This window comes from Streptomyces aureus (assembly GCF_000725495.1).
Classification (GTDB): Bacteria; Actinomycetota; Actinomycetes; order Streptomycetales; family Streptomycetaceae; genus Streptomyces; species Streptomyces aureus_B.
The window spans coordinates 114,648-169,970 of sequence record NZ_JNZD01000025.1 but is presented as its reverse complement, the minus strand read 5'-3'; the positions used below and the strand labels follow the sequence as shown (position 1 = coordinate 169,970).

Annotated in this window: 55 protein-coding genes and 2 pseudogenes; 31 read left to right on the top strand and 26 right to left on the bottom strand. The window is 71.0% G+C overall.

The window, feature by feature from the left end; genetic code table 11:
- Positions 1–40 precede the first annotated feature (40 nt).
- Positions 41–607: a TetR/AcrR family transcriptional regulator gene (locus IO36_RS27515; RefSeq protein WP_037623663.1), complete on the bottom strand. Its 567-nt coding sequence runs from the start codon at positions 605–607 to the stop codon at positions 41–43.
- 287 nt (positions 608–894) lie between these two features.
- Here IO36_RS27515 and IO36_RS46200 point away from each other — a divergent pair, with 287 nt between their 5' ends.
- From IO36_RS46200 to IO36_RS27480, 7 genes are all read left to right on the top strand, one after another.
- Positions 895–1,434 carry an ATP-binding protein gene (locus IO36_RS46200; protein ID WP_051900993.1) on the top strand — a complete coding sequence of 180 codons (540 nt, stop codon included), beginning with the start codon at positions 895–897 and terminating at the stop codon, positions 1,432–1,434.
- A 96-nt stretch (positions 1,435–1,530) separates the two neighbouring features.
- Positions 1,531–3,219, top strand: a complete 1,689-nt coding sequence (locus tag IO36_RS27505) for a CocE/NonD family hydrolase (RefSeq protein ID WP_037623662.1) — start codon at positions 1,531–1,533, stop codon at positions 3,217–3,219.
- Entirely contained in the window at positions 3,216–4,166 is a 951-nt protein-coding gene (locus IO36_RS27500; protein ID WP_037623661.1) for an ABC transporter permease, read from the top strand. The genes IO36_RS27505 and IO36_RS27500 overlap by 4 nt, the downstream gene beginning before the upstream one ends.
- On the top strand, positions 4,163–5,035 hold the full coding sequence (locus IO36_RS27495; protein WP_037623660.1) for an ABC transporter permease: 873 nt from the start codon (positions 4,163–4,165) through the stop codon (positions 5,033–5,035). The genes IO36_RS27500 and IO36_RS27495 overlap by 4 nt, the downstream gene beginning before the upstream one ends.
- Positions 5,032–6,027 (top strand): ABC transporter ATP-binding protein, encoded by a 996-nt coding sequence (locus tag IO36_RS27490; protein ID WP_037623659.1) that lies wholly within the window; start codon positions 5,032–5,034, stop codon positions 6,025–6,027. Before IO36_RS27495 ends, IO36_RS27490 begins: the two co-directional genes overlap by 4 nt.
- Complete coding sequence (locus tag IO36_RS27485) at positions 6,020–6,805, top strand: ABC transporter ATP-binding protein (RefSeq protein WP_037623658.1); 786 nt, start codon at positions 6,020–6,022, stop codon at positions 6,803–6,805. The genes IO36_RS27490 and IO36_RS27485 overlap by 8 nt, the downstream gene beginning before the upstream one ends.
- Positions 6,806–6,912: 107 nt before the next feature.
- On the top strand, positions 6,913–7,320 hold the full coding sequence (locus IO36_RS27480) for a DUF3224 domain-containing protein (RefSeq protein ID WP_037623657.1): 408 nt from the start codon (positions 6,913–6,915) through the stop codon (positions 7,318–7,320).
- A 127-nt stretch (positions 7,321–7,447) separates the two neighbouring features.
- On the opposite strand, the gene IO36_RS27475 is transcribed toward IO36_RS27480, so the two are convergent.
- Entirely contained in the window at positions 7,448–9,094 is a 1,647-nt protein-coding gene (locus tag IO36_RS27475) for an ABC transporter substrate-binding protein (RefSeq protein ID WP_037623656.1), read from the bottom strand.
- Positions 9,095–9,436: 342 nt separating this feature from the next.
- On the opposite strand from IO36_RS27475, the gene IO36_RS27470 reads away from it, so the two are divergent.
- Positions 9,437–9,898: a DUF3237 domain-containing protein gene (locus IO36_RS27470; protein ID WP_037623655.1), complete on the top strand. Its 462-nt coding sequence runs from the start codon at positions 9,437–9,439 to the stop codon at positions 9,896–9,898.
- Between the two features lie 24 nt (positions 9,899–9,922).
- On the opposite strand, the gene IO36_RS27465 is transcribed toward IO36_RS27470, so the two are convergent.
- Positions 9,923–10,354 carry a MarR family winged helix-turn-helix transcriptional regulator gene (locus IO36_RS27465; protein ID WP_037623654.1) on the bottom strand — a complete coding sequence of 144 codons (432 nt, stop codon included), beginning with the start codon at positions 10,352–10,354 and terminating at the stop codon, positions 9,923–9,925.
- A 248-nt stretch (positions 10,355–10,602) separates the two neighbouring features.
- Here IO36_RS27465 and IO36_RS27460 point away from each other — a divergent pair, with 248 nt between their 5' ends.
- The 4 genes from IO36_RS27460 to IO36_RS27445 all read left to right on the top strand — a co-directional run bounded on the left by IO36_RS27460 (position 10,603) and on the right by IO36_RS27445 (position 14,578).
- On the top strand, positions 10,603–11,514 hold the full coding sequence (locus tag IO36_RS27460) for an SDR family oxidoreductase (protein ID WP_037623653.1): 912 nt from the start codon (positions 10,603–10,605) through the stop codon (positions 11,512–11,514).
- Between the two features lie 16 nt (positions 11,515–11,530).
- A complete protein-coding gene (locus IO36_RS27455; protein ID WP_158997537.1) occupies positions 11,531–12,403 on the top strand; it encodes an amidohydrolase family protein in 873 nt (290 codons plus the stop codon).
- Positions 12,404–12,414: 11 nt separating this feature from the next.
- A complete protein-coding gene (locus IO36_RS27450) occupies positions 12,415–13,965 on the top strand; it encodes an acyl-CoA synthetase (RefSeq protein WP_037623651.1) in 1,551 nt (516 codons plus the stop codon).
- Between the two features lie 154 nt (positions 13,966–14,119).
- Positions 14,120–14,578, top strand: coding sequence for a MaoC family dehydratase (locus IO36_RS27445; protein WP_037623650.1), 459 nt, complete (start codon positions 14,120–14,122; stop codon positions 14,576–14,578).
- 402 nt (positions 14,579–14,980) lie between these two features.
- On the opposite strand, the gene IO36_RS27440 is transcribed toward IO36_RS27445, so the two are convergent.
- Positions 14,981–16,438: an amidase gene (locus IO36_RS27440; RefSeq protein ID WP_037623649.1), complete on the bottom strand. Its 1,458-nt coding sequence runs from the start codon at positions 16,436–16,438 to the stop codon at positions 14,981–14,983.
- A 352-nt stretch (positions 16,439–16,790) separates the two neighbouring features.
- Between IO36_RS27440 and IO36_RS27435 the strand changes: the two genes are divergently transcribed.
- Together IO36_RS27435 and IO36_RS27430 are read left to right on the top strand one after the other, a co-directional pair.
- Entirely contained in the window at positions 16,791–17,618 is an 828-nt protein-coding gene (locus IO36_RS27435; protein WP_158997535.1) for a hypothetical protein, read from the top strand.
- A gap of 167 nt (positions 17,619–17,785) precedes the next feature.
- Positions 17,786–18,598, top strand: a complete 813-nt coding sequence (locus tag IO36_RS27430; protein ID WP_037623647.1) for a class I SAM-dependent methyltransferase — start codon at positions 17,786–17,788, stop codon at positions 18,596–18,598.
- A gap of 515 nt (positions 18,599–19,113) precedes the next feature.
- Here IO36_RS27430 and IO36_RS27420 read toward each other — a convergent pair.
- Both IO36_RS27420 and IO36_RS27415 read right to left on the bottom strand, forming a co-directional pair.
- On the bottom strand, positions 19,114–19,524 hold the full coding sequence (locus IO36_RS27420) for a hypothetical protein (protein ID WP_037623645.1): 411 nt from the start codon (positions 19,522–19,524) through the stop codon (positions 19,114–19,116).
- A 134-nt stretch (positions 19,525–19,658) separates the two neighbouring features.
- Complete coding sequence (locus IO36_RS27415; protein ID WP_037623644.1) at positions 19,659–19,838, bottom strand: DUF6480 family protein; 180 nt, start codon at positions 19,836–19,838, stop codon at positions 19,659–19,661.
- A 409-nt stretch (positions 19,839–20,247) separates the two neighbouring features.
- On the opposite strand from IO36_RS27415, the gene IO36_RS27410 reads away from it, so the two are divergent.
- The 4 genes from IO36_RS27410 to IO36_RS27395 all read left to right on the top strand — a co-directional run bounded on the left by IO36_RS27410 (position 20,248) and on the right by IO36_RS27395 (position 26,834).
- A complete protein-coding gene (locus tag IO36_RS27410; RefSeq protein WP_245173512.1) occupies positions 20,248–22,986 on the top strand; it encodes a lectin in 2,739 nt (912 codons plus the stop codon).
- A gap of 472 nt (positions 22,987–23,458) precedes the next feature.
- On the top strand, positions 23,459–26,011 hold the full coding sequence (locus tag IO36_RS27405; protein WP_037623643.1) for an ABC transporter permease: 2,553 nt from the start codon (positions 23,459–23,461) through the stop codon (positions 26,009–26,011).
- A 128-nt stretch (positions 26,012–26,139) separates the two neighbouring features.
- Positions 26,140–26,445: an ArsR/SmtB family transcription factor gene (locus tag IO36_RS27400; protein WP_037623642.1), complete on the top strand. Its 306-nt coding sequence runs from the start codon at positions 26,140–26,142 to the stop codon at positions 26,443–26,445.
- Entirely contained in the window at positions 26,442–26,834 is a 393-nt protein-coding gene (locus tag IO36_RS27395) for a VOC family protein (RefSeq protein WP_037623641.1), read from the top strand. The genes IO36_RS27400 and IO36_RS27395 overlap by 4 nt, the downstream gene beginning before the upstream one ends.
- Before the next feature lie 111 nt (positions 26,835–26,945).
- Here the strand turns inward: IO36_RS27395 and IO36_RS27390 are convergent, their stop codons facing one another.
- Entirely contained in the window at positions 26,946–27,530 is a 585-nt protein-coding gene (locus IO36_RS27390) for a helix-turn-helix domain-containing protein (protein ID WP_037623728.1), read from the bottom strand.
- 111 nt (positions 27,531–27,641) lie between these two features.
- On the opposite strand from IO36_RS27390, the gene IO36_RS27385 reads away from it, so the two are divergent.
- From IO36_RS27385 to IO36_RS27375, 3 genes are all read left to right on the top strand, one after another.
- Positions 27,642–28,478 (top strand): DMT family transporter, encoded by an 837-nt coding sequence (locus tag IO36_RS27385; protein WP_037623640.1) that lies wholly within the window; start codon positions 27,642–27,644, stop codon positions 28,476–28,478.
- Positions 28,479–28,507: 29 nt separating this feature from the next.
- Positions 28,508–29,194 carry a B3/B4 domain-containing protein gene (locus tag IO36_RS27380; RefSeq protein ID WP_037623639.1) on the top strand — a complete coding sequence of 229 codons (687 nt, stop codon included), beginning with the start codon at positions 28,508–28,510 and terminating at the stop codon, positions 29,192–29,194.
- Between the two features lie 136 nt (positions 29,195–29,330).
- On the top strand, positions 29,331–29,693 hold the full coding sequence (locus IO36_RS27375) for an ANTAR domain-containing protein (RefSeq protein ID WP_037623638.1): 363 nt from the start codon (positions 29,331–29,333) through the stop codon (positions 29,691–29,693).
- 41 nt (positions 29,694–29,734) lie between these two features.
- Here IO36_RS27375 and IO36_RS27370 read toward each other — a convergent pair whose 3' ends face one another.
- The 3 genes from IO36_RS27370 to IO36_RS27360 all read right to left on the bottom strand — a co-directional run bounded on the left by IO36_RS27370 (position 29,735) and on the right by IO36_RS27360 (position 32,667).
- Positions 29,735–30,514 carry a helix-turn-helix transcriptional regulator gene (locus IO36_RS27370; RefSeq protein ID WP_245173511.1) on the bottom strand — a complete coding sequence of 260 codons (780 nt, stop codon included), beginning with the start codon at positions 30,512–30,514 and terminating at the stop codon, positions 29,735–29,737.
- A gap of 336 nt (positions 30,515–30,850) precedes the next feature.
- Entirely contained in the window at positions 30,851–32,119 is a 1,269-nt protein-coding gene (locus IO36_RS27365; RefSeq protein WP_051900992.1) for an ANTAR domain-containing protein, read from the bottom strand.
- 197 nt (positions 32,120–32,316) lie between these two features.
- On the bottom strand, positions 32,317–32,667 hold the full coding sequence (locus tag IO36_RS27360; RefSeq protein WP_037623637.1) for a helix-turn-helix transcriptional regulator: 351 nt from the start codon (positions 32,665–32,667) through the stop codon (positions 32,317–32,319).
- A gap of 128 nt (positions 32,668–32,795) precedes the next feature.
- Between IO36_RS27360 and IO36_RS27355 the strand changes: the two genes are divergently transcribed.
- Positions 32,796–33,227: an STAS domain-containing protein gene (locus tag IO36_RS27355; protein ID WP_078943466.1), complete on the top strand. Its 432-nt coding sequence runs from the start codon at positions 32,796–32,798 to the stop codon at positions 33,225–33,227.
- A 19-nt stretch (positions 33,228–33,246) separates the two neighbouring features.
- Entirely contained in the window at positions 33,247–33,621 is a 375-nt protein-coding gene (locus tag IO36_RS27350; protein WP_078943465.1) for an STAS domain-containing protein, read from the top strand.
- On the opposite strand, the gene IO36_RS27345 is transcribed toward IO36_RS27350, so the two are convergent.
- Entirely contained in the window at positions 33,600–34,829 is a 1,230-nt protein-coding gene (locus IO36_RS27345; protein ID WP_051900988.1) for an ANTAR domain-containing protein, read from the bottom strand. The genes IO36_RS27350 and IO36_RS27345 overlap by 22 nt on opposite strands.
- A gap of 535 nt (positions 34,830–35,364) precedes the next feature.
- Complete coding sequence (locus tag IO36_RS27340) at positions 35,365–35,718, bottom strand: PRC-barrel domain-containing protein (protein ID WP_037623636.1); 354 nt, start codon at positions 35,716–35,718, stop codon at positions 35,365–35,367.
- A gap of 660 nt (positions 35,719–36,378) precedes the next feature.
- On the opposite strand from IO36_RS27340, the gene IO36_RS49020 reads away from it, so the two are divergent.
- On the top strand, positions 36,379–36,507 hold the full coding sequence (locus tag IO36_RS49020; RefSeq protein ID WP_280923758.1) for a hypothetical protein: 129 nt from the start codon (positions 36,379–36,381) through the stop codon (positions 36,505–36,507).
- A gap of 15 nt (positions 36,508–36,522) precedes the next feature.
- On the opposite strand, the gene IO36_RS27335 is transcribed toward IO36_RS49020, so the two are convergent.
- Both IO36_RS27335 and IO36_RS27330 read right to left on the bottom strand, forming a co-directional pair.
- Complete coding sequence (locus IO36_RS27335; RefSeq protein ID WP_209441274.1) at positions 36,523–38,139, bottom strand: phytoene desaturase family protein; 1,617 nt, start codon at positions 38,137–38,139, stop codon at positions 36,523–36,525.
- Between the two features lie 45 nt (positions 38,140–38,184).
- The gene (locus IO36_RS27330) at positions 38,185–38,658 is read right to left on the bottom strand and encodes an SRPBCC family protein (protein WP_037623635.1); all 474 of its coding nucleotides are present in this window, start codon (positions 38,656–38,658) and stop codon (positions 38,185–38,187) included.
- A gap of 122 nt (positions 38,659–38,780) precedes the next feature.
- Between IO36_RS27330 and IO36_RS27325 the strand changes: the two genes are divergently transcribed.
- Both IO36_RS27325 and IO36_RS27320 read left to right on the top strand, forming a co-directional pair.
- Positions 38,781–39,047 carry a DUF6479 family protein gene (locus IO36_RS27325; protein ID WP_037623634.1) on the top strand — a complete coding sequence of 89 codons (267 nt, stop codon included), beginning with the start codon at positions 38,781–38,783 and terminating at the stop codon, positions 39,045–39,047.
- 175 nt (positions 39,048–39,222) lie between these two features.
- Positions 39,223–39,477 carry a DUF5133 domain-containing protein gene (locus IO36_RS27320; RefSeq protein ID WP_037623633.1) on the top strand — a complete coding sequence of 85 codons (255 nt, stop codon included), beginning with the start codon at positions 39,223–39,225 and terminating at the stop codon, positions 39,475–39,477.
- Between the two features lie 24 nt (positions 39,478–39,501).
- On the opposite strand, the gene IO36_RS27315 is transcribed toward IO36_RS27320, so the two are convergent.
- Positions 39,502–40,770 carry a PP2C family protein-serine/threonine phosphatase gene (locus IO36_RS27315; RefSeq protein ID WP_245173510.1) on the bottom strand — a complete coding sequence of 423 codons (1,269 nt, stop codon included), beginning with the start codon at positions 40,768–40,770 and terminating at the stop codon, positions 39,502–39,504.
- A 245-nt stretch (positions 40,771–41,015) separates the two neighbouring features.
- Here IO36_RS27315 and dps point away from each other — a divergent pair, with 245 nt between their 5' ends.
- Positions 41,016–41,576, top strand: coding sequence for a DNA starvation/stationary phase protection protein Dps (dps, locus tag IO36_RS27310; protein WP_037623632.1), 561 nt, complete (start codon positions 41,016–41,018; stop codon positions 41,574–41,576).
- Positions 41,577–41,813: 237 nt separating this feature from the next.
- On the opposite strand, the gene IO36_RS27305 is transcribed toward dps, so the two are convergent.
- Together IO36_RS27305 and IO36_RS27300 are read right to left on the bottom strand one after the other, a co-directional pair.
- Positions 41,814–42,830: an SDR family NAD(P)-dependent oxidoreductase gene (locus IO36_RS27305; protein WP_245173508.1), complete on the bottom strand. Its 1,017-nt coding sequence runs from the start codon at positions 42,828–42,830 to the stop codon at positions 41,814–41,816.
- A 152-nt stretch (positions 42,831–42,982) separates the two neighbouring features.
- Positions 42,983–43,351, bottom strand: a complete 369-nt coding sequence (locus IO36_RS27300) for a DUF6479 family protein (RefSeq protein WP_037623630.1) — start codon at positions 43,349–43,351, stop codon at positions 42,983–42,985.
- A gap of 206 nt (positions 43,352–43,557) precedes the next feature.
- Here IO36_RS27300 and IO36_RS27295 point away from each other — a divergent pair, with 206 nt between their 5' ends.
- A complete protein-coding gene (locus IO36_RS27295) occupies positions 43,558–44,313 on the top strand; it encodes a diguanylate cyclase (protein WP_342455131.1) in 756 nt (251 codons plus the stop codon).
- 129 nt (positions 44,314–44,442) lie between these two features.
- On the opposite strand, the pseudogene IO36_RS46195 reads toward IO36_RS27295, so the two are convergent.
- Positions 44,443–44,523: pseudogene (locus IO36_RS46195) on the bottom strand (PRC-barrel domain containing protein); the annotation flags it as partial.
- Complete coding sequence (locus tag IO36_RS27290; RefSeq protein WP_051900987.1) at positions 44,520–44,915, bottom strand: ATP-binding protein; 396 nt, start codon at positions 44,913–44,915, stop codon at positions 44,520–44,522. The pseudogene IO36_RS46195 and the gene IO36_RS27290, both read right to left, overlap by 4 nt.
- Before the next feature lie 226 nt (positions 44,916–45,141).
- Between IO36_RS27290 and IO36_RS27285 the strand changes: the two genes are divergently transcribed.
- A complete protein-coding gene (locus IO36_RS27285; protein ID WP_037623628.1) occupies positions 45,142–45,510 on the top strand; it encodes an STAS domain-containing protein in 369 nt (122 codons plus the stop codon).
- A 460-nt stretch (positions 45,511–45,970) separates the two neighbouring features.
- Positions 45,971–46,393 (top strand): PRC-barrel domain-containing protein, encoded by a 423-nt coding sequence (locus IO36_RS27280; RefSeq protein WP_051900986.1) that lies wholly within the window; start codon positions 45,971–45,973, stop codon positions 46,391–46,393.
- 117 nt (positions 46,394–46,510) lie between these two features.
- Here IO36_RS27280 and IO36_RS27275 read toward each other — a convergent pair whose 3' ends face one another.
- Positions 46,511–47,371: an RNA polymerase sigma factor SigF gene (locus IO36_RS27275; RefSeq protein WP_037623627.1), complete on the bottom strand. Its 861-nt coding sequence runs from the start codon at positions 47,369–47,371 to the stop codon at positions 46,511–46,513.
- 649 nt (positions 47,372–48,020) lie between these two features.
- Between IO36_RS27275 and IO36_RS49220 the strand changes: the two genes are divergently transcribed.
- Positions 48,021–48,404: an ANTAR domain-containing protein gene (locus IO36_RS49220; protein ID WP_342455130.1), complete on the top strand. Its 384-nt coding sequence runs from the start codon at positions 48,021–48,023 to the stop codon at positions 48,402–48,404.
- On the opposite strand, the pseudogene IO36_RS48405 reads toward IO36_RS49220, so the two are convergent.
- The 6 genes and pseudogenes from IO36_RS48405 to IO36_RS48400 all read right to left on the bottom strand — a co-directional run.
- Positions 48,385–48,519: pseudogene (locus tag IO36_RS48405) on the bottom strand (IS110 family transposase); the annotation flags it as partial. The gene IO36_RS49220 and the pseudogene IO36_RS48405 overlap by 20 nt on opposite strands.
- A gap of 240 nt (positions 48,520–48,759) precedes the next feature.
- Entirely contained in the window at positions 48,760–49,413 is a 654-nt protein-coding gene (locus tag IO36_RS27270; protein ID WP_245173507.1) for a hypothetical protein, read from the bottom strand.
- Positions 49,414–49,978: 565 nt separating this feature from the next.
- A complete protein-coding gene (locus tag IO36_RS27265) occupies positions 49,979–51,394 on the bottom strand; it encodes an extracellular solute-binding protein (RefSeq protein WP_037623625.1) in 1,416 nt (471 codons plus the stop codon).
- Positions 51,394–54,126 carry a vWA domain-containing protein gene (locus tag IO36_RS27260; protein ID WP_245173506.1) on the bottom strand — a complete coding sequence of 911 codons (2,733 nt, stop codon included), beginning with the start codon at positions 54,124–54,126 and terminating at the stop codon, positions 51,394–51,396. Before IO36_RS27260 ends, IO36_RS27265 begins: the two co-directional genes overlap by 1 nt.
- Positions 54,127–54,157: 31 nt before the next feature.
- Complete coding sequence (locus IO36_RS27255; RefSeq protein ID WP_037623623.1) at positions 54,158–54,535, bottom strand: hypothetical protein; 378 nt, start codon at positions 54,533–54,535, stop codon at positions 54,158–54,160.
- Between the two features lie 203 nt (positions 54,536–54,738).
- Positions 54,739–55,314: an NADPH-dependent F420 reductase gene (locus IO36_RS48400; RefSeq protein WP_037623622.1), complete on the bottom strand. Its 576-nt coding sequence runs from the start codon at positions 55,312–55,314 to the stop codon at positions 54,739–54,741.
- Positions 55,315–55,323 lie beyond the last annotated feature (9 nt).

The following is a 55,323-nucleotide window of genomic DNA, read 5'->3' as shown; positions in this document are numbered from 1 at the left end:
TCCCCGCCGCGGTCCCCCGTGATCGCGCCGCGGCTCCGGTTCAGTCGGTGACGAGGGCCTCCACCACGGCCTTGGCGACGCGGGCGGCCCGCTCGGCCGTCCAGTAGCCGGGTTCCTCCATCGAGCTGACGTAGTAGCCGCGGGTCAGCAGGGAGAGGACGTCGGCGGCGAGGGCCGCGTCGGGCACGCCCGCGGCCGCGGCGGCCTCGAGGAACTCCTGGCGCGACTCGCGGGGTTCCTGCCGGTCGACCCCGGCCGGGTCGACGTGCGCCGAGGAGAGCATCTCCACCCACATCGTGCGCAGGAGGAGGTCCTCGGGTTCCGTGCTGAGGTGCCATTCGACCGTGGCGCGCAGCCGGTCCGCGCCGGTCCGGTCGCCGACGTGGGACTCGAGGTCGGCCCGCCACTGGGACTCCGCCGCGCGGACGGCGTTGGTGATCAGGGCCGTCCGCGTGGGGACGTAGTTGGTGACCATGGCCGTGGAGCCGCCGAGCTCCTTGGCGACGGCGCGGATGGTGATCGCGTGCGCCCCGTCACGGGCGGCGACCGCGAGGGTCGCCCGGGCGATTGCCTTGCGGCGCTGGACTTCGTCGACGTCGATCGGCATGGAGGAAACCTAGCTCAGAGGCGGGTTGACGTAGAACACCATGTAATGCAACGTTGTTATATCACGATGTTTGGTCTGTGATCCGGGGCCGGACGCGAGCCGCCCGTCCGGCGGATCCCGTGCCCCTTCCCGCCCGCCCGAGGTCGTGCCGGCGACGCATTCGATGCCCCTGAGGCCACCGGACGTGGACGGCGCGGCCGCCCCTCGAACGCACCGACCCGCGCCCGTCGTCGGTGCCGCGCACCCGCGTGCGGCGCCTGCCCGGACGATCCGGGAGGAGAATCCCGATGCACAGCCCGTCCCGTGCCGCCTCGCCCGTCCGGACCCGCCGCCGTCGCGGCGCCGGTCCCTGCAGGTCCGCGGTCTTCTCTCTCGCTGCCACTCCCGAGGCCGCCCGTCTCGTCCGTTCCTGCGCCGCCCGGCTGCTGGCGGGCTGGGGTGTCCCGGCCGGCGACGCGATCGTCGTCCTCGCCGAACTGCTGGCCAACGCGGCGGAACACGGCGGCCGTGACATGGCCGTCCGCCTCCATTGCTGCGGCCGCCTTCTGGAGGTCGAGGTCGTCGACACCGGATGCTCCCGGCCGCTTCCCGATGTCCGCGGAGCCGGGGTCTGGGGCGACCTGGAAGGGGTCAGGGGGCGCGGTCTGCCGATGGTCTCCGCCCTGTCCGAGCGGTTCCTGCTGCACCGGCGGGCGGACGGCTCCACGCGCGCCTTCGCGTCCGTCTCCGTCCCACTGTCCGTGCCCGGTCGGGTCGAGAGCATGCCCCGCCCGCGCCCTCGGGGATGCGTCGCGGGGGCCCCGGGGCTTCGGTCGTCCCCCGTGTGACGGGGTGTGTCCGACCGGGGGTTGACGTCCGCCGAGCGAGATGCAACGTTGTTGTATCACGATGTTGTCTAAAGATTCGCTTCCGTGGAGGGCCGCATGAGCCTTGCCGTCCAGCGCGTCACCCCGCAGCCCGTCCCCCCGCACGCGCGCCAGCACATGGTGCGGATGCGGGACGGAGCGCTGCTGGCCACCGACGTCTACGCCGTCGACCGGGAGGGGCCGGTGCCGGCCGTCCTGGCCCGGCTGCCCTACGACAAGAACAGCCGCTACGTCTTCTTCGACCGGATCGCCAAGCGGTTCACGGCCCGCGGATACGCCGTGGTCGTCCAGGACGTCCGCGGCAAGTTCCGCTCCGAGGGCAGGACCCTCGGCTGGACCGGCGAGGTCGACGACGGCTTCGACACCCTCGAGTGGATCACCCGCCAGCCCTGGTCCGACGGGACCGTGGGCATGTTCGGCGACTCGTACTACGGCTTCACCCAGTGGTCCGCGGTCTCCAGCCAGCACCCCGCCCTGCGCGCCATCGTCCCCCGCGTCACCTGCACGTCGAACGCCCCCGGCATCGCCACCTACGACTCCGGCTCCGGACGCCAGCCCCTGTGGCTTGAGGGGACGACGTACCAGGCGCAGGTCTGGACGGACAACGACATCCACGAGTTCGACGTCGACCTCACCCGACGCCCCGTCATCGCAGCCTACGAGGAGGCGTTCGAGACCATCGGCAAGCGCTCGCCGGGATTCGACCTCATCGTCGGCGGCATCCCCCTCGCCCCCTACAACGGGCCGCACCCCTACGACGCCCGGCCCGTGCCGGTGCTCCACTGCGTGGGCTGGTTCGACAACCTCGGCATCGCCCACATGCGGGACTACACCGAACTGGCCGGACGCCCCGGCTGGGCGGCCGTGCAGTACCTGATCGCCGACACGATCGACCACGAGAACTACTTCCTCGAGGACGCCCCGGCCACCCCCGCCACCGACCACCTGGCCGGCGACACCGCGCTGGAGCGCATGCTCGACTCCTACGCCGGTCCCGCGCTCGAGTTCTTCGACGTCTTCCTCAAGGGCGTCGCCCGGCCCGACTCGCTGCCCCGGGTGCGCTGGAAGCTCGGACACGAGGGCTGGCACACCTCGCCCGCCTGGCCGCCGCCCGGCGTCACCGTGACCGAGCTGTACCTGACCGACCCGGCCGTCGCGGCCGGCACAGTCCCCGGCGGGACCCTCGCACCCCACCCGGCCGAACCCACGGAACGCGCCGAGTGGCGCTACGACCCGGACGACCTCGTGCCGTCCGCCGCACCCGACACGTTCCTCCAGCTGCGCGACCACGCCGACGAACGCCGCACCCTCGACCGCGACGACGTCCTCGTGTTCACCACGCCCGCCTCCGAGCACCCGCTCGACCTGGCGGGCCCCGCCCACGCGGTGCTGCACGTCGAGAGCACGGCACCCACGTTCGACGTCTTCGTACGGCTCCTCGACCTGGCACCCGACGGCACGGCGCGCCTGATCCTGCGGGGCTGCGCCCAGGCCGACGCGCCCGGAGAGCTGCGGATCGACCTCGGACACACCGGCTACCGGGTCCGCCCCGGCCACCGCCTCGCCCTGATGATCGCCGGCAGCGACTTCCCGAACCATCTGCCCAACTCCGGTTCGCTGGAGAGCCCGTGGCTGACGACCGCCCCCAAGGCGAGCCGGCAGACGCTGTGGACCGGCTGCGCCCGTCCCTCCCGCCTGAGCCTGGCCGTCCTGCCCGGGAGCGCCGAGGGCGGTGACGCGCTATGAGCCCGCGTTTCGCCGCCACCCGGCTCGCGATGCTGGTCGTAACCGTGCTCGTCTCCAGCCTCGCCATCCACGGCGCCATGTTCCTGACCCCGGGGGACCCGGCCACCCTGCTCGTCGGAGGCAGCCGGAACCCCGATCCCGCCGTCCTGGCGCAGATCCACCGCGCGTACCACCTGGACGACCCGTTCCTCCAGGGCTACTGGCACTGGCTCGGCGACTGTCTGCGGGGCGACTTCGGGAAGTCCCTCGTCTACCGCGACTCGGTCGCCGACCTCATCGGCGACCGCGCCGGCACCACCCTCGCGCTCGTCCTCTACGCCTCCGTCCTCGTCCTCGCCGCGGGCACCGTGATCGGCACCGTCGCCGCCCTGCGCGGCGGCCGCACGGAGACGCTCGCCACGACCGTCACCGCCGGGGCCATGGCGGTCCCCACCTTCGTCATGGCGGTCCTGCTGATCTGGCTCTTCGCCGTCAAGCTCCCCTGGTTCCCCGTCTACGGCTCCGGCGAGGGCTTCACCGGGACCCTGACGCATCTGACCCTGCCCGCCGCGGCGCTGGCGATGACCTGGATCGGCTACGTCGCCCAGGTCACCCGGACCGCGGTCCGCGCGGAGATGCGCTCCGAGCATGTGGAGACCGCCCGGAGCAGGGGAGTGCCCGAACGCACGGTGATCCGCCGGCACGTGCTGCACAACGCCTCGGGACCCGTCTTCGCCGTCTCCGGCGTCGGCATCGCAGGGATCATCGCCACCGCGGCCGTCGCCGAACAGGCCTTCGGCACCGGGGGACTCGGAGCCCTCATGATCGAGGCCGCCGCCAAGCAGGACATGGCCGTCGTACAGGCCGTCTCCCTGATCTTCGTCGTCGTGTTCGTCCTCATCAACACCGCCGTCGACCTGATCAGCACCGCGCTCGACCCCCGCGCCGCGCAGAAGGAGGCACGATGACGACCGCCCCGCTCAGCGGTACGACCACCGGCACAGGCCGGACGAAGGCGAAGCGCACCCGCCCCCGCGACCGGCTGACCCTCGGCGCGGGATGCGTCGTCGGCCTGTTCGTGCTCCTGGCCGTGCTCGGACCCCTGCTCGCCCCGCACGACCCGAACGCCGTGGACCCCATGAACGTCTACGCCGGACCCTCCGCCACCCACCTGCTGGGCACGGACGACACCGGACGCGACCTCCTGTCCCGGCTCATCGCCGGGACCCGCGCCAGCCTCGCCGCACCCGCCGTCGTCGTCGCCGTGTCCACCGTCCTCGGCACCCTCCTCGCGCTGACCGCGGCCTGGTCCGGAGGCTGGGTTGACCGCCTCGTCTCGGGCGCCCTGGACATCGTGTTCGGCTTCCCCGGGCTCATCCTGGCCGTCCTCGTCGCCGCGGTCTTCGGCGCCGGCCTCACCGCGCCGATCGTCGCCCTGTCGATCGCCTACCTCCCCCTGATCACCCGGGTCGTACGATCCGCAGCCCTCAGGGAACGCAACCTCCCCTACGTCTCCGCGCTCCAGCTCCTCGGCGCGCCCACCGCCCGCATCTGGACACGGCACCTGCTGCCCAACCTGCTTCCCCTGGTCCTCGTCCAGGCCACCATCGGCTTCGGCTACGCCCTCCTGGACGTCGCCGCCATCTCCTTCCTCGGCCTCGGCAGCAGGCCCCCGGACCCCGAATGGGGCCTCATGGTGTCCAACGGAGCCCCCTCCATCCTGTCCGGCCAGCCGCAGCAGTCGCTGTACGCGGGCCTCGCCATCCTGATCGTCGTCGTCGCCTTCAACCTGCTGGGCACGGGACTGTCCCGACGACTGCTCGGAGACAACGCATGAGCACAGAACCCCTGCTCCGGATCGACGCGCTCGGCATAGACCTGCCCCTCGACGGAGAACTGCGCACCGTCGTCCACCGCGTCGACCTCGGCATCCCCGAGGGAGCGGCCGTCGCCCTGGTGGGGGAGTCCGGTTCCGGCAAGTCCCTGACGGCCCGCTCCGTCCTCGGACTGCTGCCGCCCGGCGCCCGCGTCCACGGAGAGGTGCTGTTCGCCGGGGAGTCCGTCCCAAGGATGAGGCCCGAACGGCTGCGCGCCTTCCGGGCGACCGACGTCGCCATGGTGTTCCAGGACCCACGGGCCCACATCAACCCCGCCCGCGGTATCGGCGACTTCCTCATCGAGGGACTGACCACCGCACGCGGTGTCCCGGCCGCCGAGGCGTCCAGGAAGGTCACCGCGATCCTGCGCGAGGTGGGCATCCCCGACGCCGAGCGGCGCATGCGCCAACGCCCCCACGAATTGTCCGGCGGCCTGCTCCAACGCGTCATGATCGCTGCTGCGCTCGCCGCCGAACCCCGCCTGCTCCTCGCCGACGAGCCGACCACGGCCCTCGACGTGACCACCCAGGAAGAGGTGATGGCCATCATCGGAGAGGCCCGCGCGGCACGCGGACTCGCCCTGCTGTTCATCACCCACGACCTCGAACTCGCGGCGGCCGTGTGCGACCGGGTCGCGGTCATGTACGCGGGTACGACGGTGGAGGAACTCCCCGCCGACCGGCTGCGCGGACGCGCCTCCCACCCTTACACGCGGGCCCTGCTCGCCTCCCGCCCCTCGGTCTCCGACATCGGCGCGCAGCTCCGCTCGATCCCCGGCAGACCGCTGTCCGGCTTCGAGGTGCCCGGCGGATGCGCTTTCGGCGACCGGTGCCCCCGCGCGCGGGACCTGTGCCGCACCGACCGGCCGGAACCGGCTTCCGTCGAGGACGGCACCGCGGCCTGCCACTTCCCTCACCCCCTCACCCTCGAGGAGACCGGCCGTCATGCTTGAGGTACGCAGCCTCCGCAAGGAGTTCGGCGATTTCGTCGCCGTGGACGACGTGACGTTCTCCCTTCCCGAACAGGGATCGCTGGCGATCGTGGGCGAATCCGGATCGGGCAAGACGACCACCGCCCGCATGATCGCCGGGCTCGAGACACCGAGCGGCGGAACCGTCGCCGTCGCGGGCGCCGAGCGCGGACCCGGGCGGCCCCGGCCGCGTGCGCGCCGGGCCCGGGGCCGGCGGATCCAGATGGTCTTCCAGGACCCCTACTCCTCCCTGGACCGGCACCAGCGGGTCGGCGACGCCGTCGCCGAGGCGGTCGCCCTGCACCAGGACCTGCCCGCGGCCGGGCGCCGGGCCCGGGTGGCCGAACTGCTCGACCTCGTCGGGCTGGACGAACGGCAGGCGCGCTCGCTGCCGAAGGCGCTCTCCGGTGGCCAGCGCCAGCGCGTCGCCATAGCCCGCGCACTGGCCGCACAGCCCCGGGTGCTGATCCTGGACGAGGCCATCGCCGCCCTGGACGTGTCCATCCAGGCGCAGATCCTGGCCCTGCTCGCCCGCATCCGCGCGGATACCGGAACGGCCCTGCTGTTCATCACCCACGACCTCGGCGCCGTACGGCACATCAGCGACGACGTCCTGGTGATGCGGGCGGGCCGTGTCGTCGAGCACGGCCCCGTCGGGTCCGTCCTCGACGCCCCCGAGGACCCGTACACCCGACGCCTCATCGACTCCATCCCGAAACCGGGCTGGAAGCCCCGGCGGAGGGGGGAGAAGGCCGCCTGACACCGTGCCGCGCCGGGCGGCCCACCGCGAAGAAGACGTCCGTCCCCGAGGGGCGGGCGTCTTCGTCATGTGCCGCCGTTGTCAGACCCCTTCGATACGGTCGCGGTATGAGAGCTGACGCAACTTTCGCCGTCAAAGCGTTCGTGCCCACCGAGTTGAAGCCGGAGCCGGCCGTGTTCACCGGGCTGCCCGTGGGGGTCGCGACCATGGAGAAGCGGTTCGACGGAGAGGCCGCCGGCCGCTCGGCGACCCTGTTCACCGCCGCGTTCGACCAGACGACCGGTGTCGGCACCTATGTGGCCATGGAGTCCTTCGAGGGATCGCTGCACGGCCGCGAGGGCGCCTTCAACTTCGTCCACTCGGCGACGACCTCCGGGAGCGACCGCACCGCGGAGTTCTTCACCATCGTTCCGTCGAGCGGCACCGGCGAGCTGGCCGGCATCGCCGGAGCCGGCGGGATGGCCGTCGACGCGGACGGCACGCATCGCATCTGGTTCGAGTACGAGCTGGGCTGACGCCGCCGCCGACACGTGGTCGGTGCACGCTAAGACCCGGCGGCCGGGCACGGGAAATCCCCCGCCGTGGGGCGGGGGAGGAGGGTCGACCTCGTTTCCTGTCCGGGTTTCCTCTCCGGGCGGGTGACTACTTGCCCGTGCCGCCGAGGTACGCGGCCCAGGGCATGCCCATGTACGCGAAGGAGGACGGCGCGCCGCTGATGCGCTTGTTCATGTACATCCGCTCGTAGGTGGTCGCCAGGTACACCGCCGCGGTGGTGGGGGTGTACAGGGCCTGGGCCTTGGCGTAGGCCTTGGCCGACACGACCGGGTCGGAGGCGGTGCGGGCCTCGTCGAGGTGCCGGGTCACCTCGGCGTTGCTGTAGCCGGTCCAGTTGAAGATGCCCTTCGGGGTCACGCTCTCGGCCACGTACGACGCCGGGTCGGGCATGCTCACGTACCCGAAGGTGAGGACGAGGTCGAGCCCTTTGCGGACCGACGGGTCGTAGAACAGCGCGGACATCTCGGTGGGCTGGAGCTGCTTGATCGTGATGTCGACGCCGATCTTCTTGGCGGCGGCCTGGATGAAGGTGAGCGCCTGGAGCGAGCGCTGGTCACCCGCCGGGATGGCCGCGACCAGCGGACGGGACGGGGCTCCGGCCTCGGCGACCAGCTTCTTGGCCTTGTCCAGGTCCGGCGCCGGGACGTCGGGGAGGGCGGCGTAGGCGGCGTCGTACTGGGCGGCGGCCTTGTCCCCGTGCCAGGTGAACGGCGGGACGAGGGACTTCAGGGTGGTGCCGGCGCCGCCGAACACGTTCTTGACGAGCGCCTTGCGGTCGACGACCAGGGAGAGCGCGTCCAGCAGTTTGCGGTCGGCCGCGGGCGAGGCGGCGTTGCCCGGGATCAGCAGCACGTTCTGGGTCGACGGGCCGAGGTGGACCGAACCGCTGTCGGACCGGGCGAGGGCGGTGGCGCTGCCGGGCGGCAGTTCGTAGGTGCCGTCGACCTCACCAGACAGCAGGGCGCTGGTCAGCGAGTTGTTGTCGGTGATGAACTTGAAGTCGACCCGCTTGGCCTTGGGCATGAGCGCGGTGTCCCAGTAAGCGCTGTTGCGTTCCAGGGTGATGCCGCCGCCGGACTTCCACGAGGCCAGCTTGAACGGCCCGGTACACATCAGCCCGCCCTTGGCCGTGCCGTAGGCCGCGCCCGCCTTCTCGGTGTACGTCTTCTGGCTGACCGCGCCGAACGACGTGGACAGCGCCTTGGGCAGCGTCTGGTCGTAGCCCTTGGTCCGCAGGGTCACCTGGTGGGCGCCGGAGGCCTTGACGGAGCTCACGGCGGCCAGGTAGTTCCCGTACAGGGCCTGGGTCCTGGGATCGCGCTGGCGCTCCAGGCTGTAGACCACGTCCGCGGGTGTCATCGCCGAGCCGTCCCAGAAGGTGACCCCGGACCGCAGGTCGAGCACCAGGGTGTGGTCGTCCTTCCAGGTGACCTTCTCGGCGAGTCCGGGACTCAGGGAGAAGTCGGCGTTCATCCGCGTGAGCGTGTCGCAGAGGTTGGACTCGACCGTCTGCGGTGAGTAGTCGCCCACCTTCGCCGGGTCCAGGGTCGTGGGCTCGCCGTAGGGCAGGGCCCAGGTCACGCGGCCGACCTCGGCCGTGCCGCGGGCCGTGGTGGTGGTCAGGCGCTCCTTGGCGGGGGTGCCGTCGCTTCTGTCCGACGAGCTGGTGCAGGCCGTGGCGGCCAGCAGTCCCACGCTCGTGAGCACAGTCAGCACCGTCTTCTTCGCAGCCATAGCTGATGCTCCTTGCCGAGAAAGGGTGAGGAGAGGCGGGGGACGCTCGACATGGGGGGCGGAGTGAGGCACGCCGACGAGACGTCGTAAACGAACGTCATATAACGTTGTTGCATGTCACGCTTGCATCTGGTGAGCTGACGCGTCAAGAGCAAGGGGCGGCCGTCTCGCGGATCGGGTGCCGGCTTTGCCGGGCCCGCACCGGCGTGGCGCGGCGCCGGGTCGGCGGAACCCGTCCGGTCCCGCGGGGCGTCCGTCCCCGGTCGCCGCCGGCGTCACGCCGGTGGGCCGACCGGGCCGCACCGGCGCGTGCCGCCCCCTTCACAGAAGCGGAGAACTGTCATGTCCTTCACTCCCGCCCTCGACTTCGCCTTCGAGATCCGCGCCGAGGTCGCCGGCACTTTGCACATCGGCAACGGCGACGGAGAGGTCACCGAGTTCACCCCCATCACCGGGGGCAGCGTGGAAGGCCCTCGGCTGCGCGGGAAGGTCCTGCCCGGCGGCGGCGACTGGAGCAGCACGCGGGGCGAGGTGTGCGAGCTCGACGCGCGCTATCTGCTCCAGGCGGAGGACGGTGCGGTGATCGACATCGTCAACCGCGGCTACTACGTCCCGAAGGCCGCGGCCCCGGACCAGTTCGACGGGGAGCTGAAGGTCTCCGAGGCGGGCCACTACTACCGCACCTCGCCGGTCTTCCGTACCGACTCCCCGGCCCACCGCTGGCTCGCGGAGACGGTGTTCGTGGGGCTCGCCCGCCCGGACGGTGAGGACGCCGTCGTCATCCGCATGTACGCGCTCGGCTGACGGGCGGCCCGGGGTGCCGTGGTCCTAGCCGGGCTGCCCCGGCCGGGACAGGGACCGCCAGGCCCCGACCAGGGCCTCCCGCAGTACGCCAACCTCCTCGTCGCTCAGGCCGGCGACCATGCGCTCCTCCAAGTGGCGGGCCGGTTCGGCGTACTCGGCGAGCAGAGCCCGCCCCTGCTCGGTGAGCGCGATCAGGCGTTCGCGGCGGTTGGCGGGATTGGGCTCGCGGCGGATCAGGCCGCGACCCTCCAGGGCGCGGACCATGTCGGCCATCGACTGGGCGGTGACGAACGAGTCGCGGGCGAGCTGCGCGGCCGAGATGCCGTCGTGCCGCTCCAGCACCGTCAGGGCGGTGTACTGCAACGCCGTGATCCCGGCGGGCTTGAGCAGCTCCTCCAGGCGGGCACGCACCGCGAGCTCCGTCCTCTTGAGCAGGTAGAGCAGCGAGGTGCCCACGTCCGTCCTTCCGTCGCGGCGGTACCGGTGCGGGGGCGGACGCGTCCGGTCCCCTGCCGGGTGCCGCCGGGGTGGCGTCGGCACGATCTCACCCTAAGGCATTGACAGGAATCCTGTTGATTGCCAAGACTGGCGTTCATCAGGATTCCTGTCGATGCGCCCTCCGTCGGCCTCTTCGGCATCCCCTGTCGACTCCCTCCCACCCCTCCCTCCCTTCCCCCTTTCCACCTCGTACGAGAGGCACCCTCATGGATCTCCAGGGCAAAGTCGCCGTCGTCACCGGCAGCGGTCGCGGGCTCGGACTGGCCTACGCCCAGACCCTCGCCGCGGCGGGCGCGGCCGTAGTCGTGAACGACGTCGATCGGGCCGCCGTCGACTCCGCCGTAGAAGCCATCCGTGCCCGGGGCGGCCGGGCCGCCGGTGCCGTCGCCGCCGTGGGCGACAGCGAGGCGGCCCAGCGCCTGGTGGACACGGCCGTCGAGGAGTTCGGCCGCCTGGACGTGCTCGTCACCAACGCCGGCATCCTGCGCGACCGGGTGCTCTGGAAGATGACCGACGACGACTTCGACGCCGTCGTCCGCGTCCACTTGCGGGGCACCTTCACCTGCGCCCGGGCCGCCGCCGTCCGCATGCGCGAGCAGGGCACCGGCGGCCGGCTGATCCTGATCTCCTCGCCCGCCGGGCAGCGCGGCAACTTCGGCCAGACCAACTACGCCGCCGCGAAGGCCGGCATCGTCGCCATGGCCCGCACCTGGGCCCTGGAGCTGGGCCGCGCCGGAATCAGCGTCAACGCCGTCGTCCCCGTCGCCGCCACCGAGATGACCAAGACCATTCCGGCCTTCGAGCCGGTCATCGAGGAGTCCGAGCGCACCGGTGCGCCGCTGCCGGACTGGCTGCGCAAGGACGAGGGCCTCGGCACCGTCGAGGACGTCGCCGGCCTGATCGCCTTCCTGGCCTCCGACGACTCCAAGGACGTCACCGGACAGGCCATCGGCATCGGCGGCGACCGCCTGGCCCTGTGGGCGCACCCCAAGGAGAAGGCGGTCGCCTTCGCCGACGGCGGCTGGAGCGCCGACACCATCGCCGCCGAGTGGTCCGCCGGTGTCGGGGCCGAACCCGAGACCTACGGCATCCCCGCGCCCACGACCCCGGAGGCATGAGATGGCCGACCTCGCCCTGGACCTCGACCGGTTGACCGCCATCGACGTCCACACGCACGCGGAGATCTCCAAGGACGGCCACGGCGCCCTGAGCCCCGAACTCTTCGGCGCCTCCGAGGAGTACTTCAAGGCACACGGCCACCGGCAGCCGACCATCGACGAGATGGCCGGGCACTACCGCGAACGCCGCATGGCTGCCGTGGTGTTCACCGTCGACGCCGAACACGCCACCGGCCACCCCCGGATCGCCAACGAGGAGATCGCCGAGAGCTGCGCCGCCCACGCCGACGTTTTGATCCCCTTCGCCAGCGTCGACCCGCACAAGGGCCGCGCGGGTGTACGCGAGGCGCGGCGGCTGGTCGAGGAGTACGGCGTGCGCGGGTTCAAGTTCCACCCGAGCATCCAGGCGTTCGCCCCGAACGACCCGCTCGCCTACCCGCTGTACGAGGCCATCGAGGAACTCGGCGTACCCGCGCTGTTCCACACCGGCCAGACCGGCATCGGCGCCGGCGTCCCGGGCGGCGGGGGAATCCGGCTGAAGTACTCGAACCCGATGCTCGTCGACGACGTCGCCGTGGACTTCCCCGAGCTGCGGATCATCCTCGCCCACCCGTCCTTCCCCTGGCAGGACGAGGCCCTGGCGGTGGCGACCCACAAGCCGCACGTCCACATCGACCTGTCCGGCTGGTCCCCGAAGTACTTCCCGCCGCAGCTCGTGCGCTACGCCAACAGCCTCTTGCGGGACAAGGTCCTCTTCGGCTCCGACTACCCCGTCATCACCCCCGACCGGTGGCTCGCCGACTTCGAGAAGCTCGACATCAAGCCCGAGGTGCGGCCGAAGATCCTCAAGGACAACGCCGCCCGTCTGCTCGGCCTGCTCACGGACTGAAGGAGCCGTACGTGCTGAACCAAGGCATCGGGTCCTGGCCGGCGCGCCGGGCCCGCAAGACCCCCGACCGGATCGCCGTCGTCCACGAGGACCGCACCTGGACCTACCGGGAACTCCACGAGCGCGTCCTGCGGCTCGCTCACGCCCTGCGCGGACTCGGCGCCGGGCCCGGCGACCGGATCGCCTATCTGGGCCCCAATCACCCGGCGTTCCTGGAGACGCTGTTCGCCGCCGGCGCCCTCGGCGCGGTCTTCGTGCCGCTCAACACACGGCTGGCCGCCCCGGAACTGGCCCACAACCTGTCCGACTCCGGCAGTACCGTCCTCGTCCACGCCCCCGAACAGGCCGGCGCGGCCCGCGCCGCGGCGGCGGCGGCGGGGGTACGGCACCGGATCGCCCTCGCGGGCCCCGACGACAGCGCACCCGGGTACGAGGAACTGCTGGCCGGAGCCGGTACCGGCGCCCTGGACGAGTCCGTGATGCCGGACGACCCGTGCATCATCATGTACACCTCCGGCACCACGGGCCGTCCCAAGGGCGCCGTCCTGACCCACGGCAACATCACCTGGAACAGCGTCAACGTCCTCGTCGACACCGACCTGGCCGGCGACGAGGTCACGCTCGTCGCGGCACCGCTGTTCCACACCGCCGGCCTCAACATGACCTGTCTGCCCACGCTGCTCAAGGGCGGGCGGGTGGTGCTGCTCGGCGCCTTCGACGCGGAGCGCGTCCTCGAACTCGTCGAGAGCCTGCGGGTGACGTACCTGTTCGGCGTCCCCACGATGTACGACGCCATGGCTGCCCGACCCCGCTGGGCGACCACTGACATGTCCAGCCTGCGCACCGTCAACTGCGGCGGCGCCCCGGTCCCCGCCCGGACCATCGCCGCCTATCTGGAACGCGGTCTGGCCTTCAGCCAGGGCTACGGCATGACCGAGGCGTCCCCCGGAGTCCTCTACCTGGACAAGGAGCAGACCTCCGCCAAGGCCGGTTCGGCCGGTGTGCCGCACTTCTTCACCGACACCCGCCTGGTCCGGGCCGACGGCCGCGACGCCGGTCCGGGGGAGCGCGGCGAGATCCTCGTCCAGGGCCCCCATGTCATGACCGGCTACTGGGGCCGGCCCGAGGAGACCGAGGCCGCGTTCACCGAGGGCGGCTGGCTGCGCACCGGCGACGTCGCCCGGGTCGACGCGGACGGCTACGCGTACATCGTCGACCGGGTGAAGGACATGTTCGTCTCGGGCGGGGAGAACGTCTATCCGGCCGAGGTGGAGGAGGTGCTCCTCACCCACCCCGCCGTCGAGGAGTGCGCGGTCATCGGGGTGCCCGACCCGGTGTGGGGCGAGGTCGGCCGTGCCGTCGTCGTCCTTCGGCCCGGCTCCCGCGCCGACAGGCACGACATCCTCGGCCATCTGACGGGCCGGCTCGCCAAGTACAAGATTCCCAAGTCTCTGGTGGTCACGGACACGTTGCCCCGTACGGCCTCGGGGAAGATCGTCAAGCCCGCGGTTCGGGCACTCCACGCACACGGACCGCACGAGACCGAGGACGGCTCTCCCTAGGAGCCTGTCTCGCCATTTCCGTCGGCCCGGCTGTGCCGGCAAGCACCGCCGTGTCGTGGCCTCCGCCGCGTGGAGCGGCGTCCGAACGGCTCAACACGCCATCGCACATCACGCCATCGCACATCGCGCCTTCGCGCCATCGAAAGGATCCACCATGTCCACCACCGCCCTCGGCATCGACGGACTCAAGGCACTCAGCGGCGCCGATCTCGGCCGCACCGCGTGGCGCGAGATCACCCAGGACCGGGTGAACACGTTCGCCGACGCCACCGACGACCACCAGTGGATCCACACGGACCCCGAGAAGGCCAAGGGCGGCCCCTTCGGCGGTCCGATCGCCCACGGCTACCTCACCCTTTCGCTGATCATTCCGCTCTTCGGCGAGCTGCTCGACATCACCGGCATCTCCATGAGCGTCAACTACGGCCTGGAGAAGGTCCGTTTCCCCGCACCCGTGCCGGTCGGGGCGAAGATCCGGCTGCACGGAGCCGTCGGCGAGGTCGAGGAGGTCAAGGGCAACGGCGTGCAGATGCCGCTGACCTTCACCGTCGAGGTCGACGGCAGCGAGAAGCCGGCCTGCGTGGCCCAGGCCGTGTACCGCCACTACGCCTGACCGGGGGCCGCCCGGGGCGGGGACCGTGCCCTGCCCCGGGCGGTGGCGTGCCGCCGGTGGGGGTGGGTGGGCGCAGGCGGGAGCCGGGACACGAGTGAGGGCCTTCGGGTCCGGTACGGGCAGTTGCATCCGTACCGGACCCGGAGGCCCTCACTCGTCTTCATCATGTTCCCGGCTGCGGGCTGCGGGCGGCGGGCGGCGGCTACGACCTGAGGCTGCCTCTGGGACCAGCGACCGCGACGGCCCTGGGACCGTGCAGGTGCTGCGACCGCGACCGAGCGCCCGTGCGGCCGGGATCCCAACCGCACGGCCCCCTGCCGACACGCTTCCGGCACCCGGAGCGGCACAGACGGGCGGGCGCCCCTGGACGGAGCGCCCACCCCCTGCCTCACGCCCGCCAGGTCAGAGTGTCGGCGTCAGCCGGGGAGTCCGGTCCTCGACGGCCTGGGCGGCGTCGAGGACCGTCTCCTCCTCGAAGCGTCCGCCGATCAGCTGCACGCTCATCGGCAGGCCGTCGATGAGGGCACTGGGCACCGTGGCCGCGGGGAAACCGAGGATCGGGACGGCCGCCATCGGCCACATCGCCGCGACGAGCTGCGCGGCCCGCTCGGGGCTCGCGATGTCGGCGTCCTGTTCGAACGGGGGCTCCGCGGACACCGGGGTGAGCAGCAGCCGGTCCCGGCCGAGCAGCTCCTGGAGCTCGGTGACCAGCGCCCCGCGCCGGGACCAGCCGTGGATGTACTCCGCCAGCGTCGGGGAGTCGCCCCACTGGCCGGCCGCCGCGGCGAAGGAGTACGTCAGCGAGGTGCGGATGTCCGCGTCCCCGATCATCTCCACGGTCGGCATGGTGGGCCGGAAGTCCTCGTAGATGAGCAGGGACCACAGCCGTGCCGCTTCGGCGAGCAGGGGGAGTCCGTCCAGCTCCTCGACCTGGTACCCGGCGTCGGTCAGCTTGGCGACGGCCTCGTCGAGGGCCTTCTCGACGGCAGGGTGGTTCGCGACCGTACCGATGCCGCGCACGACGCTCACGCGGGGGAGCGCGTCCGGCGCGGGGCGGTCCGGCAGGCCCGGGACGCCGACGGGGTCCCGCAGGTCGGGGGTGCTCATCACCCGCAGGGCGAGCCGGGCGTCGGCCACGGTGCGGGCGAGCGGGCCCTCGACGGCGCAGTTCAGCACGGTCGGCGGCATGACGAGCTGCTGGCGGCCACCGGGGGTGTCGACGTACACCGGCTCCGTCCAGTTGGACACCCGGCCGACGGTCGGGCGGATGCCCACCACGCCGCAGCAGGCGGCCGGGTACCGGATCGAGCCGCCGATGTCGTTGCCCTGGGCGATCGGCGTCATGCCGGCGGCCAGACTCGCGGACGCCCCGCCGCTGGAGCCGCCGGGGGTGCGGTCGGCCGCCCACGGGTTGAGCGTGCGGCCGTGCAGGTCGTTCGTGCTGAACCAGCGGTAGGAGAACGACGGGGCGTTGCTGCGGCCGACCAGTACGGCTCCCGCCTCGCGCAGCGCCGTCACACAGGCGGCGTCGCGCGCCGCGAGGGTCCCGGCGAGGGCGGCGACACCGTGGCTGGTGGCGTATCCCCGCTGGTCCGTATTGATCTTCGTGGAGACGGGGATGCCGTGCAGCGGGCCGAGCTCGGCGCCCGAGGCGGTGAGCCGGTCGGCGGCGTGGGCCTGCTCGAGCGCCTCCTCGGGGCGGAGGTCGGCGAGCGCGTTGACGCGCGGGTTGACGGCGTCGATGCGGTCCAGACAGGACCGCACGATGTCGGCCGAGGAGAGCGTGCGGTCGCGGACCGCGGCGGCGAGCTCGACGGCCGAGAGCTGCCACGGTTCGGTGGCGGGGGAGTCGTGTTCCATGATCGCCTCTACGACGGCGCGCCCCGGGGCGGAACGCGCGGCGGGAGCGGAGGGGTGGCACGGGTTCCCCTCCGTAAATACAACGTCGTTATAAGACGACGTTTGATTTAACTATCGTGGTCCCCGGTGCCGTAGCTGTCAAGGATGTGCCCCCTTCGGTGCCCGCCGGCCGGAGGCGAGGCGCCCGGCGCGGCGGGCGGGCCGACGGCGGTGTGGCTGCCGGTGGCCGCGCGGGGCGAGGCGTCGACGGAAGCCGCCTGACCACAACTCGGGTGTCCGTTACGGTGGTTGACGTGACACTGATGGCCGACGGGGGCGCCTGCGCGCCGCCGGGAGCGCGACTGCGGGGGCGGTGGCAGTGATACATCCGACCACAGGTGACCCGACGGTCCCTCCGCCGCCCGGGACGCCGCCCGCCACGCCGCCCCGCCGGACGCCGCCCCCCGTTTTCCTCACCGTCCCCCGGGCGCGGCGCGGGATCCTGTGGTGGCTCGGCTGGCTGATCCCGGTGATCGCCGCGCACCGGGTGTGCTCACCGACCCGCGAGGGCCGGGTCGTGGACCGGGTGATCGACGGCGTCAGGATCGGGCGCATGGTGCTGGGACTGCTGCTGACCGTGGGCGCCTGGTGGTACTTCGAACTGGTGCCCGTGCGGGAGATGCCGGCCCAGTTCTACCGGAGCTTCGCCTACGGCTTCACCGCCGTCCTGTTCAACGTCTACGTCGCCTGGGGGATCATCGCGATGACGCCCCGGGGCCGTAAGTGGGCCGCGGTGGCGCTCTGGCGCGGCCCGTTCCTGGCGTTCTTCCTCACGGCCGCCTCGATCGTCCTCAAGCCCGCTGACCTCACCCGGTGGCCCTACTGGTCCTCACCCTGGGCCGTCGCGTACGGCATGTGGGCGCTCGCCTTCAGCGCCTACGGCGGCCTGTTGCTCATCCTCAACGGAGGGCGCGTCGCCGACATCAACGACGCCCTGCCTGCGCTGGTGCCGTTCTTCACCGTCCTGGCCGTCGTCCTCCCCTCGATGGGGGACCCCATGTACGACAAGGTCTCGATGCCGATGCGGCTGGTGCTCGGTCTGACCGGACCGGTGACCCTGGTGCTGCTGGCCCGCTGGGAGCTGCGGCGGCTGCGCACGCGCCATGGGGTACGGCTGTCCGACACGTGGCTGCACGTCTGACGCTCGGGGCTCTGTGGCGGCAGGCCTGAGTCGGGGGCCGTGGCTGCATACCTGAGCCGGGGGCTCGGATCCGGATACTTGAGCCGGGGGCTCGGATCGGGTCGCCCTGGGGCAGCCCTTAGGCTGGCTCGGTGGCTGATCAACGGGAGCGGGTGCGGCCGTCGGGAGTGTGGTCCACGGCGGTGGGTGTGGCGAGGGTGCGAGCGCTCGAGACCGAACGCGAGGACGCGCTGTTCCGCGACCCGCTGGCCAGGGCCTTCGCCGCCGCGGGCGGCCTGTGGCCCTCCTCGCCGCCGCCCGACGACGAGAGCGCGAGGCTCCGGCGGCTGGCCGTGTCGTACTCCATCGTGATCAGGACGAAGTTCCTCGACGACCTGCTGCGACGGGCCGTCGCGTCCGGGATCCGGCAGGTCGTGCTGCTCGGCGCCGGCATGGACAGCCGGGCCTTCCGGACGGACTGGTCCGAGCGCACTCGGCTGTTCGAGGTCGACACCGCCGCGCCACTGGACTTCAAGGAGTCGGTGCTGCGCCAGGAGCGGGCCGTCGCACGCTGCGAGCGGATCACCGTGGCGGTGGACCTGCGCGAGGACTGGCCGGCCGCGCTCGCCGCCGCGGGGCACGACCCGGCCGCGCCGACCGTGTGGATCGCCGAGGGACTGCTGATCTATCTGCCCGAGGACGCGGTGGAGCAGCTGCTCGCCCGGATCGGCGCACGGTCCGCGGCAGGCAGTCGGATGGGACTGACGTGGAGCGCGCGCGGTGCGATCGACCGCTTCGCCGCGGACGCGGTGCCGGGATCGGCGGCGTCCTTCTGGCGCTCGGAGATGCCCGACGACCCGGTGGAATGGCTGGCCGGGCACGGCTGGGAGGCCACGAGCCACACCCTGCGCGAGTGCGGCGCCGCCTACGGCCGCCCGATCGGCACCCCGCCGCGGCACGCGGAGGGACCCGGCGGTCTGATCTCGGCGGTCCGCCGGTAGCGCTGCATCGAGGTGGCGCGCACGATCACCCGCCCGCCCACGCCGTTCAGCCCCCGCGACGCAGCGGCGGTCCGCCGGTAGCGCTGCCCCGCTGTGCCGAGGAGGACCACCCACCCCGTGGTGCCGGGCTCGACCACCCGCCCGCGCCGTTCAGTCACCCGCGACGCAGCGGCGGTCCGCCGGTAGCGCTGCCCCGCTGTGCCGAGGACGACCACCCACCCCGTGGCGCCGGGCTCGACCACCCGCCCGCCCGCGCCGTTCCGTCCCCCGCGAGGCCGCGGTGATTCGCCGGTGGCGCGGCCTCGGGGTGCCGAGAACGACCGCCCACCCGTCGTGGCGCCGCGCACGACCACCCGCCCGCCCCGTTCAGCCCCCGCGACGCAGCGGCGGGCCGCGGGGGAGTGGACCTCGACTCCCCCGCGGCCCCCGGCCGACATCAGGACGCTGCTCCTCAGGCGGACCCGGCGCCTACGGGGATTCCCCCGGCGGGAGCGGTGACGCCCGGCGTCGACGGACTACCACCAGGCGCTGCAGCGCGCCGTGTTGTCGCCGTTCGCCTGTACGCACACCCGGGCCAGCGCGGGGGCGTTGTCCGGCATGAACAGGGACTCCTGGCTGCGCCCGGGGTCGACCCAGACCCGGTTCACCAGGCCGTCGAAGTCGCTGGTGTTGCCGAACTCGGCCCAGTCGATCCAGCCCGAACAGGTGGTGCTGCCGGCGGTGTTGTTCACATAGTTGCGGACCTGCCAGCCGCCGCCGCCCTGGACGTAGTTCGTCATGAGCGTGCCCGAGCAGTTCTTGCTCCAGACCGTGGAGCGCGCGGTCTCGGCGGAGGCGACCCCGCTGCCGCCGAGAACCAGGGTGGCGACCCCGGCCAGCGTGCCGGCCCCGACGACGGCCCGGCGTGCGAGCGTACGTGCGTTCATGGTGCGTTCCCTCCCTCTCGTGCGGCCCTCGCCGCACGACAGGGATCATCCGGGACGGTCGCAACAAGCCACCAACAGAGCACCAATCACCGCTTCTTGTGCGCGCCTTCATGCACGCAGCGTTACCGGCCGGGTCAGTATCCGCTGATGCGGGCCACGAAGTACCCGGCGACGATCACCGAGCCCACGACGATGAACGTGAGCCAGATGTAGGGGTGTTCCCAGATCCCGCCGTCGGGCCGCTCCTGATGCGCTTCCGCGATGGAGCCCTCCACGGGCGGCGTCTCACCGGGCGGTACGAGTGGATGTGTCATGTCTCAACGGTCCGTCCAAACGACAGGCGGCGCATCTTCGTACGGAACTGTCGCTCTCGCCCGCTGAGCGGATCCCCCCGGAAGCGCTGTGGGGGGAGTGGCGACGGAAAGAGCGGCCCCTTGCGCGAATCGTTGACATGACCCTGCCCTGTAGCTAGCTTCACGAAGAGTTCTCGTCCGCGCCCCCGGCTCCGACGCGGCCCGGACCCCGTCAGTGCGCTCGCACCACCGGTACCTCGTCCCGACATCGCGACAACGTTGTCGGCCTCGACTGCCGCTCAGTGAACCCGCTCGCCGGTCAAGTGAAGCGCTCCGCCAGGAAGACAACGTTGTCAGGCACTACCTCCCGCTCCCGAGTAGAGGGGAAACCCCTGTGAGAACCCGATTGTCGAGACGCCCAGGAACCAGAGTGCTGGGCCTGGTGGCGGCCACGGCGCTGGCCACGGCCGGGCTGTGCGCGCCCGCGTGGGCCGCCGCAGGGAAGGCCGCGCTGGTCGCGTCGCCCGCCACCGTGGTCAACCCCTTCATCGGAACCTCGAACCAGGCCGACGACTTCCCGGGCGCCGACGTGCCCTTCGGCATGGTGCAGTGGAGCCCGGACACGCCGTCGCGCCCCGACGGCGGGGGGTACGAGTACAACGACTCGTCCATCACCGGGTTCAGCCTCACCCACATCGCCGGGCCCGGCTGCGGCGCGGCCGGCGACATACCCGTGCTGCCCACGGTCGGTGCCGTGAACACCGGGGCGACGGACGCGTTCTCGCACGCCAACGAGTCGGCGTCCGCGGGCTCGTACAAAGTCGCCCTCAACAACCAGGTGACCACCGAACTGACCACCACGACCCGCAGCGGCATGGCCCGCTTCACCTTCCCGTCGAGCACACAGTCCAACCTGGTCTTCAAACTGACCGGCAGTCAGAACGGCGCCACGTCGACGCAGTTCACCAAGGTCTCGAACACCGAGGTGAGCGGGCAGGTCACCAGCGGCCACTTCTGCGGCGCGGGCAACACGTACACCGTGTACTTCGACATGGTCTTCGACCAGCCGTTCGCCTCGCAGGGCACCTCGCTCGCCAAGGCGGCCACCGTCAAGAAGCCCGAGACGGCCTCCAAGAACGCGGCCGAGAAGCCCAACAAGCCTGTCCTGCACGGCAAATTGCCCGCTGTCGCGACCTCGAAGGCCGCCAAGGACAGCGCCGCTCCCCAGGCCGCCGCCTCGAACGGCTACGTCACCTTCAACACCACCTCCAACCCGGTGGTGCAGGCCAAGGTCGGCATCTCGTACGTCTCGGTGGCCAACGCGACGGCCAACCGGGCGGCGGAGAACGCGGGCTGGGACTTCAACGCGACCCGTACCGCGGCGCAGAACGCCTGGAACAGCACGCTCGGCAAGGTGCAGATCGCGGGCGGCACCGCGGCGCAGCAGCAGATCTTCTACACGGCGCTGTACCACTCGCTGCTGCACCCGAACGTCATCAGCGACACGAACGGCCAGTACTTCGGCTTCGACGGCAGGACCCACACCGTCGACAGCGGGCACAAGGCGGTGTACGCCAACTACTCAGGCTGGGACATCTACCGTTCGCAGGCGCAGTTGGCGGCCCTGGTCGCTCCGCAGGTCGCCTCGGACACCGCGCAGTCGATGGTCGACGACTACGCGCAGACGGGGATCTTCCCCAAGTGGTCGGAGAACAACGGCGAGTCCTACGTCATGGTCGGAGACCCGGCCGACGCCATCCTCGCCGACTACTACGCCTTCGGCGCCCGGGACTTCGACACCGGGACCGCCCTCGCCGACATGGTCAAGCAGGCGAGCACCGCCAACAACGACCGCCCGGGCCTCAACTACCTGAACTCTCCCGGGTACATGCCGCACGACGGCAGCTACGGCTGCTGCAACTTCTACGGTCCCGTGGCCACCACGCTGGAGTACAACACCGCCGACTTCGCGCTGTCCGCCATGGCCGGCGCCCTCGGTGACACCGCCAACCAGAAGACGTACGCCAACCGCGCCCAGGGCTGGCGCAACGTGCTCAACCCGGCCTCCGGCTTCGTCGAGCCGCGCAACGCCAGTGGTTCCTGGACCGGCGGGTTCGACCCCACCAGCGGCACCGACATGGTCGAGGCCGACTCCTGGATCTACACCGGGATGGTCCCGTTCAACATCGGCGGTCTGGCCCGCGCCAAGGGCGGCAACACGGCGATGAGCCACTACCTGGACACCGTGCTGCGCAGCTACACCGGTGACAAGGGCTACGCCTGGGTCGGCAACGAACCCAGCATCGAACTGCCCTGGGAGTACGACTACATCGGCCAGCCCTACAAGACCCAGGGCACCGTGCGGGCGATCCAGGACCAGATCTGGGCGAACACCCCGGGCGGGCTCGCCGACGGCAACGACGACCTCGGCGCGATGAGCGCGTGGTACGTGTGGTCGGCGCTAGGCATGTTCCCCGAGACCCCGGGAACCGCCGATCTGGCCCTCGGCTCGCCCCTGTTCACCCAGGCCGTGATCACGCTGCCGTCGGGCAACACGCTGACGATCAACGGCAACGGCGCCGCCGACAACGCCCCGTACGTCCAGTCCGCCAGCTGGAACGGCTCCGCCTGGAACAACGCCTACGCACCCACCTCGGCGATCACCGCGGGCGGCACGCTGAACTTCACGCTCGGCACCAGCGCCAACACCTCCTGGGCGACGGCCGCGTCCGCCGCCCCGCCCTCCTACGCCGGTGACACCACGGCCCCCGCCTCGCCGCGCATCGGGGCGATCACCTCCGCGGTGGCGTCCAACCTCTGTGTCGACGACGCGAGTTCCGCCACCGCCGACGGCACCCACGTCCAGATCTGGACCTGCAACAGCACCTACGCCCAGGACTGGATCGTCGCCGGTGACGGAACGATCAGATCGCTCGGCAAGTGCCTGGACGTCGACCACAGCGGGACCACCAACGGCACCCTGATCCAGCTGTGGACCTGCAACGGCACCGGCGCCCAGCAGTGGACCGCCGGCGCCAACGGATCGCTCGTCAACCCGCAGTCCAAGCTGTGCCTGGACGACCCCAACTCCACGACGACGACCGGCACCCAGCTCCAGCTCTACACCTGCAACGGCTCGGCTGCCCAGAACTGGAAGCTCCCGACCTGAGCCACCGGCACCCAGCCCCACGCCGGCGCCGAGCGCCCGGCTGGATCCCCGTGTGCCCCGGTCTCGCGGCCGGGGCACACGGGCATGCGTTGTGTCGGCGGTCCCCGGGCCCCTCAGGAAGGGTCGGCTCGCCGATCCGGAGATGCCCCGTCTCCGTCCTCGGGTGACGCCGAGCTCGACCGGTCGTCCGCCCCCGCGTCGGCCCTGCGGCCGCCGCGTCACGGGTACCTCACCTGCGGCGGGCCACACCCGAACCCGGGGATTCGCCGCCCACCCGCAGGATCCGCGTCCGCCGACCCGCGCCGCCCGCGTGGCCGAGCCGACTCCTTCGTGCCCTCGCCCGGGTAGGGCTACCCCCCGGCCCCAGACGCCGGACCGCCGCAGTGTGCCGGCACCCCCCTACGGACGACTGTGTACGCATGGCACAGGAACCCCGTACGAGTCCGCCCACGGCGAAGAGGACCGAGCTCCGATGATGCTGCGTTACGCCCTGAAGTCGGTGCGCGCTCGCAAGGCCGGGTTCCTCGGGGCCTTCCTCGCCCTGATGTGCGCGGCGGCCCTGATCACCGCCTGCGGCACCCTTCTGGAGACCGGGTTGCGCGGGACGATCCGGACCGAGCGGTACGCCGCCACCCCCGTCGTGGTCTCCGCCGACCAGAACGTTCATCGGACCACCGTCAAGCACAAGAAGGGCAAGACCAAGGTCAAGCACAAGGCGAAGCCCGTCGCCGAGCGCGCCTGGCTCCCCCAGGGACTGGAAGCCGCCCTCGCGCACACCCCGGGTGTCGCCCGGGTCGTCCCCGAACTGACCTTCATGGCCCAGCCGTTGACGCAGGGCGGGACCGGGGGCCGTACCGCGTACGGGCATGCCTGGGACTCCGCCGCCCTGACGCCGTACCGGCTGACCGCGGGGAGCGCGCCGCAGGCCGCGACGGATCTCGTCGTGGACGCGTGGCTCGCCGGGCGGGCCCACCTGAGGGTCGGGGACCGGCTCACCGTCCAGTCCACCCGGGAACCCCGCGGCTACCGCGTCACCGGAATCGCCGCGCCCGACGCCGACGTGCGGCATCAGACGTCCCTGTTCTTCTCCACCGCCGAAGCCCACAGGCTCGCCGCGCGTCCCGGGAAGGTCACCGCGTTCGGCGTGTTCCCCGATCCGGGCATCGACACCGGGCAGCTGCGCCGAGCTGTGGCGGGGGCACTGGAGGGCACGGCACCGGGCCCGGCACTGGAAGGCACCCACGCCCAGGTCCGCACCGGCGACGCCCGCGGAGCCGTCGAATTCCTGGACGCCGCCACGGCCCGCACCCGGCTGGTCAGCCTCGGCGGCGCCATGGGCGGCACCTCGCTGCTGGTGGCGGTGCTCGTGGTCGTCGGCACCTTCGCGCTGACGGTCCAGCAGCGCCACCGCGAACTCGCCCTGCTCCGGGCCGTCGCCGCCGGACCGGGACAGATCCGGGGTCTGCTCGGCCGTGAGGCGCTGATCGTCGGCGCGGTCGCCGGGCTCACCGGTGCCCTGCTCGGGCTCCCGTTGGGCGGTCTGCTCCACCGCAGGTTCGTCGCCACGGCCGTGCCCGCGACGCTCCAGCACACGGCCGGCGTCTTCCCCGTGATCGCCGGCGTCGCCGCCACCCTGGCCGGGGCTTGGGCCGCCGCCCGGATCGCCTCCCGCAGGATCACCCGGATCCGGCCGGCCGAGGCACTCGCCGAGTCCCGCACGGAGCCCCCGCGGCTCCCGTGGGGACGCGTTCTCGCGGGACTCCTCCTGCTGGCCGGCGGCACCGTCCTCGTCGTCCTCCTCGCCTCCCTGCGCACCGAGCCCGCCTCGACACCGGTCACCTTCCTCGCGGTCGTGGTCCTGTCCACCTCCGTCGCCCTGCTCGGCCCGCTCCTGGTCAAGGCGGCCGTGCTGCTCCTCGGCGGCCCGCTGGGGCTCGTCGGACCGGGCGGCCGGCTGGCCACCGCCAACCTGCGCGGCAACGCCGCCCGCATGGCCGCCGTCGTCACCCCGCTCACCCTCCTCGTCGGCATGACCTGCACCGTCCTGTTCGTCACGCCCACGCTCGGCGACGCCGCCCGCGCCCAGGCCCGCGAGGGCGTGCGCGCGAACTGGGTCGTCGTCCCGTCCGGGCCCGGTGTCCCGGCCGGGGTAGCCCGGGAACTCCGGGCGCGCGGCGACGCGGCCACCGAAGTGGTCCGTACGACAGTCCGGGTGGGCCTCGACAAGTACGCGGCGCAGGGCGTCACGCCCGCCGGGCTCACCCGCACCTGGGACCCGGACGTCACCGCCGGCTCGCTCGGCCGGCTCACCGACCGCACCGTGGCCGTGAGCGAACTGGCCGCCGACCGGCTCCACCTGAAGCCCGGCAGCACCCTCGGGCTCACGCTCGGCGACGGCACGCCCGCCCGGCTGAAGGTCGTCGCCGTCTACGGCAGGGGCCTCGGCTTCGGAGACCTCACCTTCGGTCACGACCTGCTGGCACGGCACGTCGACAACCCGCTCGCCGCCTCCGTCCTGGTCGCCACGACCGGCACACGGACCGAGATCGAGGCCGCGCTCCACGGCGTCCCCGGCGTCCGCGTCGTCTCCCCGCGGGACGCCGATCACCTCCAGGCCGAGCGGCAGCAGGCGAACGCGGAGGTCAACTACCTGGCCATGGGGCTGGTCCTGGCCTTCACCGCCATCGCCGTGGTGAACACCCTCGCCCTGTCGGTCTCGGAGCGGATCCGTGAGTTCGCCCTGCTCCGCCTCGCGGGCGCCACGCGCCGGCAGGTGCTGCGCATGCTGCGGACCGAGGCCCTGTCGGTGCTGCTCCTGGCCACCGCGCTCGGCAGCGGCATCGCGCTCGCGGTCCTGACCGCGTTCAGTGTCGGCATGACCGGCCGCGCCGCCCCGGCCGTCACCCCGCTGCTGTACGTCGCCGTCGTGGCCGTCACCGGGCTCCTCGCCCTCGTCGCCACCGCCCTGCCCGGACGCGCGGCGCTGCGGGTGCGCCCGGTGACGGTGGCAACCGCCAAGGAGTAGTGCCGGGGGAAGGTTCGCGTGGCCGTGCGGGCCGGGTGCCCGCACGGCCACGTCGGCGCGCTCCGCCCCACGCGCCCGGGGGCGTGTCCCGCTTGATAGGCAAGCGTGGACTTGCCTATGGTGGGGGAGTGGCCGACGACGAGCTGTTCAAAGCCCTGGGCGACCCCACCCGTCGCCTCATCCTGGACGAGCTCGTGGAGAAGTCCGGACAGACCCTGTTCGAGATCTGCTCCCGGCTGAGCATGAAGCACCGGCTCGGCATCTCGCGCCAGGGCGTCTCCCAGCACCTCGCCGTGCTGGAGGCCGCCGGGCTCGTCGAGAGCCGTCGTGAGGGCCGGTACAAGTTCCACGACCTGAACACCGCCCCGCTGCGCCGGATCACCGAGCGGTGGCCGGCGCCCGGGGGGTCCGAAGCGAAGGAGAACACCCCGTGAGAATCCGTCTGACCAGCGTTTTCGTCGACGACCAGGCCAAGGCGCTGCGGTTCTACACCGAGATCCTGGGCTTCGCGGTCAAGCACGACGTGCCCATGGGCGGGGAGCACCGGTGGCTGACGGTGACCTCGGCCGACGAGCCGGACGGTACCGAGCTGCTGCTGGAGCCCGCCGGGCATCCGGCCGTCAAGCCCTACCGCGACGCCCTCGTCCAGGACGGCATCCCGCTCGCCCAGTTCGCCGTGGACGACGTGCACGCGGAGTACGAGCGCCTGCGCGCCCTGGGCGTCCGCTTCACCCAGGAGCCCCTGGAGATGGGGCCCGTCACCACCGCCGTCCTCGACGACACCTGCGGGAACCTGATCCAGATCGCCACCCTTCCGGGGTGACCCGCCGTACGGAGGGTGGCGCACCGCGGCGGCCGCATGTGCCGGATCGCCACGCTTCGGGGGTGGCCCACCGGCCGGCGCGTGCCGCGCCGAGGCCGCCGCACGTCTCGGTCAGACCGTGGAGCCCGGGCCTGGCGGGATGTGGACGGTCATGATCAGGTGGCAGGTCTCCCCGCCCGCTCCGCGGTAGGCGTGCGGGGTGTCGCTGTCGAAGGCCGCCGTCTGCCCGGCCTCGACCGGATGCTCGGTCCCGTCGACGACGAGGATCATCCGCCCGGCCGTGACGCTCACCGTCTCGACGACGCCGGGCTGGTGGGGGTGGCTGGAGTACTCCTCGCCGGGTTCCAGCCTCCAGCGCCAGATCTCGACCGGGGCCGCTCCCGAGGTCGTCAGCATGAGCCGTGCCTCACTGCCGTTGTCCGCCTCCCACAGGGGGGCGACGGCGTCGGCGGACACGACCCGGACGCGGCCCTCGGCGGGCCCCTCCATCAGTGCCGACACCGAGATGCCGAGGGTGTCGGCGAGACGGACCAGGGTGGCGAAGTTCGGGTTGCCCTGGGCCTTCTCCAGTGCCACGAGGGAGCCCTTGCTGACGGCGGCACGGCGGCCGAGTTCGTCCAGGGACAGCCCGGCGCGCGTGCGGGCCGCGCGGACGTTGTGCGCGAGCGTCCGCAGTGCCGCTTCGGTCTCGGCCATCGTCACCTCTCGGGCTGGTCGGTGCAATGCACCGGGCGGTCGTTCGGTTGACGACGGCCGGTCGGTGCGTTGTACGGTGTAGTCGTTCCATTGATAGTAAGGGATGACTCCGTGATCGCTCTGCTGCTGGCCCTGGGCAGCTCCCTGGCCTACGGCTGCGCCGACTTCCTCGGCGGCCTGGGCTCCCGCAAGGCCCATGTGCTGCGGACCGTGATGGTCGCCGCCCCGGCCTCGCTGACCGTCGAACTACTGCTGTGGCCCTTCCTCGGCGCCTCCTTCGCACCCGCCACCCTCGCCTGGGGCGCGGCGTCCGGAGTCGCGTCGGCGGCCGCGTTCGCCCTGCTCTACCGCACGCTGGCGATCGGCCCGATGAACGTCCTGTCGCCCGTGACCGCGCTCGTCTCGGCGATGCTGCCCGTCGGCGTCGGACTGCTGGGCGGCGAACACCTGGGCCCGGCCGGCCTGATCGGCCTGCCGCTGGCGCTCGCCGCGGTGGTGCTCGTCAGCGCCGGACAGGGCACCGGCGGCGCCCGCCCCTCGCGCACCGCGCTGCTCCTGGCCTTCGGCGCGGGCGCCGCGATCGCCCTGCAACTGGTCTTCCTCCACCAGGCGCCCGCGGACAGCGGCGTCGGTCCGCTGATCGTCGGCCGCGCCGTGTCCACCGCAGTCACCCTCGCCGCGGCCGCGGTGATGTTCCGCAGGCTCGGCACCGAGAAGCCCGCGTACGCCATGTCGGCCACGGCCGGCGTACTGGACTCGGTGGCCAACCTGCTGTTCCTCCTGGCCGTCCGCGGCGGCGACCTGGCCGTCGTCGCCGTGATCACCGCCCTGTACCCGGCCGGCACCGTCCTGCTCGCCCGGAGCGTCCTCGCCGAACGGATCCACCGCGGCCAGCTGATCGGCCTGGGCACCGCGGCCGTCGCCGTCGGACTCCTGGCCCTCACCTGACCACCCGACCCCCGAAAGGGACCCACGCGATGACCGTCTTCCGCATCGGCCCCGCCGTCGCCGACGCCTTCCCCGACACCCTGATCGCCGTCGTCACCGCCACCGGCCTGCGCGGCCACGAACCCTGGCCCGCCACCGACGCCGCCGTGGAGGACCTGGAGCGGCGGCTCGCAGACGGCACCTGGCATCCCGCCGACGAGAACGACCCGCGCATCGAGTCCTGGCACACCGCGTACCGAGCCTTCGGCACCAACCCGCGCCGTATCCGCCCCAGCGTCGACGCCCTCGGCCGCCGCCTCGCGAAGAAGGGCACCCTGCCGCGCATCAACCCCGCCGTCGACTCCTACAACGCCGTCTCCGTGCGCCACGGTCTGCCCGCCGGCGCCTTCGACCTCGACCACGTCACCGGCGACGTGGAGATCCGGCACGCGGACGGCGGCGAGCGGTTCACCCCGCTCGGCGAACCCGGCACCGTCGAGAACCCCAAGGCCGGCGAGATCATCTACATCGACACCACCGACGTCCTCACCCGGCACTGGAACCACCGCGACGCCCACCGCACGCGGGTCACCGAAGACTCCACCCGCGTGGCCTTCCTGCTGGAGACGGTCGATGCCACCCGTGACGAGCGGATCCTCACGACCGCCGCCGACGAACTGAGGGACCTGCTCACCCCGCACGCGGAGCAATCCACGGTGACCTACCTCGGCACCTGAGCCGGTTCACGCGGCCACGCCGGGTTTCGTTCCCTGGACAGTGACGGGACGAGTACTTCGCATCCGGCGCCACGATGTGCGGACGAGCGGGGCAGGGAACCCGAAAGGAAGAACCGCCCCAGCAGAAAGAACGCGTATGCCAGAGCAGCAAGGCCAGGCGGAAGGGGTCGACGCCCTCCAGGCGGAGATCGCGCAACTGAGGCACGCCGTCGTCTCGCACGCCGTCGTGGACCAGGCGATCGGAGTCGTCGTCACGTACGGCGGCGTGCCGCCCGAGGTGGCCTGGGAGGTCCTGCGGGAGATCTCGCAGCACACCAACACCAAGCTGCGCACGGTGGCGGAACAGCTCGTGCGGTGGCCGAGCGCTCTGTGGCTGCCCGCGGAGATCCGCGAGTGTCTGGACACCGCACTGAGCGTCCGCGGTCCCGCCCCGCACCGGTCGGTCCTGCGTGCCCCGGCCACCGGACACCCGCGGCCGGAAGCCTGCCACTCGGAATGAGCCGGTCCGGGTTCCGGTCCGGCACCTGATCGTCCGGGTGTTCAGCCGCGCAGGGTCTCGGAGGGATGGCAGCCATAGGCCGTGCGGTACAGGGCGGCGAAGCGCCCGGGATGGGCGAAGCCCCAGCGCGCGCCGATCTCGCCGACGGTGGATTCGCCCGGCTCCGCGGCCCGCAGATCGTGATGGGCGTGGGCGAGCCTGACCTCGCGCAGATGGGCGAGCGGCGTTGTCCTGAGCCGGCGGCGGAAGGCGTACCGGAGGGCCCGTACGGTGACATGAGCGGTGGCGGCGATGCCGGCGACGGTCAGCGGCTCGGCCGCGTGGTCGTCGATGTGGACGAGGGCCCGGCGCAGGGTGGCGGAGTGGGCGTCGCCCCGGTCCTGCGCGGTCTCCTCGGTGCGCGCCGTGCTGGGGAAGGCGGACAGCACACTGGCGGCCAGCAGTTGGCTGCTCGTCGAGGCGACGAGCAGCTGCGAGGCCACTTCGGGGTCGGCGAGGACGTGATCCCGTAGATAGAGGATGGTCCTCGTCAGATGGCGGGCGGCCGCGGGGGAGTGGGGCCGGTGGTCCGTCAGCCGGACGGGCTCACGTGGTGCCCCGTCCCCTGTGGCGACCTGTTCCAGCAGCGCGGGGTCCAGCATGGTGATGTTGTAGCGGGCGGAGCAGACGCGTCCCGCGTACGGAAGGTCGTGGGGTGCGAAGAGCACCATGTCGCCGGGGCCGAAGTCGTCGCGGACTCCGTGGAAGGTGTGGTCCCGGATCGTGCCGTCGTGCACCAGGCACAGGCAGATCCGCCCGAGCGGTGTCACCGCGTAGCTCATGTCGAAATCGAGGTCGAGTTCGTCGATGCTGACGGCCGGGACGACGTCGCGGCGGATGCGGGCCCGGACGGAGCCAGGTGTGGAGCTGCTCTGATGCGCATCCGGGCGTAGGCGCGGCTGAGGAAGTCCTCGGTCACGCCCAGGTCGTCGCTGTCGAACTCCAGCGAGTCCATCCGATCACCACCCCGGCTCGGTCCTGCGCTCGGCCTTGCCCGCGAGAAAGGTTCCCGGCGGCCGGGCTTGGCCCCGGACGCTGTCCGGACGCCCCAGAGCCGCGACAAGTACGCCAGCGCACATCGTGCTGCTGCGCCTTCTGGCCAGGCGGCCCCGTTCAGGTCACCGCGGGTCAGATGCCTGGGCCTGGGTGTGGAGGTGTTCGAGGGCGTCGAGGACGACCGTGCGCCGGTACCAGAAGCGCCAGGCGGCCAGGTCGGTGGCGAGCGCGCCGAGGGCGGTGCGCTGGGCCGCGTTCATCCATGAACCGGGCCGGTGCCGGTGAACCGTGATCACTCCCATGCACGAGCCGTCGCCGGTCAGCGCGGGCAGGGCGTAGACGGCGCTGCTTCCGGCCGCGAGGGCGGCCCGGCCCATCGCCGAGGTGCCCAGTACGGGGTCGGCGGCGATGTCGGGGACGAAGACGGGTTCGCCCGCTGCCCGGGCTTGTGCCGCGAGGGCGGGCGGGCCCGTCAGGAGGGCGACCTGGTCGTGGTAGGCGGCGTCCAGACCTGCGTGTCCCTCCAGGACGAGCGCGTCGTCGAGAGCCGCGTCGGTCAGATGGATCTCGGCGGCGTCCGCGGTGGTGAACGTCATCACGTCGTCGACGGCGCTCTCGATGACCGTGCGTCGGTCATCGTGTCCGCTCTCGCCGACGCCCAGAAGCGTCATGGCGGGCATCGGGGTGTGCCGTCGGCCCGGGAACCACGGTCCGTCCGCCCTGGGACGCGGAGCCGTGACGACGGCGGACGCGAGGATCCGCAGGGGGACGTTCAGATGCTGGGACGCGTCCCGCAGCAGGCCGAACGCCGCGTCGAGGTCCGGTAGGTCGTACCGCTCCCGCAGGATGCCCTGAGCCACGCCGATGATCGGACCCGTGCGGTTCTTGGCCCGGAGCCCGAACACCTCCTGGCGCAGTGCCGTGCGTCCCGACAGCGCGTCCTGCGGCTCGCGGGCGAGGGGACCCGCCGCGGCGCCGTCGGGGGACTCATCGGTCGTGGGCAGGGAGGCCAGCGCCGCGGCCAGGGTGGGGAAGCTGCGCAGACCGGCCGGTGGTGACAGCAGGAGCAGTTCACGAATGTGCGGGGCACCGACGACGGCCAGCACGGGGGTGGCGGTCAGATTGCGGGTGGCGAGGTCCAGGACCTGCAGGGCCGCCGCGCTGACGAGACGCAGACCGGTCAGGTCCAGCACCAGGCGCCGGCCGCTGTCACGACTGCGCCGGACACGTGCTTCCAGTTCTTGGCCGAAGACGTCGGCGGCGAGGGTGTCGAGCACTCCGGACAGGCAGAGAAGTTCGACGCGTTCGTCCGTCGGAGTCACCGTGAGCGCCATGCCGTACGGAAGGCTGGTCCCGGGCGGCGCCGGGGCGACGAGGGGTGGCTTGGGCATGACGGCCTCTCCTCTGGCAGCCGGCCGCTCCTTGACCGATTTGTACCTCCACATTGCCTCCCGTGCGCCCGGGGGTGCAATGCGCGGCCCGGCGTTCGGCAGCCGCCGGCGAGGATGTCATCCGGCGGCTCGGAGAGTCTTCGTCCCGGCCTGCTGGCGGGGATCCGATCCGCGGAGAGGTCATCGGGGCGAGCGCGTCATCCCGGCGAGTGCGTGGGCTCGCCGGACGGTGCGGTGCGATGGGCCTCGTCGTGGATGAGGAGCGAGAGGAGGGAGGCCACCGTCAGCCCCTGCCCCGCTTCGGTCGGATGGCGAAGGATCTTGGCGGGGTCGATCTGATAGCTGTTCCCGCGGCCCTGACGGATGTGCGAGAGGTAGCCGGCCTCTTCGAGATCCACGATGATCTTCTGCACCGCCCGATCGGTCAGCCGACACCGGGCGGCGATGTCTCGGACGCGCGCGCTCTGGTTGTCCGCGATGGCCGCGAGGACGCGGGCGTGGTTCGTGAGGAACGTCCAACCGTTATGTGACTCGGGTACCCCATCCATCCTGCGATTCTACGAGCGAACATACGCGTATCCAAAAACACGTACATCCGTTCACGTATCGGTTGACGTACGTTGCCTTCCTGGGGGAACGTTGGAAGCAGACCACGCGACGCACGCGGGAGCGAGCCATGCAGCAACCTACGTACCGAAGCCGGCGTGATCCGGCCCTGGTGACCGTGGAGGGCGACCTCGATCTTGCGTCGAGCCGTCGGGTCCGGGAGCGGCTGGGAACAGCCCTCGACGAGTCCGCCGGTGGTCTCCGGCTGGACCTGGGCGGGCTCGCCTTCTGTGACTGTGCCGGTCTGAACCTGCTGCTGGAGCTCCGGTGCCGGGCCCTGGACCAGGGCAAGACCTTCACCGTCCACGCCGTCGGCCCGGCGGTGGGGAGGCTGTTCGACCTCGTCGGAGTCCGTGAGTTGCTGTCGTCCCCTCCGCCGGGGCGCACCGATGCGCGACGCGCCGGCCGTGGGGCCGTACCTCCACGGGTGCCGGCGTCGCCGGAGGACGAAGACGGGGTGCGCCCCCGGCTTCTGGTCTCGTGTGTGTCCGAGCCCGCTTGAAGGAGTCCGCTCGAGAAGCATGGGAAACGCCGTGAAGCCACAAGACCCACACCTGCCGCAAAGGATGACGGTCACCTCCGCCAACTCCGGGGACGTCGTCGTACTGACCGTCTCGGGTGAGATCGACCAGGCCACCGTGCGCCCTCTCGTCGACGGACTGGATCTCGGCCCACTCGCGGGCCGGCCCCGAGTCGTCGTCGACCTGGAGCGGGTGTCGTTCATGGACTCGAGCGGCATCAACACCCTGCTCACCGCCCACCGTGGCTTCACCCGGGCTCAGGGCTGGCTACGCCTGGCCGGGGTTCCCGCCTCCGTGCACCGCACCCTGCGCGCCGTCGGTGTCGACGAAGTCATCCCCTCCTATGCCACCCTTCACGAAGCCCTCGCCGTCTGACCGTGGGCGTGGACGTACTCCAGAGCGTCCAGAACGACCGTCCTCCGGTACCACGAGTGCCACGCGGCCAGGTCCTCGGCGAGCGTCCGCAGGGCCGAGACCTGGACCTGGGTGAGCCAGGTGCCGGGTCGCGTGTTGTGCACGGTGATCGTGCCCACGCACTCCCCGTCCTCGGAGAGTGCGGGAACCGAGCACAGGCTGCGGCTTCCCGTGGCCGGCAGCATGCGGCCCTCGTCGCTCGCGACCAGGGCGGGGTCGGTCAGGACGTCCGCGACCTGCACCGGCTCGCCGCGCAGTCGGGCCCGACCGGGCACCGTTCGGGGGTCGTTCACCTGCGCCACGCGATCCCGGTAGGCGGCGTCGAGGCCCGAGTGGGCCTCCAGGACGAGGGAGTTGTGCATCGCCGGGTCGACCAGGTGGATCTCGGCGGCGTCCGCGTCGGCCACCGTGACGACCTCGTAGACGAGGGCGCGCAGCAACTGACCGCGGTCGAGAGCCTGTTGATCCCCCATGGCGAGCAGGTTCGAGGACGGCGGAGGCGCGGGCAGGCGGCCGGGAAACCATTCGGCCGACGGCGCGGTCGGGGCCGGGGCGGTCACGACGGCGGAGGCGAGGACCCGCAGGGGCACGTTGTGGTGCTGCGACGCCTGCCGCAGCAGATCGAAGGCGGCCTGGGAGTCGACGAGCCCGTAGCGCTCCAGCAGTATGCCCTGGGCCATGCCGATGACGGCGCCGGTACGGGCCTTGGCCCGCAGACCAAGGACTTCCTCCGACAGGACCTCGGACGTGTCCGTCGCCTCGACGGCGGTGGGGAGCGCGACGTCGGGCAGCGACGCCAGCGCGGCGTCGAGGGTGGCGCAGACGCGCAGACCGGGCGCGGGCGCGATGGAGAAGATCTCGCGCGCGTGCGGAGCGGCGACGACCACGAACACCGGTCGGTGGGAGAGGTGCCGGGTGTGGGTGTCCAGCACCTGGATACCCGCCGCGCTCAGCAGGCGCAGTCCCGTCAGATCGAGGATCAGACGGCGCTCGGGGGGAGTGCTCCCGAGGCGGCCCGCCAGTTCCCGGCCGAGTGCGGCGGCGCCCTCGGTGTCCAGGACACCCGACAGGCAGAGCACCTCCACCCGGTCGGTCACCTGCTGCACCATGAGCGACGTGTTCAGCTCCCGGCGGCCGGTGACCGGAGCTACCCGTTCTTCCCCAGCCATGCGGCCAGTCCTCTCCGAGGCTTTCGGCCGCTCCTGACCGTCGTTCCACCTTGCTCCGTCCCGAGCCGAAGGGCAAGGAGCGACGCCAACCGTGACCGCACGTCGCACACGGGAGGATTAAGGACCACGGAAACGGAACACTCGGAAGGCAGGCCGGCCGGCCTCCGTACGGGTCCGGCGCGGCCAGGGTTCCCCTGGTTCGGACCCATGTGCCGGGGGAACTGCCCATCTGCGGCCGTCCGGCCGGTGTCCGCGGCAGCCCTGTGGACGTGAGCGCCCCCGCGCCCGGCCGACGTGATGGCTCGAGCGAGACGAGGTGCTGCGCCCGTGTTCCGGCGATTCCTGCGCCTGAGGCGCGTCCTGTTCCACGTTCTCGCGTGCTCGCCCGCCCCGCGCCGGCACGTCCACGCGTGAACATCCACGGGTGAACGTGCCACCACCTTCACCCGTGAAGAGGCCGCGCGCCACCACCTCCACCTGAGAAGGGGCCCGCCGGAGTGTCTCCGGCGGGCCCCTGTCACGGGAGGCGGGGCGGTCAGAAGCCCCGGTTGCCCTCGTAGTAGCCGCCGATCTGCTCGTGGTAGCCGGCGTCCCCGACGTGCTTGTCCTTGTCGAACTCGGGGGAGTCCTTGATCTGGTCCTTGGTCAGGGCGACGTAGATCTTCCGCTCGTCGGCGTCGATCCGCTGCACGGTCCCGGCAGGCAGCAGAACGTGCTTGCCGAAGATCCATACGCCCGTGTCCACGACGAGATGGGCGGAGCCGACGTCGTCCGAGTGCTTGTCGACCTTTCCGATGCTGCCGTCGGTCGCCTCGACCTTGTACCCGGTCAGATCGGTGCCGGCGATGTGGCCGGTGGTCGGCTGGTAACCCCAGATGCTGTCACTCATGAGGAACGGCTCCCTTTCGCGCTGCATTGTCGCTCCACGGCTGCGCCGTGAAGTCCTTTTTGGCGTCAACGAATTCGGCGACGCCTCCTCGGACGACCGGGTGCCCTGATTCACTCGGACCCATGCATTGCTTTTTTGCTGTCCCCGGCGGGACGGGTATCCATTTCGGCCGCGCGGAAGCGATGACCGGTGACGTTTGAAGACGCAACGGCGGGCAACTCAATACAGCAGCGACACGAGAGAAGATGAGACGTCGTGACCAGGCGAACCGCAGAGAAACCCGTCCTCCGAGTGGCCAGGACCGGCTGGGCGAAGGCACGTCGCCTGCCCAGAGGCGCGCGCACCTGCGTCGCCGCCATCGCCGACGAGACCACCACACCCCTCACGCGCCCGAGCGCCGAAGGGAACGTCGTCAGAGGCGAGGACTAGAAATCACGCAGTTTTCCCGGTCCGTGGCCAACGAGTCGCGGACCGGCGGCATGAGTGGGTTTCCCCTGAGAACAAGGGGGCACTCAGGCGATGCGCTTGGGACCACAAGCGCTGTGGCCGAAAATGCGGGCCGCTTCCCCTGTAATCCACCAGGCGTCTCGAAAGGCTGCCTTGCCTCCCTTCATCTCGGTTTCCCTGCGGGAGACGAATCCATTTCCGTTAGCCTGTCTGATGCGCCGTGCCGTCATCATTTCCGAGGACTGCCCACCTTTCCCGCTCCGGCTGATCCCCCGTGGGGCCGAGGCGCAGTACCTCATGCTGGACCAGCTGATCTACAGCATCCTCGGCGCGGACGGATAGCCGGGGCGGGCCCGCTCATCGGCGGCCGCGGCGGTCGCGGTGGGTCAGCAGGTTCTGCACGCGGGAGAACGCGGCGGTGCGACGGTGGCGCAGGGCCGCCCGCGCGGCGTTGGCGCCGGGTGCGCCATGCACTCCGCCGCCCGGGTGCGCGGAGGCCGACGCGAGGTAGAGGCGGGGGACGGGTGTCTCCGGGCGGCCGGTGCCGGGGCCGGGCCGGAAGATCAGTTGCTGGTGCAGCGCCGTGGTCCCGCCGTTGATGGCACCGCCCCGCAGGTTGGCGTCCAGACTTTCCAGGGTGGGCGGGGCGAGGATGCGCCGGGCGCGGACGAGACCGCGGAAGCCGGGGGCGTACCGCTCGACTTGGGCCTCGACGCGATCGGCGAAGGCTTCCTGTTCCCGCCGGTCCCACGCGCCGGTCAGTCCGTCGTCTCCCGCGTCCCCCCGAACCGCCTGGGGTACGTGCGTGTAGGCCCAGGCGGACTCGGTGCCGCGGGGCGAGCGACTCGGGTCGGCGGTGGTCATCTGGCCGAAGAGGGCGAAGGGTTCGTCGGGGACGCGGCCCATGGCGATCTGGGAGGCGAACCGGGTGAGCGAGTCGACGCCGTCGGCCAGGTGGACGGTGCCCGCGTCCGCCGCTTCGGCGCAGGTCCAGGGCACCTTGCCGTTCAGGGCCCAGTCGACCTTGAAGGTGGCGAAGTCCCACTGGAAGCGCCCGAGGTCGTCCAACAGCCTTCGGGGCAGATGCTCCTCGGCCACCAGGGATCCGTACAGGGCGGGTGCGGAGACGTCGGCCAGGACCGCGCCGCGCGCCGGGACCGCGCGGCCGCCGGCCGTGCGGACGCCGACCGCCCGGCCCTCGCGCACGACGACCTCGGTGACACGCTGCCCGCACTGGACGGTGCCGCCGCGCCGCGTCAGCCGACGGGCCAGGGCGGCAGTGAGCGCACCGGATCCTCCGACGGGTACGGGGAAGCCGTACGTCTGGCCCAGCATGGACATGATCCACCCGAAGCCGCCGCTGCCCGCGGCCTCGGGGGCGAGGTCGGCGTGCAGGGCGTTGCCCGCGAGCAGGAGCCGGCCTCCCTCTCCGCTGAATTCCTCCTCGCCCAGCCGCCGGACCGGCAGCACCATGGTCCGGGCGAGTCTCAGCCCTCCCGCCGCGCGCAGCCGCAGGGCCAGCCTGGTTCCGGCGCGTACCGGCGGGAAGGGGGTGAACAGCGCGTCGAGGATGTCTGCCCGCACGGTGTCCCAGACCCGCCAGAGCTCCTTCCACGCCCGCCCGTCACCCGGTGCGAAGGCCTCCAGACTCCGGGCGGTCTCGTCCAGCCGGCGGCTGAGCACGGCGCACCGGCCGTCGGGCAAGGGGTGGGCGAGGACCTGGGGCGCGTGGCTCCACACCAGCCCTTCCTCCTCCAGTCGCAGCGCGGCGAGGACGGGAGAGGCCGCGGCCAGCGGATAGAACGCGCTGAAGAGGTCGCTGGTGAAATCGGGATCGACTCCGTGATCGTGCCGCACCGCGCCGCCCAGGGCCTCCTCGGCCTCCAGCACCTCCACGCTCCAGCCGGCGTCGGCCAGGACATTGGCCGCGACCAGCCCGTTGGGACCTGCCCCGATCACTACGGCGTCCGGCATGGTGTGCTCCCGGCTCGGTCGGTTGTGGGGTGGCGGTGCGCCGGCTCACGCGCTTCGCGGCGGCCCGACGCGTGCGCCGGACGGGGTTTCGCCCGCCTCGCACAGCCGGGCCAGACGCCGGAGCATCGCCCGGTGTCTCAGTTGCTGGGCCGCGTCCAGCAGACCGTTGTGCAGGGCGCCTCCCGGGCCGCGGAGGGGGTGCTCGTCGAGGATGAGCAGGGTGTGCTCGCCCCAGGGCCGCAGTTCCATCGCGATCCTCGCGGTTCCGAGCGCTCCGCTGTCGGCCTCCAGCTCCAGTACGCGGGCCGCTTCGCTGCGGCGCACGATGGTCCGGTTGCGCAGGGTGAGGGGGCCGATCCGTATCTCGTACCGAAGGGTCGCTCCGAGCTCCGGCCATCGCCCCTCGCCCGACCGGACGCGGGACGTGCCGACCACCCAGTGCTCGAAGCCTTCGGCGTCGGACAGGACGGCCCAGACGGCTTCAGGGGGTTTCCGGATCAGACGATGCCGTACGGCCATGCGAGCCTCCGCAGGTCGAAGTGCCACGTCCTTAGCGCGTTCCCATGGCCGGCCGAGTCACACACGCGGCGAAGAGGCGCACGAGATCGACTGAAATCTTCCGGTTCGGGAACTTGGCGTGAATGGCTACCGAACCGCAACCGCACCTCGTCCTGGCCTTCTCCACGGCCGGGGGCCTGTGGCTCCTCGTGGGGGTCGTCGTCATCGCCGTGATCCTCGCGGCGTTCCTCCTGGGCCACAGACGCACCGCCGAGCGCCACAAGTCCGCGTCGACCCCGTCACCGGCGCAGGTCGAGCAGGCGCGCAAGGCCATCGAGGACCCCCCTCAGCACGGCAAGGAGTGGAGCACGCCCGACGAGGACCCCGAACAGGGGCATCCCCACAGATGACCGAAGTGCCCTGCGTGCCCCGACTGACCGCGGTGTTTGCGGCCCCGCCCCAGGGGAAACCGGGGCCTGTGCTTCGGACCGGAGGCGCCCCCACCCGCTGCGTCGGCCCCTCCCGTCCGTTGCCGAAACGGAGCGGGTACGGCCGACGGACCTACGCCCCGAGGAGCCTGGTCCCATGCTGATGCCGCACCCCGCCACACTGCGCGCACTCGTGAGGAAGTACGAGGACCTCCTCGCGGAGCAGGAGGAACCCTCCGGTGAGCGCCTCCGCGACCTCGCGTACACCCTCTGCGTGTCCATGGGCACGCGCGAGGTCACCGACGCGCTGGCCGCCGCGCGCGTCTACCTGGACTCCCCGTCCGCGGCCACGGCCCGCATCTCCACCGCCCCCAAGGAACGTGGAACCGACCGGCCGTTGGCCGCCACCTGAGCGCTGCCCCGATCCCAGGTGCGCTCACGTCCCGGCCGAGGGAAGCGGTACGCCCGCTTGGGGTGCGACGGTCGCGATGGTTCGTGCCTGGGGGCCGAGCCATTCACAGACCAGGATCGTGGCGTCGTCCTGGAGTTGCTGGTCGTGGTGCTGCAGCAGCGCGCGGATCACACGGCGGAGGGTCTCGGGGACGGGGAGGCCGTCGCTGTGGTGGCGGACCAGGAAGTCGATGAATTGGGCGAGGCCGAACTCCTCGCCTCCGACGCGTGCTTCGGTGATGCCGTCGGTGTAGAGGACGAGCCGGTCGCCGGGTTCCAACTGCTCGTGGCAGGGCGTCGTGGGCAGATCGAGGTCGGTGCCCATGGGATGGGACGGCGGGCACTTCAGCAGGGTCGACCAGCGTCCGCCGCGGATCACGATCGGCGGCGGGTGGCCGCGGTTGATCCAGGTCAGGATGCCGCTGGTGGTGTTCAGGTCGGCGAGGACGCCGGTCACGTAGCGGCTGTGGCCGAACTGCCCCAGCAGAACGCTCTCGATGCGGTCACCGAGATGGTCCAGGGGAGTGCCCTGCCGGCGGTGGTTGCGGCAGGCCGCCACGGCGAGGTTGGCGGTGAGACCCGCGGAGGTGTCGTGGCCCATGGCGTCGAAGACCGAGAAGTGCACGGTGTCGCCGGCAATCGCGTAGTCGTAGGCGTCGCCGCCCACCTCGTAGGCGGGTTCCAGCACCGCGCTGATGATGACCCGGTCGTCCGCGTAGGTCCGCGGCGGCATCAGGGTCCATTGCATCTCGGCGGCGACGTTCATCGCCTTGACCCGGGTGAGGCGGGCGTGGGAGTCGCTGGTTCCCCTGCTGCTGACGACCAGCATGGCCACCAGCGACGCCAGCGTGAGCATGTCCTGGTGGCACTGGTCGTCGTCCACGGTGCTCGTCACGCGCAGCACGCCGAGTCGCTCGGTGCCGTCCAGGAGGGGTACCCACCAGTCGTGTGCGCCGGTCCGGCCGCCCGCGACGGCGATGATGTGCCCGTACTGGTAGGCGCGACCGGCGACCGTTCCCTCGACCGGAATCTCGGCCGGCGTCTCGCCCGTGTCCTGCGCGGCATCCGGTCCCCTGCCCGTGAGCAGGCGCAGCACGTCCCGCTGCAGGTCGCCGAGATAGATCCGTACGTCGTCGAAGCCGGCCTCCGAAGCGTGTTCGGCGACCTGGGAGGGCAGGCGCTCGAAGGACATCACGTGGCTGCTGACCAGCAGCCCCCTCAACATCGACAGCATGCCGTCGTCGCGCTGTGTCATCCCGGGCCTCCCTTCCTGACCAGGACGACTGGGTTCCGGCCGTCCACCCGACGAGTGCCCCGGGAGCGACCCGGGATGTCCGGTCCGCTCGTTCGAACCGATCCGGCCGGGGGTGCCGCCGCATCGGTCCACGGACCGTGCGGCGGTGGTCCCGACGATTTCCATGGTCCGAGGCCGGCTTGTGTCCGTCGACGGCGGGTACCGGAGGCGGTGCCCCCTGGAAAAGAGCAGATTGGAGATATTTCGTGGCTTCCGACTCCACGCCCCGCTACACCGTCCCGGGTCTCGCCGTGCAGGACGCCGCCTCGCTCATCGAGATGCTGCAGCAGCGGCTGAACTCGCTCAACGATCTCCACCTCACGCTCAAGCACGTCCACTGGAACGTGGTGGGCCCCCATTTCATCGCCGTGCACGAGATGCTCGACCCGCAGGTCGACCGCGTCCGGGCCATGGCGGACGACGTCGCCGAACGCCTCGCCGCGCTGGGAGGTGTCGCCTACGGCACTCCCGGCGTGCTGGTCGAGCAGCGCTCGTGGAAGGACTACAGCGTCGGCCGCGCCGACGCCATCGCCCATCTCGGCGCGCTCGACGTCGTGTACACAGGGCTCATCGAGGATCTGCGCGCCGCGGTGCGGACGGCGGGGGAGACCGATCCGGCCACCGAGGACCTGCTCATCGAGCAGCTGCGTGATCTCGAGCAGTTCCAGTGGTTCGTACGGGCGCACCTGGAGACCGCGGGGGGCACGCTCAGCACGGCCGACGCCCCCACCGAGGCGGCGGCCGCCCGGAAGGCCGCGGACCGCTGACGTCCCCGGCCGCGTCCCCGGGCGCCCGCCGGACGAACTCGGTCGCTGTGTCAGGGCGGTGCACGCCTCGTGCGTGCACCGCCCTGTCCGTGCCGCTGCCCGCGCCGCTCTTGTCCGTGAGCTCCCTGACGTTCCGCCCGTCGCTCAGGCGATGTTCGGCCGTCCGGGAACCGGCTCAAGCGCTGGTCGGCGGTCCGGGAACCGGCTCAAGCGCTGGTCGGCGGTCCGGGAACCGGCTCAAGCGCTGGTCGGCGGTCCGGGAACCCGCTGGTTGTAGCGTTGCGCCGCCCGGTCGTTGAGGGCACTGCCCAGCCGGCGGATCCTCTCCGTCCAGGTCGAGGCGGCACGGTCGATGCCGTGCCCCTGCTCGATATCGTGCCCCGCCCCGCCGACGGGAGGGTCCCCTTCCGGGGGTGGGGGCAGAAGCCGGGCCGCGAACCCACTGAGCCGGGTCACCACGCGCGGCGCCACCCCGTGCGCCACCCCCGCCGCGCGTGCCGCGGGGGTGAGGACCAGGCGGGTCCGGCGCTTCTCCAGAGCCCGTACGACGCGCTCCGCCGCGCGGTCGGCGTCCATCGAGACCACCGGTGCCCCCGACAGGGCGGAGAACCAGGCGAACTCCTCCGAGGACCGTCCGCCGAACTCGGCCTGAAGGTGCGAACCGGTGCGCATGAGCCCTGGATGGACCGTCGTCACGCTCAGATTTCCGCCCGCCGTCTCGGCCCGCAGCCCCTCGCCGAGCGCCCCCACGGCGGCCTTGGCACACGAGTAGGGCAGCAGATGCGGAACGGCGAGCTGACCGCCGACGGAACCGATGAGGCACAGCCGGCCCCCGGCCCCGCTCGCGCGCAGCCGGGTGAGCGCCGCCATCGCCGTGTTCACCGTGCCGCCGAAGATGGTGGCCATGGCGTCCTCGAAGGCCCCGCTGTCGAGCGAGGCCACGGGCGCCACCTGGATGACGCCCGCGTTGGCGACGACGATGTCCAGCCCGCCGTGCCGGTCGGCCGCATGCCTGACGGCCGACTCCACGGCGCGCCGGTCCCGGACGTCGCACACGGCGGTGGCCACGGCGGTGCCGGTCTTCTCCTCGATCCATGCGGCGCGGCGCAGTTCTTCCTCGTCGCGGCCCGCGACGGTGACCCGGCAGCCGCGCCGGGCCAGTCGTGCGGCCAGCAGCAGCCCCAGCCCTCGGGAGCCACCCGTGACGAGTGCGGAAAGACCGTCCAGATCCGACCGGCGTGAAGTCGGTGCCACTGTCATCACCTCGCTGGAACGCTTCGGATGTGGGGTGGGGCGCGTCGGACGCCAGGTGGGGCGCGCTCGCCTCAGGTCCGGCGGGAACTCCGCTCGGCTCGGGTCGGGCGGGAACTCCGCTGGGCTCAGGTCCGGCGGGAACCGCGCTCGGCTCAGGCCCTGCCGGACCCGCCGCTGTCGAACGAGCCACTGGAACCGGAGTCCCAGCGCGGACGGTCCTGCCGGTCGCTGCGCTTGCTGCCGGGGCCGCCGAGCTGGTGCGGAGTCAGGCGTTCGCCCTCGTTCGCGGCCCGGGGCACCTCGTTCGGCTCCCTGATCTCCGAGGTCTCGCGCACCGGCCCCGATTCGGGAAGCGACGGTTGCTCATGGGCCTTGGGCGGCGCGGGCTCGCCTCGGCGCATGCGAATTCCCAGGGGTACGGCCCAGATCAGACCCCCCGCTATCACGAGCCCGCCCACGAGGGCCCCGATCGTGCCGTACGCGACGTTCGAGAGCGCGATGTCCCAGTATCCGTGATTCATGGCGACCGGGTACCCACCCTCGCGATGGTCAACTGCCGGACAGCTCCTGAAAGACCGTGGCACATGGACGTCGCTCGGGGAAACAACGGGCGTCGTCCGGGACGACACCAAGGCCAGGCCGACGGAAAACGCGCGGCTCGTCGTTCCGTTCGCGCCCTTCCGGATACCCGGCCCGGCGCTCGGTGTTCCGGCCAGGAAGGGAATCCATGAGGCCGCACCGCGCATCGACACCCACCCGCTGGCGGCGCTGGCGTTCCCGGCCGCCGCTGCGCATCCCCTACGGCGCCGACGACGTCGGGAATGCCAGTCGCCCCTTCCGGCTCAACGGCGTCCTGCTCCTGTGGCTCGTTCCCGCCGTCGCGGACTGGGTGATGCACTGCCGCTCGGACATCGAGCACACCAGCGGGGTCCGGGAGTCCGCCGTGCACGCCCTGATGATGACCGAGGCGGGCATCCCGGTCGTCGCGGGCCTCACCGCCAAGATCAATCCGCTCGTCCTGTCCCTGATGGGCAGCGCGGCCCTGGCGCACGGAGCCACCGTGCTGTGGGAGGTCTCGCTGGCCACCCACAAGCGCGAGGTGCGTCCCGTCGAGCAGCACATCCACAGCTTCCTGGAGGTGCTGCCCGTGACGGCGGCGGCGTTCACGGCCTGCCTGCACCGGGACCAGGTGCGCCGGGCGTTCCGGAGCGGTGGCCGCCCGACTGGAAGCTGGTGCCCAAGGACGGGCCGCTGTCGGCCGGTTACCTCACGGCGATCGCCGCGGGAGTCGGCCTCTGCGTCGCCCTGCCGTACGCCGAGGAGATGGCTCGCTGCGTCCGGGCCCGCCGCGACGTCGACGAGGACACGCCCATACATGCGTGAGAGGTGGCAGGGCAGCAGGGGTGAGGAGCGTCGGGCCGGCTGTGTCCTTGGTGGCGCTCGTCTTCGGGAGGGGCCTTTGAAGGGGGGCATGAGAAGGTGAAGGGGCCGCACAACTGCCTATCCGCAGGACCAGGTTGGGGCGCGGCCTGTGGCATGAGAAGCGGGGCCCGCGGAGTTCCGCGGGCCCGTTCCTGGCTGCTGTTGAGGGTCAGATGCGGCGGTGGTTCTGGTAGGCGGAGTTGACGTCGTCCGAGTGCTTGTCGACCTTGCCGATGCTGCCGTCGGTCGCCTCGACCTCTGGGGCTGTCATGCCTTGGCGAGTACGACGGTGGCGACGATGCGTTTGCCGGGCGGCGTCGCCTCGATGGTGATGCTCTGGGCGAGGGCGGTGACGATCTCCAGGCCGTGTTGTCCGATCCGCCCGGGGTCGGGGGCTTTCACGGAGGGAGGCAGGGGGTTGCTGTCCCACAGCTCTATGCGCAGGGTGCTGCCGGTGACGTGCAGTTCCAGGAGGGCCGGGCCGGGCGCGTATTTGCGTGCGTTGGTGACCAGTTCGCTCACGATCAGCTGGACGATCTCCACGGTCGAGTCTGTCACCGGGATGTCGTGTGTGTCGCGCACCGTGGAGAGGAAGGACACGGCGAGGTGGCGGGCCTGCGCGATAGGGGAGCCGTCCACGTCCACGGACAGGTAGGCCTTCATTGACGAAGGTGCCTCCACTTGCTTGCCTGTGGTGTCCTTGGATGATCGATCCATCTCCGCCCGCTTCCACGTTCTCGCCGTGTACCCCGCCCGGCACCGCCCACGCACCCTCCGGGACGTTACCTGTGGCACAGCCACAGAGACACATTGTCCGTAGGATGCGGTTCTTGAGGGGCCTTCACCTCGAAGGCGATGACCGTGCGCGACGAGACTTGCTGAAGGGCGCGTGGCAGACATTCACCATCCGGCGGGACCACCTGCGCGCCTGTCGATCACGCAGACCACCGTTGACGGAACCCGTGTCCTGGCCGTGGCCGGCGCACTCGATGCCGACAACGTCGGCACACTGCGCCAGGCACTGCGCTTGGGGGAGGAGAGCGCGTCGGCGCTGACGGTACTGGACCTGGGCGCGGTAACTTTCATGGACTCCAGTGCCATCAACGTCCTGGTCGCGGCGAACCGTGACGCCAGCGCGGCGGGCGGCCGGCTCCGGATGGCGGCCCTGAGTGGGCCGGTCCAACGGGTCGTCGAAATCGTCGGCCTCGACACGATCATCCCCTGCTACCCGACCCTCGCCCAGGCCCTCACGACCTGACCGGGCCCACCATCACCTCGCTGCGCCGAAACTGGCCCTCGACCGCGAGCGCTCGGCTGTCACCAGCCGGGCAAGTCTCGCGACAGGGCTGCTGCGTCGGGACGCCGGACGGCCCGCCCATGATGCCGGTTCTGTTTCCCGCGGGAGACTCCACCTGGTACTTCGGCTCTAGGTCGTGACCGTCTGGGCCGGCTCTCTCACGAGCCGTCCGATTGCCCCAGTCGTCGCGGAGACGGGCCTGCCGGCGATCGACCACGCACGTCGATGCACTGGCGCCGACGCCCAGCGTGGTGCCGGAGTGACGGCCGGTGCCGCCGGTGAAGTCCGCCGATCGGAGTGCTGGCAGGGGCCCGCGCCATCACCATGGATCACCCGAATAAGCGTTATAGGCGCTCATGGTCTTGTTTGTGTAGTTTCCTGCCGGTTACACGAATTAAGGCCAAGAGAGGTCGGAGGCGAGATGATCACTCAGAGGCAGATTGCCGGCGTGTTGGACCACCCGGTGTATGACACCAACGGAATCAGACTTGGCGAGACCAGACAGCTCTTCCTCGACGATGCGAGCGGCGAGCCTGAATGGGTCAGCGTCGAGACCGGTCTCGTCGGGGCCGGCGAGTCCCTCGTGCCCGCTCGCGGGGCGACCGTGGTGTGTGGCCACCTAGAGGTTCCCTACACCAGGGCCACCGTCGACGACGCGCCCTACGTCGACGTCGACGCCGGTGGCTTTCTTGTGGTGGACGAGGAGCACCGCCTCTACGAGCACTACGGCATCGCCCGGAGCGGAGGACGTGGCTGGCAGCAGGTCCTCACCAAAAAACTCAGCGATCATCCGCCGGAGCCAAGATGCGACCCTGGAGCTGATCCTTGTCGCGACACTCCTTGATCATTGTGGAGTGTTGTCGGCGAGGCGGGGATGCGAGCGCAGACTGGAGCTCACGGCCGAGTACTGGCGCCTTCCAGCGGCGGACGGGTTCGTACTGCACGGTGTGGGGAGCTGTTCCTACTGGGTGGTGAGCATGCCTGCTCGGAGTTTGGTGAGGGTGCGGCCCAGGAGGCGGGAGACGTGCATCTGGGAGATACCGAGGTGTTCGCCGATCTGGGCTTGGGTGCATTCGTCGACGAACCGCATGTGGATGATGCGGCGTTCGCGCTCGTCGAGGGACGCGATCATGGGGGCGAGGGCCTGGAAGTCTTCGACGAGTTCGAGAGCGTGGTCGTCGGCGCCGATGAAGTCGGCGAGCGCTGCCTCGCCTTCGCTGTCAGCGCTGATGGCCGCGTCGAGGGATGAGGAGACATAGCCGTTGGAGGCCAGACGGGCTTCGTCCACCTGCTCTTCGGTCAGGTTCATGAGCTGCGAGAGTTCCTGGACGCTGGGGGTACGGCCGAGACGGCTGCGCAGCTCCTCCGTTGCCTTCGCGAGTTCCACACGTGCTTCCTGCAGTCGGCGCGGGACGTGGACGGCCCAGGAGGTGTCGCGGAAGAAGCGTTTGATCTCACCGACGATGTAAGGGATGGCGAAGGAGGTGAACTCGACTTCTCGGGTGAGGTCGAACCGGTCGATGGCCTTGATCAGTCCGATCGTGCCGACCTGGACGACATCATCCATCTCCCCGCTGCCGCGGTTGCGGAAGCGGGATGCGGCGAACCTGACCAGGGAGACGTTCATCTCGATGAGGGTGTTGCGCGCGTAGTGGTACTCATGGGTGCCCTCTTCGAGAACGGCGAGCTGGTTCAGGAAGAGCCGGGTCAACTCCCGGGCGTCTTTGGGCGTGACTGCTGCTGGATTCGCGATGTCCGGCAGTGCCGCGATCTCCGCCGCTTCGGCGGCGGTCTCCTTGTGCGTCGTCGTGGTCGCCGGCATGGCGAGTCCCTCCCCAATCGTCCGACCCCCGTCGGTACCGGCTGCCAAGCCCGGCCAGTGCTGCGTACCCCACCTCGAAAACAGCATGCGTGTCAGGCTCGAGCAGTCGGTGCCGTACGGCATGCGCGCCAGGGCCGCGCCAGGTGTCCTGTGTTGGAGAAACGGTTCGCTACGCTGCGGCGGCAAGGTCGATGTCGGCAGTGATGCGTTCCGACCATGGTGGGCTCGACTGTCACGGCCAGGGCGAGGGCGGTGACGATTTCCAGGCCGTGCTGGCCGATCCGCTGAGGGTCCGGGGCTTTCGCCGACGGTGCCACGGGGTTGCTGCCCCTCTGCACGGAGACCCTCGTGCAATCTTTGCGGCCTCGGAAGCCCTGCCTGGGCGACGTCGAGCGGTACGCGCCCGGCGAACCCCGATTCCCCAGGACTGGAGTTTGGCGCCGCCCCTGGGCGGGCACCCGCCGGTGCGACTGCCTCAGGACGTTCGCTGGTGCGCCTGCGTCCGACGAACAAGCCAGGCGAGGGCAGACCGATTCTTTTTCTACAGTTCATACGGAGCCATGTAGCGGCGACGCGTCGTTGATCTTCACGGAGCGAGACAACCGTGGGGAAAGAGTTCGGGCGGCTCACCATGAAAAGGAGGTAGCGGGTGGCTGAGCCGCTGCGCTCTGGTCCAGACCGAGACCACCACACCGACGACCCCGCGGCGCCCCCCAACCCGCAGCTACCGCGAGGGGGCGAGGTCGTGCCTTTGTTAGACAAGGTGAACAGACAAGAGCAGGACGGTGTGTCTCAAACGGTAGAACAGGCTGTGGGGATTGTGATGGCTCTCGGCCGTCTGCGCGCAGACGAGGCGCGACCTGTTCTGGGAGAAGTCTCCCAGCGTGCCCACATCCCACTGCGCCGCATAGCCGAACTCCTCTCGGCCTGGGTGGCCAGCGGTGAACTGAACCTCGGCATCCGTATCGCCCTTGAGGAAGCCATCCGCCGCCAGTCACGCGTGGCTCGCCCGGTCGGGCCAGTGGCTGAATAGGGCCCTGCGCGTGGGGCTCGCCCCGGGCTCGGCAGCGGTCGTCGTAGCTGCGGGAGGCGGGGTCGTGCAGAGCGGCGAACCTCGGTCGGCTCAGCTTCGGTGCTCTGCGCAGTTGCACATCGGGAGGCACGGTCCGGCTCGGATGTCCGTCGGTGGGCGGCCGAGCCGGAACCGCGTGCCGTTGACCGCAGTGAGGCCCCTGGGTCGGTTCACATCGAGTAGATCCGCAGTGAGGGTCGAACTCTTGGTGGCTTTGATCGCCTCTCCGGCACCCTTGGGACCATGCCCGGGCGGCGGCCCCGCCACCCTTCACTCCGCCACGGACGCGCCGGCAACTTCGCGGTCGCCGAGCCGTTCAGTTGGCCCGGAGAGTTCTGACTCCGTGGGCCTCGAAGTCGTAGATGTTCTGGTTGATGCGCAGGCCGTCGACGGCGCCGGCCCACAGGTTGTCGCGTCCCTTGCCCACGGCGGCGGTGTAGATGGTGGGAGCCGGGCCGCCGTCGTTGAGAGCGGTCTTCAACTGGGTGAAGGTGCACGGAGTGCTCTGGTTGCAGCCGGTCGTGGTGCCCGCATTGCCTGTGAGGAACCACTGGCCGGTCGTAGTGGCGTCCAGGTAGGGGCTCCAGCGGTCGGTCACGGGGGCGGCGGGCGGCAGCCACACCATCGAGGAGTAGGTGGTGGCCGGGGCTGCGGTGAGGTTCGGGTTGATCTCGAACTTGATGTTCGGCATGTTCCCCGGACCGCCGTGAGAGGTGTTCTCACCGGTCTGGAAGACGTGGAAACCGACCTTGTTCAGTCCCAGTACCGGGTTGCCGTAGAAGTCGACCTCGTTGCCGAAGTCGACCTTCTCACTGGGCGGAGTGAGGGAGGTGGAGTTGTCCGCCACCTCGATGCCGAGGCTGCCCGTTCCGTAGGGCGGCCTCGCGGAGGGGCCGGTGACGCCGAAGGACCCGAACGGGCCGTTCCTCAGGGCGGCGACAGGCGAGCCGATCGTGTTGCGGGTGATCACGCCCCAATGATCCGAGCCGGCCTGGTTTCCGGCTGCGGAGGGCGTTGCTGACCCTGGGACAGCCGAGACAGCGATCGCGGCCAGTGCTGTGACTCCCAGCGCGATTTTCCGCTTCACGCCAAAGAGAGCTTCCACGTCCTGCTCCTATTCCTTGGGATTGATCGGAGCGCAGAACAAGAACCTGAGCCAGGTCCCTGTCTACTTCATGTCACCCAAACACTCTCCGTAACTACAGATGTCACGACGCGCTGGCATATGCCGCGATTGGCTCTTTAGTGGAACGGTCTCGGAAACCGTTCGCATCGATAAGCCGTTCTACCTGCCACACCACGAATGGACGTGGCCTGTAGCCGCCGGCCCAGTCCGTGACGGCCAGTCACCTGCACAGACACGCATGGCCACGCTTTTGGGGGTCTCAGCGGGAGCGTTCCCCATCTGCCCCCATTGCGATGAGAGCGTCACAGGCACTCACCCGGACTCCGTTGCGCAGCTCGCCCAGTCCTGTGACCAGAGCGACGGAGGTCCGGCTCGACCTGTCCGACCCCGTGAAGCTTCGGTGCGGGGCTCAGCCGGCGGGCAGGACATGGCGGAGTGACTTGTCCAGCTCCTCGGCGAGTTCGCTGTCGCTCGGCGGGTCGTTGGTGAAGAGCTTGCCGAGCTCGGTGGCGAAGGTCTGGGTGAACGCTCCGTAGAGAGGGGTGCGCGGTCGGGACACGGCGTCGGTGAGTGCCGGGAGAAGGATGTCAGGGGCGTACCGGGGTCGTCCGCGGGTGTCGCGTGGCATCCGGTCGGTGCTCTCGCCCGCCAGCGAGGGGGATGCGCTGGCACTCGCGGCCGCGGAGGGCGTCTCGGAGCCGCAGGTGACGTCGTCGTTCAGGTAGGCGGACGTGCGTGTGGCGGCGAACCCCGCGTCGAGCAGACACCGTTCGCTCTCTGCGCCGGTCAGGAACCCGATCAGGTCACGCGCCCCGGGCTGCTGCCCGGACGACCGGGTCAGCGCGAGGTTCTGCCCGCCGAGTACCGCCTTGCCGGGCAGCGGTGCCACGCCCAGCTGCGTGCCGCCCAGGGACTGGTGCAAGGTGCGGTAGGCGTACGGCCAATGCCGCAGGAACGCCGTCCGGCCGTTCGTGAAGTCGGTGAGCGACTCGTCCTCGTCGGAGTGGAGGGCGTCCTTGAGGAGGTACGGGCCTTGGGTGCGGCCGCGCAGTTCCGCGAGGCCGTTCTCCAGATCCTGCACCGAGGCGGTGTAGCGGCCCTGGTCGTCGGTGAGGGTGACGGTGTCCTGGGCGGACTCGAATGCTTCCACACCGTTGACCGTGCGGCCCTCGTACGCGCCGAACTGTGCGGTCCAGCCCTTCTCGTAGCCTCTCGGCCTGTCCTTGCCGCTCGACTCGTCGAGCGTGTCGATCAGCTCCTTCAGCCTCGCCCAGTCCAGGCCCTTGCTCAGGTCGGTGTTCTGGACTCCCGCCTTCTTCAGGTAGTCGGTGCGGTAGTAGAGCAGCCCGACATCGCTGTTGAACGGGACCGCGTAGACCTCTCCGTTCCACCGGGCGGTGGCGGCCACCGACGGGATGACGTCCGCGTCCACCATGCCCATGGGCAGCGGGCGGATCAGCCCCGCCTCGGCGAACTCCGGTACCCAGGTGACGTCGAGGTTGATGACGTCGTACTGCGCGCTGTCGGACTGCAGCGCCCCGAGGAGCTGGCTGCGCTGTTCGTCCGCCGAGCCCGGAAGTTCCACGAGGCGCGCGTGGCGGCCCGTGTGCAGCCGGTCCTGTCGCGCGTTCCACGTGTCGATGAGCTGTTGGCGGATGCCGCCCTTGCCTGTGACGTCCCGCCCGCTGGCCACGACGATGTCCCCGGAGCTGTCGGGAACGGCCGTGGTACCGGACGGCGTGGGGGCGCTGTCGCCGGTGCAGGCGGTGCAGGCCGTGAGCAGCGCGGCCAGTACCCATCGCAGGGCCGGTGTCCGTGATCGCATCACTCGTCCCCCGTTCCGGTTCGGGCTACCTCGTCCCGCAGGCCCGCCACGAGGTCGCCCTTGGTGTCCAGGCAGCGTCCGCCGCTCGCCTCGGAGATGCGCGCGTCCGGCTTGCCTCGGTCGCAACCGCCGCTGTCCAGGGCTGCCATGAGCACCGGAATCCCCGTTCTCTTCACCGAGTCGGAGAGAACGTCCAGTCCTTTGCCGGTGAAATGATTGTTGTCCTCGTCGTCGGTGACGTACACGATCAGCTGAGGGTGCTCGTCGTCCTTGCCCCGCCCGGCCATGAACTTCATGGCGGCCCTCAGCGCGCCGTCCGGGTCGGATTCGGCGTCACGGACCGCTGCCTTCTCGTCGATCGTCTTCTCGGCGTCCGCCCGCCGGTGGCGGCCGAAGGGCAGCAGCACGTCCGACGTTCGGCCGCCGCCCGAGGTCACGGACCAGACGCCGTACTCGTCCTGGTCGCCGAGGCCTGCGAGCGACTGCTTGAGGATGCCGGGGGCACCGCCCGGCCCCTCCCAGAGATCACCCATCGAACCGGAGCTGTCGAGCAGGAACAGAACCTGGCCGGGGCCGTTGGCGTTCCGGTAGTTCCGCAGGGCTGAGGCCATCGTGTGGGCATCGGCGGGGCCGGGCAGCCGTCCGGGGTGGGCGAGGGTCCCGGTGTCCGTTTCGGGCGTGGCAAGGAAGTCATGAGCGCCTGACACCCTGCGGAAGCCGTCTTCGCCGAAGATGTCCAGACCGCCGACGGGCTTCCCGGCGGTGCCACCGCCTTGAGTGAGCCAGACTTGGAAGCGACTGACAGCCTCGTCGCGAGCCGCTCGGTCGCGGTCGGCGTCCTGCCAGCGCACGCGGACGAAGGTGGGGTCGAGGGCCGGCACGTTTGTGGGGTACTCGGCCATCCGCCGGCTGCGCGTCGTCCGGTCGCAGTCGACACCGCTGACCATCAGGAACTCGGGGACGAGAGCGGCGGTGCGGCTGTCGGTGCTGCTGTCGTCCGGCAGCGTGCACAGCAGATCGGAGCCCGTGAGCGAGGGCGGTCCCGACTGCGCCACGCTTGCTTCGGCTTCACTCACCCCGCTCGCGCCGGTGCCGTACAGGCCGATGGTCGCCAGCAGTGCGGAATCCGTGTACTCGGGGTCCGGGCGCCGCACGTCGGCGCCTTTCTGCTGTCGGGTGAGAAGCTCCCTGAGTGTGGTGAGCGGATGTCCCGTCCGGTCGCCCACCGAGGCCTCGGCGATGTTCTGCGGCACGGACAGCACCATCGGGGAGTAGGCGAACGGGCTGTCGGGTTCCAGTGCAAGGTACTTCCGGGGCGGCTCCACCGGTTGTGCCCGGGCCACGCTCCCGGAGGATGCCGGAATCCAGATGTCCGGTTGCGGGCCGATGTCGCGTTGGGGGTCGAGGTCGTCGCTGACAGGGCGCTGCCAGGGGTCGGACTGGTCGTGGAAGCCCGCCGCGGCCTGTGCCGAGCCCGCGCTGTACACCGTGATGCCGCTGCGCCGGCAGCCAAGGTGTGTGGTGTTCGGTGTGGACGTCAGGTAAGCGTCCGCGGCCTTGCGCACGGTGGATTCGATGTCAGGGTCGGTGAGCAGCCGCAGTTCGAGGGGCGGGCCGCAGGGCGGCTGGTCGGAGCCGGTGCCGGCCAGGGCCAGGTAGCCGCCGATGCCCGCGGCTGTGACGAGGGCCGCGGCGACCGCCGCGTGGCCGGGCCTGCACCGCAGCCACATCAGCACCCGGGCGGCGGCCGCCGGCACGGCCAGGGCCCAGGAACGAAGCCGGGTGAACAGGTTGTGCCACCAGGGCAGTCCACCGGTGCCTCCGCTCACCTCCGCCGGTAGGTCTGGTTGCCGAGGCTGCCCGGGTTGTGGCGAACCGGACCACTGATCCCGGTCGCCGCCGGACTCCGCCGACCTGTCGGCTGCCGTCTTCGAGGCGTCCCGCGGCGGTGTCACGGAAGTCGGCGGAGGCTGCGGGACCGTAGCCGAGGGAGCGGTCGGTTCCCCGCGGGAGGGGTCGGCGAGGAGGAGGTCGGTGTCTCCCCAACGCTGCGGCTCCCACGGCTCGTTGCGCAGGGTCCGGTGGTGGGTGCGCATGTGCGCTTTGAGAGCCTCCGACAGATCGTGGAACGAGAAGTCGGTGTCCCGGTTGTCGATGCCCTCTTCCAGCAGCCGCGCAAGGCGGGCCGTGAACGGCGTGGGCGTCCTGTCGTTCCCCGTGTCGATCCGGTTGTTCGCCTGCACGCTCATCAGCACGGAGAAACGACGCCGGTCGGCGAGCGCCTCGCACACCTGGGCGGCGTTGCCCGCGTTGCAGCAGTCGAGGACGATGACCACGTGCCGGGCCCGGCTCGTGGCGAGCACGGTCAGCACGCTGGAAAACGGGTCGGCGCCCGGGAAGACAGCTCGGCTGCCCGGTACGACGCGCGCGTTTCGCATCTGCAGCCAGAGTTCGTCGCCCGCGCTGGGCACGGCCCCGTGACCCGCGAAATAGAAGAGGAGCAGTCCTTCGGCCTCGTCGGCGGCGGTGCGCAGCGACTCGCTGAACGCGTCCAGGTACGGCGACCGGGAGACGACGATCTCTCCCTTGCGGAAGACGCCACTGTGCAGCAACGCCTCTTCCAGGACAGGGAGGTTGTATGCCACGGCAGCGAGGGCGCCGGGGACGCCGTGCGGGTCGTTCGGCCGTGTGGAGTCGTACGCGGACACGCCGATCAGCAGTGCCCGGTTCACCTCTCCACGCGGGTCGAAGCGAAGCACCGGTCTACGTCTCGTCGAGGTTCACCGGGTCGACGTCGTAGTCGGGCGGATCGCCGCTCTCCACGGAACGGCGGTTTTCGTACCAGGCTTTGACGCCCCTTCCCACCTGCCTCAGCACAGTGTCGAACAAGGTCTGCGCGGCCGCCCCGGAGAGCAGCATGAGGATCTCGATGCCGGCACCCATGGGCGTGCCGTGTTCGTCTGTGCCCTGCTCGTCGGTTCCGGCGCTCTCCTGGATCCGCAGATCCCCGTTTCGGACCAGGTCCTCCAGCGGCTTCTCTCGCTCCAGCCACTTCTTCAGAGCGCCGATGTCGCTCTGATTCGCGGTGGCGTCCAGCCGGACCCGGATCGCACGGGTGGGCACATCCTCCCCCTCAGTCATAACTCATCATCATGGCATGGCTGTTGGCGCCGAGGGAGGGGTGCGCACGTTCAGAGCCCGTGGATACGAACCCGTCTCGCTGCTCGGGTAGCTGCTTCAGCGGAACGACCGTGCTGTTGCCCTCCGGTCTCCGAAGCCGGAGTAGTCGCAGGAAGCCCTGCAATAGCTGGGCGGCTCCCGCGGTGCGATGGTGATCGTTCGGGTCAGCCCGCGATGCCGAAGCCGCCTGTCCAGGAGATCTTCTCGGCCGCAGCCAGGGTGATCTGCAGGAATCCGAGGGCTTCCAGCTCCCGGGCGCGCTTGAGGGCCCCGGCGTCTATCGCCTTCAGGCCGCCGGCGGTGACAAGATCGGCCAGGGCGCTCTTGGCATTTGTGTCGTCGCCGGCGATGGACACTGTGGTCTCCAGGGCGCCAACGCTGCCGGAGGCCAGGGTGGCGGCGAAATTGGTGTTGAACGCCTTGATCACGCGAGCGTTCGGGAGCTTGCGGGCGATCTCCGCGGTGGCGGAGGAGTCGGCGGGCACTGCGAGCCCGTCGAAAGTCTCGAAGTCCACCGGGTTGGAAATATCGACGACGATCTTTCCGTCGAACTGTCCGGCGCGCTGGCCGAGCACCTGGTCGACGGCCGGGAACGGCACGGCCAGAATCACGATCTCACCGCTGAGCGGCTTGTCCGCGTCACCGCTTCCCAGCAGCTCCACCGTGTTGCCGCCCTTGGTCAGGACGCCGGAGATGGCCTGTCCCATGTTGCCCTTGCCAACGATCGAGATGTGCGTCACGACGAGACT

What these genes read in the sequence shown, in the direction of transcription:
- IO36_RS27505 (WP_037623662.1), top strand. Translation starts at nt 1,531, where the DNA reads ATGAGCCTTGCCGTCCAGCGCGTCACCCCGCAGCCCGTCCCCCCGCAC.
- IO36_RS27325 (WP_037623634.1), top strand. Translation starts at nt 38,781, where the DNA reads ATGGCTACCGAACCGCAACCGCACCTCGTCCTGGCCTTCTCCACGGCC.
- IO36_RS27330 (WP_037623635.1), bottom strand. Translation starts at nt 38,658, where the DNA reads ATGGCCGTACGGCATCGTCTGATCCGGAAACCCCCTGAAGCCGTCTGG.
- IO36_RS27365 (WP_051900992.1), bottom strand. Translation starts at nt 32,119, where the DNA reads ATGCCCAAGCCACCCCTCGTCGCCCCGGCGCCGCCCGGGACCAGCCTT.
- IO36_RS27480 (WP_037623657.1), top strand. Translation starts at nt 6,913, where the DNA reads ATGAGAGCTGACGCAACTTTCGCCGTCAAAGCGTTCGTGCCCACCGAG.
- IO36_RS27300 (WP_037623630.1), bottom strand. Translation starts at nt 43,351, where the DNA reads ATGAATCACGGATACTGGGACATCGCGCTCTCGAACGTCGCGTACGGC.
- IO36_RS46200 (WP_051900993.1), top strand. Translation starts at nt 895, where the DNA reads ATGCACAGCCCGTCCCGTGCCGCCTCGCCCGTCCGGACCCGCCGCCGT.
- IO36_RS27370 (WP_245173511.1), bottom strand. Translation starts at nt 30,514, where the DNA reads ATGAGCTACGCGGTGACACCGCTCGGGCGGATCTGCCTGTGCCTGGTG.
- IO36_RS27375 (WP_037623638.1), top strand. Translation starts at nt 29,331, where the DNA reads ATGCCAGAGCAGCAAGGCCAGGCGGAAGGGGTCGACGCCCTCCAGGCG.
- IO36_RS27440 (WP_037623649.1), bottom strand. Translation starts at nt 16,438, where the DNA reads ATGGAACACGACTCCCCCGCCACCGAACCGTGGCAGCTCTCGGCCGTC.
- IO36_RS27345 (WP_051900988.1), bottom strand. Translation starts at nt 34,829, where the DNA reads ATGGCTGGGGAAGAACGGGTAGCTCCGGTCACCGGCCGCCGGGAGCTG.
- IO36_RS27350 (WP_078943465.1), top strand. Translation starts at nt 33,247, where the DNA reads ATGGGAAACGCCGTGAAGCCACAAGACCCACACCTGCCGCAAAGGATG.
- IO36_RS27415 (WP_037623644.1), bottom strand. Translation starts at nt 19,838, where the DNA reads ATGACACATCCACTCGTACCGCCCGGTGAGACGCCGCCCGTGGAGGGC.
- IO36_RS27280 (WP_051900986.1), top strand. Translation starts at nt 45,971, where the DNA reads ATGATCACTCAGAGGCAGATTGCCGGCGTGTTGGACCACCCGGTGTAT.
- IO36_RS27380 (WP_037623639.1), top strand. Translation starts at nt 28,508, where the DNA reads ATGACCGTCTTCCGCATCGGCCCCGCCGTCGCCGACGCCTTCCCCGAC.
- IO36_RS27275 (WP_037623627.1), bottom strand. Translation starts at nt 47,371, where the DNA reads ATGCCGGCGACCACGACGACGCACAAGGAGACCGCCGCCGAAGCGGCG.
- IO36_RS27295 (WP_342455131.1), top strand. Translation starts at nt 43,558, where the DNA reads ATGAGGCCGCACCGCGCATCGACACCCACCCGCTGGCGGCGCTGGCGT.
- IO36_RS27390 (WP_037623728.1), bottom strand. Translation starts at nt 27,530, where the DNA reads ATGGCCGAGACCGAAGCGGCACTGCGGACGCTCGCGCACAACGTCCGC.
- IO36_RS27495 (WP_037623660.1), top strand. Translation starts at nt 4,163, where the DNA reads ATGACGACCGCCCCGCTCAGCGGTACGACCACCGGCACAGGCCGGACG.
- IO36_RS27340 (WP_037623636.1), bottom strand. Translation starts at nt 35,718, where the DNA reads ATGAGTGACAGCATCTGGGGTTACCAGCCGACCACCGGCCACATCGCC.
- IO36_RS27405 (WP_037623643.1), top strand. Translation starts at nt 23,459, where the DNA reads ATGATGCTGCGTTACGCCCTGAAGTCGGTGCGCGCTCGCAAGGCCGGG.
- IO36_RS27335 (WP_209441274.1), bottom strand. Translation starts at nt 38,139, where the DNA reads ATGCCGGACGCCGTAGTGATCGGGGCAGGTCCCAACGGGCTGGTCGCG.
- IO36_RS27420 (WP_037623645.1), bottom strand. Translation starts at nt 19,524, where the DNA reads ATGAACGCACGTACGCTCGCACGCCGGGCCGTCGTCGGGGCCGGCACG.
- IO36_RS27255 (WP_037623623.1), bottom strand. Translation starts at nt 54,535, where the DNA reads ATGACTGAGGGGGAGGATGTGCCCACCCGTGCGATCCGGGTCCGGCTG.
- IO36_RS27445 (WP_037623650.1), top strand. Translation starts at nt 14,120, where the DNA reads ATGTCCACCACCGCCCTCGGCATCGACGGACTCAAGGCACTCAGCGGC.
- IO36_RS27485 (WP_037623658.1), top strand. Translation starts at nt 6,020, where the DNA reads ATGCTTGAGGTACGCAGCCTCCGCAAGGAGTTCGGCGATTTCGTCGCC.
- IO36_RS27490 (WP_037623659.1), top strand. Translation starts at nt 5,032, where the DNA reads ATGAGCACAGAACCCCTGCTCCGGATCGACGCGCTCGGCATAGACCTG.
- IO36_RS27475 (WP_037623656.1), bottom strand. Translation starts at nt 9,094, where the DNA reads ATGGCTGCGAAGAAGACGGTGCTGACTGTGCTCACGAGCGTGGGACTG.
- IO36_RS27320 (WP_037623633.1), top strand. Translation starts at nt 39,223, where the DNA reads ATGCTGATGCCGCACCCCGCCACACTGCGCGCACTCGTGAGGAAGTAC.
- IO36_RS27360 (WP_037623637.1), bottom strand. Translation starts at nt 32,667, where the DNA reads ATGGATGGGGTACCCGAGTCACATAACGGTTGGACGTTCCTCACGAAC.
- IO36_RS27500 (WP_037623661.1), top strand. Translation starts at nt 3,216, where the DNA reads ATGAGCCCGCGTTTCGCCGCCACCCGGCTCGCGATGCTGGTCGTAACC.
- IO36_RS27470 (WP_037623655.1), top strand. Translation starts at nt 9,437, where the DNA reads ATGTCCTTCACTCCCGCCCTCGACTTCGCCTTCGAGATCCGCGCCGAG.
- IO36_RS27265 (WP_037623625.1), bottom strand. Translation starts at nt 51,394, where the DNA reads ATGCGATCACGGACACCGGCCCTGCGATGGGTACTGGCCGCGCTGCTC.
- IO36_RS27355 (WP_078943466.1), top strand. Translation starts at nt 32,796, where the DNA reads ATGCAGCAACCTACGTACCGAAGCCGGCGTGATCCGGCCCTGGTGACC.
- IO36_RS27515 (WP_037623663.1), bottom strand. Translation starts at nt 607, where the DNA reads ATGCCGATCGACGTCGACGAAGTCCAGCGCCGCAAGGCAATCGCCCGG.
- IO36_RS27460 (WP_037623653.1), top strand. Translation starts at nt 10,603, where the DNA reads ATGGATCTCCAGGGCAAAGTCGCCGTCGTCACCGGCAGCGGTCGCGGG.
- IO36_RS27290 (WP_051900987.1), bottom strand. Translation starts at nt 44,915, where the DNA reads ATGAAGGCCTACCTGTCCGTGGACGTGGACGGCTCCCCTATCGCGCAG.
- IO36_RS49020 (WP_280923758.1), top strand. Translation starts at nt 36,379, where the DNA reads ATGCGCCGTGCCGTCATCATTTCCGAGGACTGCCCACCTTTCCCGCTC.
- IO36_RS27315 (WP_245173510.1), bottom strand. Translation starts at nt 40,770, where the DNA reads ATGACACAGCGCGACGACGGCATGCTGTCGATGTTGAGGGGGCTGCTG.